This window comes from Mesorhizobium sp. WSM4808 (assembly GCF_055811675.1).
In genome coordinates this window covers 102,468-157,107 of the sequence record NZ_JBVVQX010000003.1, presented here as the reverse complement: position 1 = coordinate 157,107, position 54,640 = coordinate 102,468, and the positions used below count along the sequence as shown (strand labels likewise).

The 54,640-nt window shown below is 63.0% G+C and carries 58 protein-coding genes, 1 tRNA gene and 1 pseudogene (1 of these 60 running past the window's edge); 24 read left to right on the top strand and 36 right to left on the bottom strand.

All coding sequences use genetic code 11. From position 1 onward, the window contains the following. From kce to AC0L2U_RS06080, 4 genes are all read left to right on the top strand, one after another. On the top strand, nt 1-565 hold the 3' portion of the coding sequence (gene kce / locus AC0L2U_RS06095; protein WP_127317813.1) for a 3,5-dioxohexanoate:acetyl-CoA acetone transferase. 371 nt of this gene lie to the left of the window's left edge; the window shows 565 of its 936 coding nt (coding positions 372-936); its start codon lies beyond the left edge, outside the window; it ends in the stop codon at nt 563-565. After that, nucleotides 562-990, top strand: coding sequence for an acyl-CoA thioesterase (locus AC0L2U_RS06090; protein ID WP_127399093.1), 429 nt, complete (start codon nt 562-564; stop codon nt 988-990). Before kce ends, AC0L2U_RS06090 begins: the two co-directional genes overlap by 4 nt. A gap of 662 nt (nt 991-1,652) precedes the next feature. After that, nucleotides 1,653-2,321: a N5-glutamine methyltransferase family protein gene (locus AC0L2U_RS06085; RefSeq protein ID WP_245481877.1), complete on the top strand. Its 669-nt coding sequence runs from the start codon at nt 1,653-1,655 to the stop codon at nt 2,319-2,321. Then, entirely contained in the window at nt 2,318-3,433 is a 1,116-nt protein-coding gene (locus AC0L2U_RS06080; protein WP_127809479.1) for a hypothetical protein, read from the top strand. Before AC0L2U_RS06085 ends, AC0L2U_RS06080 begins: the two co-directional genes overlap by 4 nt. A 49-nt stretch (nt 3,434-3,482) precedes the next feature. Here AC0L2U_RS06080 and nadE read toward each other — a convergent pair whose 3' ends face one another. The 7 genes from nadE to AC0L2U_RS06045 all read right to left on the bottom strand — a co-directional run bounded on the left by nadE (nt 3,483) and on the right by AC0L2U_RS06045 (nt 9,076). After that, nucleotides 3,483-4,490, bottom strand: coding sequence for an NAD(+) synthase (nadE, locus tag AC0L2U_RS06075; RefSeq protein WP_127809480.1), 1,008 nt, complete (start codon nt 4,488-4,490; stop codon nt 3,483-3,485). Then, nucleotides 4,487-6,031: a class I adenylate-forming enzyme family protein gene (locus AC0L2U_RS06070; RefSeq protein ID WP_128362993.1), complete on the bottom strand. Its 1,545-nt coding sequence runs from the start codon at nt 6,029-6,031 to the stop codon at nt 4,487-4,489. Before AC0L2U_RS06070 ends, nadE begins: the two co-directional genes overlap by 4 nt. A 26-nt stretch (nt 6,032-6,057) precedes the next feature. Then, on the bottom strand, nt 6,058-6,324 hold the full coding sequence (locus tag AC0L2U_RS06065; protein ID WP_127809482.1) for an acyl carrier protein: 267 nt from the start codon (nt 6,322-6,324) through the stop codon (nt 6,058-6,060). 23 nt (nt 6,325-6,347) lie between these two features. Then, the gene (gene asnB / locus AC0L2U_RS06060) at nt 6,348-8,285 is read right to left on the bottom strand and encodes an asparagine synthase (glutamine-hydrolyzing) (RefSeq protein ID WP_473601562.1); all 1,938 of its coding nucleotides are present in this window, start codon (nt 8,283-8,285) and stop codon (nt 6,348-6,350) included. 77 nt (nt 8,286-8,362) lie between these two features. Beyond that, nucleotides 8,363-8,755: an autotransporter-associated beta strand repeat-containing protein gene (locus AC0L2U_RS06055; protein WP_473601561.1), complete on the bottom strand. Its 393-nt coding sequence runs from the start codon at nt 8,753-8,755 to the stop codon at nt 8,363-8,365. 56 nt (nt 8,756-8,811) lie between these two features. Then, complete coding sequence (locus tag AC0L2U_RS06050; RefSeq protein ID WP_256747449.1) at nt 8,812-8,910, bottom strand: hypothetical protein; 99 nt, start codon at nt 8,908-8,910, stop codon at nt 8,812-8,814. Between the two features lie 89 nt (nt 8,911-8,999). Beyond that, nucleotides 9,000-9,076: transfer RNA gene (locus AC0L2U_RS06045), tRNA-Met, on the bottom strand. Nucleotides 9,077-9,316: 240 nt separating this feature from the next. Between AC0L2U_RS06045 and AC0L2U_RS06040 the strand changes: the two genes are divergently transcribed. Then, nucleotides 9,317-10,282 carry a Gfo/Idh/MocA family protein gene (locus AC0L2U_RS06040; protein ID WP_128308639.1) on the top strand — a complete coding sequence of 322 codons (966 nt, stop codon included), beginning with the start codon at nt 9,317-9,319 and terminating at the stop codon, nt 10,280-10,282. A 23-nt stretch (nt 10,283-10,305) separates the two neighbouring features. Here AC0L2U_RS06040 and mnmA read toward each other — a convergent pair whose 3' ends face one another. Beyond that, nucleotides 10,306-11,496: a tRNA 2-thiouridine(34) synthase MnmA gene (gene mnmA / locus AC0L2U_RS06035; protein WP_127317831.1), complete on the bottom strand. Its 1,191-nt coding sequence runs from the start codon at nt 11,494-11,496 to the stop codon at nt 10,306-10,308. Between the two features lie 288 nt (nt 11,497-11,784). On the opposite strand from mnmA, the gene sciP reads away from it, so the two are divergent. Continuing rightward, the gene (sciP, locus tag AC0L2U_RS06030) at nt 11,785-12,060 is read left to right on the top strand and encodes a CtrA inhibitor SciP (protein ID WP_013529904.1); all 276 of its coding nucleotides are present in this window, start codon (nt 11,785-11,787) and stop codon (nt 12,058-12,060) included. A gap of 63 nt (nt 12,061-12,123) precedes the next feature. Here the strand turns inward: sciP and AC0L2U_RS06025 are convergent, their stop codons facing one another. After that, nucleotides 12,124-13,050 (bottom strand): NADP-dependent oxidoreductase, encoded by a 927-nt coding sequence (locus AC0L2U_RS06025; RefSeq protein WP_473601560.1) that lies wholly within the window; start codon nt 13,048-13,050, stop codon nt 12,124-12,126. A 90-nt stretch (nt 13,051-13,140) separates the two neighbouring features. On the opposite strand from AC0L2U_RS06025, the gene AC0L2U_RS06020 reads away from it, so the two are divergent. Continuing rightward, nucleotides 13,141-13,539 carry a winged helix-turn-helix transcriptional regulator gene (locus AC0L2U_RS06020; RefSeq protein ID WP_023809911.1) on the top strand — a complete coding sequence of 133 codons (399 nt, stop codon included), beginning with the start codon at nt 13,141-13,143 and terminating at the stop codon, nt 13,537-13,539. A gap of 86 nt (nt 13,540-13,625) precedes the next feature. Here the strand turns inward: AC0L2U_RS06020 and AC0L2U_RS06015 are convergent, their stop codons facing one another. After that, nucleotides 13,626-14,003, bottom strand: coding sequence for a flagellar export protein FliJ (locus AC0L2U_RS06015; protein WP_013529907.1), 378 nt, complete (start codon nt 14,001-14,003; stop codon nt 13,626-13,628). A gap of 451 nt (nt 14,004-14,454) precedes the next feature. Between AC0L2U_RS06015 and ctrA the strand changes: the two genes are divergently transcribed. Further along, on the top strand, nt 14,455-15,150 hold the full coding sequence (gene ctrA / locus AC0L2U_RS06010; protein ID WP_006203583.1) for a response regulator transcription factor CtrA: 696 nt from the start codon (nt 14,455-14,457) through the stop codon (nt 15,148-15,150). 102 nt (nt 15,151-15,252) lie between these two features. Here ctrA and AC0L2U_RS06005 read toward each other — a convergent pair whose 3' ends face one another. Together AC0L2U_RS06005 and chpT are read right to left on the bottom strand one after the other, a co-directional pair. Then, nucleotides 15,253-15,657 (bottom strand): response regulator, encoded by a 405-nt coding sequence (locus AC0L2U_RS06005; RefSeq protein WP_127268016.1) that lies wholly within the window; start codon nt 15,655-15,657, stop codon nt 15,253-15,255. 239 nt (nt 15,658-15,896) lie between these two features. Further along, nucleotides 15,897-16,526 (bottom strand): histidine phosphotransferase ChpT, encoded by a 630-nt coding sequence (chpT, locus tag AC0L2U_RS06000; protein ID WP_024504504.1) that lies wholly within the window; start codon nt 16,524-16,526, stop codon nt 15,897-15,899. Between the two features lie 391 nt (nt 16,527-16,917). Here chpT and AC0L2U_RS05995 point away from each other — a divergent pair, with 391 nt between their 5' ends. Then, nucleotides 16,918-17,454: a DUF1134 domain-containing protein gene (locus tag AC0L2U_RS05995; RefSeq protein ID WP_236382921.1), complete on the top strand. Its 537-nt coding sequence runs from the start codon at nt 16,918-16,920 to the stop codon at nt 17,452-17,454. A 190-nt stretch (nt 17,455-17,644) separates the two neighbouring features. Continuing rightward, nucleotides 17,645-18,781, top strand: coding sequence for a coiled-coil domain-containing protein (locus AC0L2U_RS05990; protein ID WP_473601559.1), 1,137 nt, complete (start codon nt 17,645-17,647; stop codon nt 18,779-18,781). 91 nt (nt 18,782-18,872) lie between these two features. On the opposite strand, the gene AC0L2U_RS05985 is transcribed toward AC0L2U_RS05990, so the two are convergent. The 6 genes from AC0L2U_RS05985 to AC0L2U_RS05960 form a co-directional block, all read right to left on the bottom strand. Next, the gene (locus AC0L2U_RS05985) at nt 18,873-19,688 is read right to left on the bottom strand and encodes a TrmH family RNA methyltransferase (protein WP_473601558.1); all 816 of its coding nucleotides are present in this window, start codon (nt 19,686-19,688) and stop codon (nt 18,873-18,875) included. A 164-nt stretch (nt 19,689-19,852) separates the two neighbouring features. Continuing rightward, entirely contained in the window at nt 19,853-20,197 is a 345-nt protein-coding gene (locus tag AC0L2U_RS05980; protein WP_023809905.1) for an ArsR/SmtB family transcription factor, read from the bottom strand. A gap of 152 nt (nt 20,198-20,349) precedes the next feature. Next, nucleotides 20,350-21,129 (bottom strand): HugZ family pyridoxamine 5'-phosphate oxidase, encoded by a 780-nt coding sequence (locus AC0L2U_RS05975; RefSeq protein WP_473601557.1) that lies wholly within the window; start codon nt 21,127-21,129, stop codon nt 20,350-20,352. Nucleotides 21,130-21,160: 31 nt separating this feature from the next. Next, entirely contained in the window at nt 21,161-22,342 is a 1,182-nt protein-coding gene (locus tag AC0L2U_RS05970) for a CaiB/BaiF CoA transferase family protein (protein ID WP_473601556.1), read from the bottom strand. A 6-nt stretch (nt 22,343-22,348) separates the two neighbouring features. After that, the gene (locus tag AC0L2U_RS05965; protein ID WP_127267375.1) at nt 22,349-23,110 is read right to left on the bottom strand and encodes a 3-hydroxyacyl-CoA dehydrogenase; all 762 of its coding nucleotides are present in this window, start codon (nt 23,108-23,110) and stop codon (nt 22,349-22,351) included. 61 nt (nt 23,111-23,171) lie between these two features. Next, nucleotides 23,172-23,708, bottom strand: a complete 537-nt coding sequence (locus AC0L2U_RS05960) for a GNAT family N-acetyltransferase (protein WP_127317843.1) — start codon at nt 23,706-23,708, stop codon at nt 23,172-23,174. 29 nt (nt 23,709-23,737) lie between these two features. Here AC0L2U_RS05960 and AC0L2U_RS05955 point away from each other — a divergent pair, with 29 nt between their 5' ends. Further along, nucleotides 23,738-23,902: a hypothetical protein gene (locus AC0L2U_RS05955; RefSeq protein WP_164748917.1), complete on the top strand. Its 165-nt coding sequence runs from the start codon at nt 23,738-23,740 to the stop codon at nt 23,900-23,902. Between the two features lie 77 nt (nt 23,903-23,979). After that, nucleotides 23,980-24,972 carry a glutathione S-transferase family protein gene (locus tag AC0L2U_RS05950; protein ID WP_128287676.1) on the top strand — a complete coding sequence of 331 codons (993 nt, stop codon included), beginning with the start codon at nt 23,980-23,982 and terminating at the stop codon, nt 24,970-24,972. Between the two features lies 1 nt (nt 24,973). Here the strand turns inward: AC0L2U_RS05950 and AC0L2U_RS05945 are convergent, their stop codons facing one another. Beyond that, complete coding sequence (locus AC0L2U_RS05945) at nt 24,974-25,468, bottom strand: NUDIX domain-containing protein (RefSeq protein WP_128287677.1); 495 nt, start codon at nt 25,466-25,468, stop codon at nt 24,974-24,976. Nucleotides 25,469-25,521: 53 nt separating this feature from the next. Here AC0L2U_RS05945 and AC0L2U_RS05940 point away from each other — a divergent pair, with 53 nt between their 5' ends. Further along, on the top strand, nt 25,522-26,445 hold the full coding sequence (locus AC0L2U_RS05940; RefSeq protein ID WP_292458860.1) for a metallophosphoesterase family protein: 924 nt from the start codon (nt 25,522-25,524) through the stop codon (nt 26,443-26,445). On the opposite strand, the gene AC0L2U_RS05935 is transcribed toward AC0L2U_RS05940, so the two are convergent. The 4 genes from AC0L2U_RS05935 to leuA all read right to left on the bottom strand — a co-directional run bounded on the left by AC0L2U_RS05935 (nt 26,429) and on the right by leuA (nt 31,861). Beyond that, nucleotides 26,429-27,046: a hypothetical protein gene (locus tag AC0L2U_RS05935; RefSeq protein ID WP_127267380.1), complete on the bottom strand. Its 618-nt coding sequence runs from the start codon at nt 27,044-27,046 to the stop codon at nt 26,429-26,431. The genes AC0L2U_RS05940 and AC0L2U_RS05935 overlap by 17 nt on opposite strands. A 113-nt stretch (nt 27,047-27,159) precedes the next feature. Beyond that, on the bottom strand, nt 27,160-27,963 hold the full coding sequence (locus AC0L2U_RS05930) for an alpha/beta fold hydrolase (RefSeq protein ID WP_128287689.1): 804 nt from the start codon (nt 27,961-27,963) through the stop codon (nt 27,160-27,162). A gap of 198 nt (nt 27,964-28,161) precedes the next feature. Beyond that, nucleotides 28,162-29,937, bottom strand: a complete 1,776-nt coding sequence (locus AC0L2U_RS05925) for a tetratricopeptide repeat protein (protein ID WP_128287679.1) — start codon at nt 29,935-29,937, stop codon at nt 28,162-28,164. 184 nt (nt 29,938-30,121) lie between these two features. Next, nucleotides 30,122-31,861 carry a 2-isopropylmalate synthase gene (gene leuA / locus AC0L2U_RS05920; RefSeq protein ID WP_128287680.1) on the bottom strand — a complete coding sequence of 580 codons (1,740 nt, stop codon included), beginning with the start codon at nt 31,859-31,861 and terminating at the stop codon, nt 30,122-30,124. Between the two features lie 423 nt (nt 31,862-32,284). Here leuA and AC0L2U_RS05915 point away from each other — a divergent pair, with 423 nt between their 5' ends. Both AC0L2U_RS05915 and AC0L2U_RS05910 read left to right on the top strand, forming a co-directional pair. Then, nucleotides 32,285-33,451, top strand: coding sequence for an ATP-grasp domain-containing protein (locus AC0L2U_RS05915; protein ID WP_127271680.1), 1,167 nt, complete (start codon nt 32,285-32,287; stop codon nt 33,449-33,451). Between the two features lie 4 nt (nt 33,452-33,455). Continuing rightward, on the top strand, nt 33,456-34,232 hold the full coding sequence (locus tag AC0L2U_RS05910) for an esterase family protein (RefSeq protein WP_128287681.1): 777 nt from the start codon (nt 33,456-33,458) through the stop codon (nt 34,230-34,232). A 372-nt stretch (nt 34,233-34,604) separates the two neighbouring features. On the opposite strand, the gene AC0L2U_RS05905 is transcribed toward AC0L2U_RS05910, so the two are convergent. Next, the gene (locus AC0L2U_RS05905; protein WP_292134178.1) at nt 34,605-36,140 is read right to left on the bottom strand and encodes an MFS transporter; all 1,536 of its coding nucleotides are present in this window, start codon (nt 36,138-36,140) and stop codon (nt 34,605-34,607) included. A gap of 147 nt (nt 36,141-36,287) precedes the next feature. Between AC0L2U_RS05905 and AC0L2U_RS05900 the strand changes: the two genes are divergently transcribed. Beyond that, the gene (locus AC0L2U_RS05900; RefSeq protein WP_127269787.1) at nt 36,288-37,181 is read left to right on the top strand and encodes a LysR family transcriptional regulator; all 894 of its coding nucleotides are present in this window, start codon (nt 36,288-36,290) and stop codon (nt 37,179-37,181) included. A 129-nt stretch (nt 37,182-37,310) separates the two neighbouring features. Further along, on the top strand, nt 37,311-38,390 hold the full coding sequence (locus tag AC0L2U_RS05895) for a siderophore-interacting protein (RefSeq protein ID WP_127809498.1): 1,080 nt from the start codon (nt 37,311-37,313) through the stop codon (nt 38,388-38,390). Nucleotides 38,391-38,397: 7 nt separating this feature from the next. On the opposite strand, the pseudogene AC0L2U_RS05890 reads toward AC0L2U_RS05895, so the two are convergent. The 5 genes and pseudogenes from AC0L2U_RS05890 to AC0L2U_RS05870 all read right to left on the bottom strand — a co-directional run bounded on the left by AC0L2U_RS05890 (nt 38,398) and on the right by AC0L2U_RS05870 (nt 41,605). Next, nucleotides 38,398-39,500, bottom strand: a pseudogene (locus AC0L2U_RS05890) (AbrB family transcriptional regulator). A gap of 91 nt (nt 39,501-39,591) precedes the next feature. Beyond that, nucleotides 39,592-39,837: a type II toxin-antitoxin system Phd/YefM family antitoxin gene (locus AC0L2U_RS05885; protein ID WP_127809500.1), complete on the bottom strand. Its 246-nt coding sequence runs from the start codon at nt 39,835-39,837 to the stop codon at nt 39,592-39,594. 28 nt (nt 39,838-39,865) lie between these two features. After that, nucleotides 39,866-40,174, bottom strand: coding sequence for a putative quinol monooxygenase (locus AC0L2U_RS05880; protein ID WP_127320720.1), 309 nt, complete (start codon nt 40,172-40,174; stop codon nt 39,866-39,868). 63 nt (nt 40,175-40,237) lie between these two features. Beyond that, a complete protein-coding gene (locus AC0L2U_RS05875; protein ID WP_127270549.1) occupies nt 40,238-41,017 on the bottom strand; it encodes an SDR family NAD(P)-dependent oxidoreductase in 780 nt (259 codons plus the stop codon). A gap of 150 nt (nt 41,018-41,167) precedes the next feature. Next, nucleotides 41,168-41,605, bottom strand: coding sequence for a DsrE family protein (locus AC0L2U_RS05870; protein ID WP_127809501.1), 438 nt, complete (start codon nt 41,603-41,605; stop codon nt 41,168-41,170). A 102-nt stretch (nt 41,606-41,707) separates the two neighbouring features. On the opposite strand from AC0L2U_RS05870, the gene AC0L2U_RS05865 reads away from it, so the two are divergent. From AC0L2U_RS05865 to AC0L2U_RS05855, 3 genes are all read left to right on the top strand, one after another. Continuing rightward, the gene (locus tag AC0L2U_RS05865; protein ID WP_127809502.1) at nt 41,708-42,811 is read left to right on the top strand and encodes a hypothetical protein; all 1,104 of its coding nucleotides are present in this window, start codon (nt 41,708-41,710) and stop codon (nt 42,809-42,811) included. A 67-nt stretch (nt 42,812-42,878) separates the two neighbouring features. Next, nucleotides 42,879-43,124, top strand: coding sequence for an antitoxin (locus AC0L2U_RS05860; RefSeq protein ID WP_023760667.1), 246 nt, complete (start codon nt 42,879-42,881; stop codon nt 43,122-43,124). After that, entirely contained in the window at nt 43,121-43,507 is a 387-nt protein-coding gene (locus AC0L2U_RS05855) for a type II toxin-antitoxin system VapC family toxin (protein ID WP_127809503.1), read from the top strand. The genes AC0L2U_RS05860 and AC0L2U_RS05855 overlap by 4 nt, the downstream gene beginning before the upstream one ends. A gap of 6 nt (nt 43,508-43,513) precedes the next feature. Here the strand turns inward: AC0L2U_RS05855 and AC0L2U_RS05850 are convergent, their stop codons facing one another. Both AC0L2U_RS05850 and AC0L2U_RS05845 read right to left on the bottom strand, forming a co-directional pair. Beyond that, nucleotides 43,514-44,461, bottom strand: a complete 948-nt coding sequence (locus AC0L2U_RS05850; RefSeq protein ID WP_023809882.1) for a cation diffusion facilitator family transporter — start codon at nt 44,459-44,461, stop codon at nt 43,514-43,516. Between the two features lie 5 nt (nt 44,462-44,466). Continuing rightward, nucleotides 44,467-46,656, bottom strand: coding sequence for an anthranilate synthase (locus tag AC0L2U_RS05845; protein ID WP_473601555.1), 2,190 nt, complete (start codon nt 46,654-46,656; stop codon nt 44,467-44,469). Nucleotides 46,657-46,695: 39 nt separating this feature from the next. Here AC0L2U_RS05845 and AC0L2U_RS05840 point away from each other — a divergent pair, with 39 nt between their 5' ends. Then, the gene (locus tag AC0L2U_RS05840) at nt 46,696-46,872 is read left to right on the top strand and encodes a hypothetical protein (protein ID WP_164767439.1); all 177 of its coding nucleotides are present in this window, start codon (nt 46,696-46,698) and stop codon (nt 46,870-46,872) included. A gap of 103 nt (nt 46,873-46,975) precedes the next feature. Continuing rightward, nucleotides 46,976-47,746 carry an isocitrate lyase/PEP mutase family protein gene (locus AC0L2U_RS05835; RefSeq protein WP_127273278.1) on the top strand — a complete coding sequence of 257 codons (771 nt, stop codon included), beginning with the start codon at nt 46,976-46,978 and terminating at the stop codon, nt 47,744-47,746. Nucleotide 47,747: 1 nt separating this feature from the next. Here AC0L2U_RS05835 and AC0L2U_RS05830 read toward each other — a convergent pair whose 3' ends face one another. The 4 genes from AC0L2U_RS05830 to AC0L2U_RS05815 all read right to left on the bottom strand — a co-directional run bounded on the left by AC0L2U_RS05830 (nt 47,748) and on the right by AC0L2U_RS05815 (nt 52,022). Beyond that, complete coding sequence (locus AC0L2U_RS05830; protein ID WP_473601554.1) at nt 47,748-48,803, bottom strand: M14 family metallopeptidase; 1,056 nt, start codon at nt 48,801-48,803, stop codon at nt 47,748-47,750. Between the two features lie 86 nt (nt 48,804-48,889). Continuing rightward, nucleotides 48,890-50,062: an MFS transporter gene (locus AC0L2U_RS05825; RefSeq protein ID WP_292134148.1), complete on the bottom strand. Its 1,173-nt coding sequence runs from the start codon at nt 50,060-50,062 to the stop codon at nt 48,890-48,892. Nucleotides 50,063-50,187: 125 nt separating this feature from the next. Next, nucleotides 50,188-51,564: an FAD-containing oxidoreductase gene (locus tag AC0L2U_RS05820; RefSeq protein WP_292134146.1), complete on the bottom strand. Its 1,377-nt coding sequence runs from the start codon at nt 51,562-51,564 to the stop codon at nt 50,188-50,190. Then, nucleotides 51,561-52,022: a membrane protein gene (locus tag AC0L2U_RS05815; RefSeq protein ID WP_023809876.1), complete on the bottom strand. Its 462-nt coding sequence runs from the start codon at nt 52,020-52,022 to the stop codon at nt 51,561-51,563. Before AC0L2U_RS05815 ends, AC0L2U_RS05820 begins: the two co-directional genes overlap by 4 nt. A gap of 142 nt (nt 52,023-52,164) precedes the next feature. Between AC0L2U_RS05815 and AC0L2U_RS05810 the strand changes: the two genes are divergently transcribed. Then, on the top strand, nt 52,165-52,722 hold the full coding sequence (locus AC0L2U_RS05810) for a sugar O-acetyltransferase (RefSeq protein ID WP_127266541.1): 558 nt from the start codon (nt 52,165-52,167) through the stop codon (nt 52,720-52,722). Between the two features lie 5 nt (nt 52,723-52,727). Here AC0L2U_RS05810 and AC0L2U_RS05805 read toward each other — a convergent pair whose 3' ends face one another. After that, the gene (locus tag AC0L2U_RS05805; RefSeq protein WP_292655556.1) at nt 52,728-53,723 is read right to left on the bottom strand and encodes a GlxA family transcriptional regulator; all 996 of its coding nucleotides are present in this window, start codon (nt 53,721-53,723) and stop codon (nt 52,728-52,730) included. A gap of 127 nt (nt 53,724-53,850) precedes the next feature. On the opposite strand from AC0L2U_RS05805, the gene AC0L2U_RS05800 reads away from it, so the two are divergent. Continuing rightward, nucleotides 53,851-54,495 carry a cysteine hydrolase family protein gene (locus AC0L2U_RS05800; RefSeq protein WP_127266543.1) on the top strand — a complete coding sequence of 215 codons (645 nt, stop codon included), beginning with the start codon at nt 53,851-53,853 and terminating at the stop codon, nt 54,493-54,495. The last annotated feature ends 145 nt before the right edge of the window (nt 54,496-54,640 follow it).

Here is a 54,640-nt window from a genome sequence, read left to right as displayed (position 1 = left end):
GCCGAAATACACCGACTGGAAGTACGACTGGGAGAAGGGCTACCTGGAAGACACAAAGAAGGGCATCGTCTCCAACACGTTCGAGCAGATCGAGCGCATCATCGTCGAAGTCGGCCAGGCTTATGGCACGAAATTCGAGTTCGAGTGCTACGATGTCAGTCACCTCTACACGCTTGCGCACTTTCTAGACCGCAAGCTGCTGAAGCCGCCGCTTTTCGTCCAGACGATCTTCGGGCTGCTGGGCGGAATCGGCGCCGACCCAGAAGACATGATGCACATGCGCAGGACGGCTGATCGGCTGTTCGGAGACGACTATCTCTGGTCGATCCTTGCCGCGGGCAAGCACCAGATAAATCTCTGCACGATGGGCGCGATCATGGGCGGCAATGTACGGGTCGGTTTGGAAGACAGCCTCTATGTCGGCAAGGGCACGCTCGCTAAGAGCAATGCCGAACAGGTTGCCAAGATAAAGCGCATTCTCAACGAGTTGTCGCTCGAAATCGCGACGCCCGACGAAGCCCGTCAACTGCTGGATCTCAAGGGCGCAAACGAGGTCGGGTTTTGACGCCCGGCATCGAAACCTATGTCGGCGTCGTGCATCCTTGGATGTGCGACGCGATGGGCCATCTCAACGTTCGTCATTATGTGGCGATGTTTGATGACGCCAGTTTCCAGTTGCTGGGCAGGATTGCCGATCCTCGTTTGACGCCGACCCTCGGCTGGGCGGATGTGAGGATGGAGATCGACTACGTGCATGAAACCGCGGCGGGAACTCTGGTCACCGTTCGCAGCGTTATAGAAAAGCTTGGGAAATCGTCGCTGACTTATCTGCATGAAATGCGCGGTACGCTGGACGGAGTCCTGCATGCGCGCATGCGCACCGTAACGGTGCGCTTCGATCTTCAAGCGCGGAGCAAGATCGAGATCGAAGGCGAAGCCCGGCAGGCGAGCGCGAAACTTCCGATGGGTGAAGCCGATACGCGTGGGTGACGGCGAGAATATCTGGTGACGGCATCGTTAGCCGCATTGGCGTCACTGAGCGAGATGCTGTAGGTCGCTGAAGGCTTCTACTCGCCCTAGGAAGGTCAGATATAGCCGCTATCGCACAGGACACCGCATGGGCAGCCCGCCACAATCGGCCATTGCGTACGATAGTGGCGTTTGAAGTGGTAGCGGGAGAGGGACTTTAATCGGCATAAAGTCAATGCGTTATATCGTCTTAGTCAAAATTTTGAAAAAAATGAATCCACAAACGGAATGGAAAACTTTCAATCTTCATTTGCTGGAAGCGGATACTTGAGGCGGAGAATCCGATCCAAGGTAACTGCCGCCTGACAGGATGAGTGGCGGGCTTAGCGTGTTAGGCGACGCGGCGACTTATGCGCCGGAGGCGAATGACAGCAATGCGCCCAAAGTCGGTCATTGAAGTTTACAGCTGGGTAGCTCTGATTGGAGCCACATCCCTTGGATGGGACGGCATCTATATGGCCGAGCTGGCGCGCTGCGAAGTATCGGCGGATATCTTTAGCAGCCGTTTACCGGAGCGCGATAGGTCATTGTGTATGCAATACCGTCGGATGACGTAAGGAACCGCCGTGCCGCACAGAGCAGCAGCCCTAGCCGGTCGTTCTACGCCCCGCCTGCATCGTTTCATGAGCGTGATGCTCGAACTGGCTCCGGGCGTTCTCGTGCCGCGTAAGGAAACAGAGTTGCTCGGACAGAGCGCGCTCGCGATTCTTCGCGATCGCGCGCCCGGCCCGATGGTGATCGACATGTGCTGCGGCTCCGGCAACCTTGCTCTGGCGATCGCGGCGGAAGTTCCGTCGGCCTGCGTCTGGGGGGTGGACGTGACTGACAGCACGGTCGCGCTCGCCCGTAGCAATGCCGAACGCTTGGCCCTTCAGGACCGGGTCGCCATCCGGAAAGGGGATCTGTTCGGTGCGCTGGAGGGCGATGGGCTTATCGGCGCGGCGGACATGATTGTCTGCAATCCGCCCTATATCTCGACCGCGCGCCTCGAAGGCGAGAGCGCGCATCTGCTTGAGGGCGAGCCGCGCGAGGCCTTCGACGGGGGGCCTTACGGCATCTCGATCCACCAGCGGCTGATCCGGGACGCAATCGATTTCCTCAAGCCTGGTGGCTGGCTGCTGTTCGAGTTCGGGCAGGGGCAGGACCGCCAGGTGGCTGCCCTGATAGCCAGAGCCAAGGCCTATGAACCCGTGACATTCGCCAAGGATGAGGTCGGAATGCCGCGTGTCGCACTCCTCCGCAAGCTGGAGAACGGTGCGCCCGCGATCTCATCCTCCGCAAGTTTGGCATGAGCCAGATTCGTCCCCTGCAGGCTGCGGATATTCCGGCCGTCGTCGGGCTCTTTCAAAGAACCTTCCGGGACGGTGGAAAGCCGCCGCCTCCGGCGCTTGAGACTTATCTGCGCTGGCACTATCTTGAAGGCCCGGTCTGCGATCCGGAGATCGCGTCTCTCGTCCATATTGCGAGCGAAGGCGACATTTCAGGCTTTGTCGGCGTGAATGTACTGCCGATGAGGCATGGCCAGCGCAAGCTGCGCGCCGCCATCTGTGGTTCGCTCATGGTCGAAACGCGGGCGAACGACCCGATGGCCGGCGCAAGGCTGCTCAGGACATTCCTGGCCGGGCCGCAGGACATCTCCTTCAGCGAAACCGCAAATGCCCTCTCGACGCAGATGTGGACGAAACTGCGCGGGGTCGCCCTGCCGCAATACAGCCTGGACTGGATCCGGGTAATCCGGCCTTCGGCCTTCCTGCTCGATCTAGCCTCGCGGCGAGCCGGCGCCGTGCGCTTGCTTGACCCGCTCGCGCGCGGACTCGATCGCTATCTTCGCGGACGGATGCAGGAGAACGAGATGCGCTGGTCCGGGGTCCCGGAACTCTGGAATCGCAAGGGCGGCCTCAAGGTTGCCGAAATCGATCATGCCGGTTTTGCGGCTCTTTTGGACCCGTTGATGCGCCAGTTCCCGCTCCGACCCGACTGGAGCGCGGAGCAGCTTGCGCATATCCTCGGGGAGGCTTCCCAGAAGCCGGACTATGGCGAGGCCGTGTTCGCGTCCGTCTCCTCCCCCAGCGGGGCGCTGGTCGGCGCCTTCCTCTATCACACCCGCCCGGGCAGGATGGCGCGCGTGCTGCAGGTTCTGGCCCTGCCGGGGCAAGCTGGTTCCGTCATCGACTGCTTGATTGGCGATGCAGCGCGGCGCGGCGCCGCCGGCCTGCGCGGCCGGACGCAACCCGCCCTGCTGGCAGCGATGCTGGGTCGACGGGTCGCCTTCACTCAACCGGCCTCGACCGTGGTGCATTCGCGCGACGAGGAACTGGTGAACGCGTTCCTGAGCTCGCAAGGCTTCTTCAACGGGCTGGCCGGCGAGCACTGGAATCGCCTGGCCGGGGAGCGGTTCGAATAGCCCATCATTGTGCGCGCGCGGCAACATAATCCCGATTGTCGCGCCGATCTCAGCAGGCGATTTCCTCGACGGGGCGGACGAGCTGCGGGCCAAGGTGCAGATAGCGCGTCGCCCGGCGCTTGGCGGCGATATCGGCCCAGACGCGTTCGACCTCGACCGTAGTCAGCTTCGCGGCGGTGCCGACCTCCACGGCTGAAAGGCCGTTATTCAGGCCGAAGAGGCAAATATCCATGCGGTCATAGGGCAGGGAGAAATAGAACTCTTCCTGCGTCTGCTCGAGGGAATAGGTGTCGGTCGTCGGCGCCCTGCGGCAGATTTCCTCGGGAATGCCGAGATGGGCGGCAAGCGCATAGACCTGGCTCTTGTAGAGATGGGCGATCGGTTTGACGTCAGCTGCGCCGTCGCCATTCTTCACGAAGAAGCCTTGGTCGTATTCGAGCCGGTTCGGCGTGCCGAGCACGGCGAAATTCAGCCGGTCGGCGTGATAGTACTCGATCTGTTTGCGCGTGCGCTGCTTCATGTTGGTGGCGGCGACGATGCCGAGATAGACCGCCGGCGACATGCGCAGCTTCGTCTGCCGGCCTTCGGGGCCCTGCACCACCAGCGAGGAGATGTTGTAGCCCTCGCCGGCGAGCGAATTGGCGATGACGATCTTTGAGGCCCAGCCCGGCCCGTATTCCGGCACCAGCTCGCGGATGAAGGCATCCCGCCGCTCATAACAACCCATCGCGTGCAGCGTCGGGCCGATATCCTCCACGATCGCTTCGACGCCGAAGGTTTCGGCGGCCAGCCGGCCGAGGCGGAGGCTGTCGGGATCGGAGTCGTTTTCCGGCATGAACAGGCAGAAGACGTTCTTCGCGCCGACGGCGCGGGCGGCGAGCGCGACCGAGACGCTGGAATCGATGCCGCCAGAGAGGCCGAGCACGAGCCCGCGCTTGCGCATGCCGCGTAGCTGCTCGCGCAACCCGGCGACGATGCGATCGGTTTCCGCAGCGTTGTCGAGCGTCAGCGCGTCGGCCGAGAAGGCGGGACGGCTCGGGGCGAGGGAGTGGTTCATTCTGCAGTCCCCAACGTTTCGGCCGCCAGTCTTCGGCTGACCTTTCCGGTATCAGTCTTCGGCAACTCGCGGCGGAACTCGATGAGCTTCGGCACCATGAAATCCTCGAGATGAACGGAGCAGTAGCGAATGATGTCCCGTTCGCTCAGGGTCTCGTCCGAGAGAACGACGAGGGCGGCAATGGCGTGGCCGAGCACCGGATCCGGCACGCCGGTCACCACGGCTTCCACGATGCCGGGATGGGCGTGCAGCACAGTTTCGACTTCCTTCGGGGCAACCTTTTCGCCGCGCGTCTTGATGATGTCGTCCTTACGGCCAACGAAATAGAGGAAGCCGTCCTCGTCCGTCCGAAACAGGTCGCCGGTGTGGAGCCGCTTTTCCCAGGGATGCGGCCCGGGACGCAGCATCTGCTCCGTGGCCACGTCGTTGCGCCAATAGCCCTGCATGACATGCGGGCCGCGGATGACCAACTCGCCCGCCACGCCCGGTGGCACGCGGTTGCCCTCATCGTCGACGACGATCGCTTCCGTGTTGGGAATAGCGATGCCGACGGAACCCGGCCGGCGGTCCAGCTCCTCCGGGGGCAGGTAGGTGCAGCGCTTGCACTCCGTCAGACCGTACATGGAATAGAGCTGCACGCCGGGGAACAGCTCGCGCAGCCGGGCGATATGCACCGGCGGCAGGGCGGCGGCGGTGTTCGAGATATAGCGCAGGCTCGGCAGGAAACCCGGCGCCAAATCGCGCATCTGCAGGATCAGCGCCGCCATCGTCGGCACCAGCGGGAAACCGGTGACCTTCTCGGCGCGGATGCGCTCGAAAATGGCCTGCGGAAAGGCGAAGGATTTTTCGAGGACGAGGGTCGCGCCGAGCTTCATCGCCATCAGCAGCTGATAGAGGCCGTAGTCGAAAGCCAGGGGCAGGACATTGAGGATGATGTCGTCAGGGGTGTTGCGCAGATAGGTCGTGATGGATTCGGCCGCGGCATCGATATTGCGATGCGTCATCATCACGCCCTTGGGGCGGCCGGTGGAGCCCGAGGTGTAGATCAGCATGGCGAGGTCGATGTCGATCCCGCCATGGCGAACGGGCACGGGCGCGACCTTGAGACAATCCTCGAAGGAGGCAGCGCCATCCGGTGTATGGCTGGATGGCGCTTGCGTCGACGCGACGAAGAGCGGTTGGTCCGACAGCGCACGCGCCTGGATCACGACAGGCATCAGCTTGGCCTGGGTCAGGATCGCCGCAGCCTCGCAATCGTCGATGACATAAGCGAGCTTGTCGGCCTTGGTGGAGGCGTTGATCGGGCTGAAGGTCGCGCCCGCCTTGAGAACCGCGAAGATCGAGACGGCGGCTTCCCAGCAATTGTCCATGAAGACGAGAACGCGGTCGCCGCGCTGCACGCCGTTCGCGGCGAGGGCGGTCGCGAGCCGGTTCGACAGATCGTCGAGCTCGTCATAGCGCAACCGCTTCCGGTCGGTGACAAGCGCCGTCTTCGCGCCATGCGCGGCCGCGTTCGTGATGAGGAATTGCTCGACCCGCATGAGCTCGGGCCTTCCGCTGCCAGCCGTCACGCCGCGACGAGCGATGCGGCCTTCGCTGTGATGAAGGCCGTGATGCGCGCCAGTGAATCGAGGTTGGCCGGCACGATATCGGCGTCCGCAACTGTGATTCCGCAATGGTCCTCTATAAAGGCCACCAGTTCCAGAACGCCGGTCGAATCGATGATGCCGTTCTCGATCAGCGAGTCCGTATCGGCGAGGGCGTGGGTGGTGTCGCCGAACAGGAAGTTCTCGATGACAAAGGCCTTCACTGCGTCTCGGATCGTATCGGTCATGTCGTTCGCTTTCCTTGGTGGTGTCAGGCGGCCTTTGCGTTGCAAATGCCTGTGCCGGTGAAAGTCGTCAGCCACAGCTGCGTCGACAGGATGCCGACAAAGGCCGCGTTGTCGCGAAAGCCGGAGGCCGGCTGGCGGCTGCATTTCTCATGTAGTTTTGCCACTGCCTTCGGATTGAAGAGCCCGCCGGCGCTGACTGCGGCGTCGCCCAGGGCCGACTGGACATAGTCCCTCGTGCCCGGCCCAACGAAGGACTGGCTGTCCGGTGCGCGATAGGGCTGCTTGGTCCGCCGGCCGATGGCGGCCGGCAGCAGGTCTTTGGTCGCCTCCCGGAGAATATGCTTCTCCACGAGCCCCTTCAGCTTCATCTCGGGAGGAAGGCCGGCGGCAAACTCGACCAGATGATGGTCGAGGAAGGGAAAGCGGCCCTCGATGCCGTGGGCCATCGCCATGCGGTCGCCCTGGCTGGACAGGATATAGCCGGGGAGAAGGAAGCGGGCTTCCAGATATTGCGCCTGATGCAAGGGATGCCAGCGGGCGAACGCCTCGGGCAGACGCGCGGCGAGTTCCTCGGCGGCGTCATATCCGGACAATGTGGCACGCAGATCGCCCGAGTAGAACAGCTTCGTCGCCGCCGTGCCGTCGAACCTCGGCCGATGGGAGAACAGCGGATCGTCGAGCGCCGCGCCGCTAGCCCCGAAGAAGGAGAACAGGTACTCGGCCGATTGCTGCCTCAGGCCCGGAAGATAGGGGTAGAGCTTGCGGAACAGATGCGGCCGGATGCGGGAGCCGGGCTGTCTCCCGCAAAAGCGCCGAACCCTGGCCTCCTTGAAAATATCGTAGCCGGCAAAGACTTCGTCGGCGCCTTCGCCCGTCAGCACCACTTTCAAGCCGGCCTCGCGCACGAGGCTCGAGAGCTTGTAGAGCGGGGCAGGGGCAGTGCGCAGGATCGGCCGCTCCGTGGAGCGGATAACGTCAGGGAAGACGGCGGCGATATCGCCTTCCCCGCAGGCGACGGCGCTGTGATGCGTGCCGAGCGCACGGGCCATCTCGAGCTGGAAGGGGCTCTCGTCATGTTCGGCGCTATCGAAGGTGACCGAGAAGGTCCTGAGGCCACCCGGCGCCATGCCCGCCGCCAGCGCCGATGTGATGGAGGAATCGAGGCCACCAGAGAGATAGGCGCCGACTGGCACATCGGCGCGCATGCGGATGCGGGTCGCCTCCGTCAGGAGGGCGCGCAGTTCCTCGGCCGCGGCACGCTCGTCCCGGTGCCGGGGCGGCGCGTCCCGGTCGGGATACTCCAGACTCCAGTAGGGTCGCGTCGAGACGCTGCCCTCTTGCACGATCATCAGGCTTGCGGGTTCGAGCTCGTAGATATTGCGGAAGGCCGTGCGCGGCGCGATCGGGGCCCAGAGCGTGAAGATCTGGTCGAGTGCGACCGGATCAATCTCGGCCGCGACGCCCGGGGCCTGGAGGAGCGCCTTGACCTCCGAGGCGAAGTATAGCCGTTCGCCCTGCCTTGTATAGAAGAGCGGCCGGACCCCCATGCGGTCGCGCGCCAGAACCATGCGGCGGCGGCGGCCGTCCCAGAGCGCAAAGGCGAAATCGCCATTGAGCGCGGAGACGCAATCCTCCCCCATCTCGTCATAGAGATGCAGGATCACTTCGGTGTCGCTGGCTGTGCGGAAATGGTGGCCTTTCGCGCGAAGCTGCTCGCGCAGTTCCACATAGTTGAAGATCTCACCGTTGAAGGCGATCGTCAGATCGCCCGTCGCATCGGACATGGGCTGCTGGCCGTCCCCCAGGCCGACGATGGACAGCCGCGCATGGCCGAGGCCGGCCGCCTTTGTGGTGAAGAATCCCTGCTCATCGGGGCCGCGATGCGCAATGGCAGCCGTCATCCTTCCAAGGAGCGCCCTCCCATCCCGGACAGTGCCGAAATAACCGCTAAAACCGCACATGCCGAGATATTTCCAAGTCCACCAGCGCGGCTCGGACTATAGCCGCCAAGATACCGGTAGGTGTTAAATATCTGGGACTATTCATGAGAATGGTAAATTTTGAGCGGCCGCCGACGGCTGATTTCTTGCGGGAGCATTGGATCTGCCGCGAGATGAGGGCAATGACGCCCTTCGGCGACATAGTCGCCACTGACGGTCAGCTTGCTTCCGAGGCTGCCGGCGATGCCCACAGTCCCGGCATTGGTCAGCCCGACAATGGCTTGGGAAGTGCCGGCGAGATCGAGCGTCGCGCCCGCCGCGACCGAGAATTGCGAGGCGGAACTGAACGTGTTGGCCGCGCCTGCGGCGAGCGTGCCGCCATTGACCGAAGTGGCGCCGGCGAAAGCCGAGTTGTCCGAAGTCAGAACCACTGTCCCCAAGCCGTCCTTGACGAAATCGCCGGTACCCGAGAGCGCGCCGGCATAGCTCACATTAGCTGTCTGGTCGAAGGTGAACGAGGCGCCCGCACCGATCGAGACATCGCCGCCTAGCGCTCGGCCGCCGAGATGATGCCGCCTTGGTCGACGGTCCAGTCCAGCAGCGACGTGCCTGAAAGGGTCAGCGTGCCGGCGCCATCCTTCACCATCGCAAATGACTCCACATCAAGGATGCATTCGGACGCACCGGCATAGGCCCCATCGATTTTATTGATCTTTTTGCCGTCTTTAAGAGGGCTGGTAGCGGGAGAGGGACTTGAACCCCCGACCCCAGGATTATGATTCCCGTGCTCTAACCAACTGAGCTACCCCGCCAGGGCGGCGAAAGGCCCGAAATCCGCCTCAAATCGAAAGGCATGTCGGGGGCGTTCGCCAAGGTCGCGCGGATATAAGGTTGGGAGGGTGAGCCTGTCAAGCTTCGAAGCAACCGGCTTGCCGGCTTATCGTCATTATCGAAAAGCTTTGCCGCGCGGACATTTGGTTGCCGCCGCCGGGGTTGAGTTCGAAGGGGCACGTCGCTATGTCTCGGCCACGAGTTTTTAGAGTTTGAAACAGATGAAGCCGCGCATAGCAGTCCTCGGTTGCGGATACTGGGGCAGCAACCACATCCGCACTCTCAAGGCGCTCGGCGCGCTGTACGCGGTCTCCGACACCAACCGGGCCCGCGCAGAAGGCTTCGCCAGCGAGCAGGACTGCCTGGCGATCGAGCCGGACCAGTTGTTCGTGCGTGACGATATCGACGCCATCGTCATGGCGCTGCCGCCGCAATTCCATGCCGACCTTGCCGTGCGTGCCGTCACGGCCGGCAAGGACGTGCTGGTGGAAAAGCCGATCGCGCTGACGGTTGCCGACGCCGAGCGTGCGGTGCAGGCGGCCAAGGACAATGGCCGCGTCTTCATGGTCGGCCATGTCCTGCGGTTCCACCCCGCCTTCGAGACGCTGAAAGGGCTGATCGACAAGGGCGAACTCGGCGAAGTCCGCTACATCCACTCGCATCGGCTCGGCCTCGGCAAGTTCCACACAGAGAACGACGCGCTGTGGGACCTGGCGCCGCACGATCTGTCGATGATCCTGGCGATCACCGGCACGGAGCCGATCGAGGTGCGCGGCGAGGGGGCCGCTCTGCTCGACAGTCTCAGCGACTTCGCGCATCTGCACATGCGCTTCCCCAACGGCCTGCGCAGCCATCTCTTCACCTCGCGTCTCAATCCCTATCGCGAGCGGCGGCTGACCGTGGTCGGCACCAAGGCGATGGCGGTGTTCGACGACGTCGAGCCATGGGAACGCAAGCTTGCCGTCTACCGTCACGCGGTGTGGCAGGACAGCGGCCAATGGGCCTTCACCACCAATGAGCCCTCCTATGTCGCGGTTGCCCAGGGCATGCCGCTGACACGCGAGCTGGAGCATTTCATCCAGTGCATCGAGACGCGTGCCGAACCGCGTACCAGCGGCGAGGAAGCCATCAGGGTGCTGCGCATCCTGACCGCCGGCACGGTCACCCACACCAAGTCCAATTCCTGAGCGCGGATTATTCGGCGGGAATCTTATTCCGCGGGAATCTGGGCCGGCCGGGCGGCAAGCCGGGTCAGCATGGCCTCGGCCTCGGCGCCACGCTCCGAACGCTCGATGAAGCCGCCGCCGAACACGCGAGCTTCGTTGCCGTCATCGGAGTAGAGCACGCAGGCCTGGCCCGGCGCGATGCCGGATTCGCCGTCGACCAGTTCCACCCATGTGGCACCGGCACGATGATGCAGCACGGCCGGGCGCGGCGGCCGCGTCGAGCGGACCTTGGCGAACAGCTCCAGGCCGCCTGCAGGGACGTCTGTGAGCGGTCCGTCGCCCAGCCAGTTCATATTGCGCAGATAGATCTTGTGCGTCTCCAGCGCCTCGCGCGGGCCAACCACGACGCGAGCGCGGTCGGCATCGAGGTGGACGACGTAAAGCGGCTCGCCGGAAGCGATGCCGATGCCGCGGCGCTGGCCGATCGTGTAGCGCAGGATACCCTCATGGCGGCCGAGCACGCGGCCGTCGATGTGGACGATGTCGCCCGGATTGGCCGCAGTTGGCTTCAGCTTGGCGATGATGTCGGAATACTTGCCCTGCGGCACGAAGCAGATGTCCTGGCTGTCCTGCTTGGCGGCAACCGCCAGCCCCATCTCCTCGGCAATGGCGCGAACCTGAGGCTTCGACAGGCCGCCGAGGGGAAAGCGCAGATAATCGATCTGTGCCTGCGTGGTGGCGAACAGGAAATAACTCTGGTCACGGTCGGCGTCGACCGGCCTGTAGAGTGCGCGGTGGGCGCCGTTGGCGCCGGAACGGATGTAGTGGCCGGTGGCCAGCGCGTCGGCGCCGAGCTCCTTGGCGGTGGCTAGCAGGTCGGCGAATTTCACCGTCTGGTTGCAGGAAACGCACGGGATCGGCGTCTCGCCGGCGACATAGCTCTCGGCGAAGGGATCGATGACCGCCTTGCGGAAGCGTTCCTCGTAGTCGAGCACATAATGGGGGATGCCGAGCGTCTCGGAGACACGGCGGGCATCGTCGATGTCCTGCCCGGCGCAGCATGAGCCGGCCCGGTGCGTCGCCGCGCCGTGGTCGTAGAGCTGCAAGGTGACGCCGACGACGTCGTAGCCCTCGCGTTTCAGCAGGCCTGCGACGACAGAGGAATCGACGCCGCCCGACATGGCGACGACGATGCGGGTGTTTTCGGGACGTCCGGGAAGATCGAGACTGTTCATGATGCTTTCGTTCTGCGCGGCGCCTCAATGCCAATGTCGAGAATATAGGTCAAGCTTTACCGGCGCGCCAGCGTGCAGGGCGATTCACCGGTTGCGGCCGATCTCCGCCAGGGGATGCATTTTCCCCGGCAAATCAGCGTTTGCGGGCAGATGTTTCAAATGCCGGCGAAAAGACTAACGCGGCGTTCATGATCCTTACCTAGTCATTAGGGTCTGCTTAGGCAATTTTTAAAGCTGTGGCGGTAACGTGGCGGGGATTGGGTCTTTGAGTTTTTTGTAGAGAGTACGATGACCGATCTGGTTAGACCGAGAGTCAAATATGTTATCGGGCCTGACGGCAGCCCTCTTACGATTGCCGATCTGCCGCCGACCAATACACGTCGTTGGGTTATCCGGCGTAAGGCGGAAGTGGTTGCGGCCGTGCGCGGCGGGCTTTTGAGCCTGGACGAGGCATGCCAACGCTACAAGCTCACCACCGAGGAATTCCTGTCCTGGCAGGCGTCGATCGACGAATATGGCCTTGCCGGGCTGCGCACGACACGCATCCAGCAATACCGGCACTGACCATTGCGAATTTAGACGAGGGGCGCGGCTAACCCCGCGCCCTTCTGTTTTCACCGTTCCCGCTCAGAGCGATAGCACAACCTTGCCGATCGGCTTGGTGGCGAGGAAGGCGTGAGCGGCCCCCGCCTGGTCCAGCGGGAAGCTCTTCGCCACATGGACGGCGAGCTTGTTGGCATCGATCAACCGAGCCAGTTCCACCAGGCCCTCCCTGTCGGGAACGACGGACATACGCTCGACCCGAATGTCTCGCGCGCCGGCCTGGGTCCTGGTGTTGTCGCCGACATCGAGCAATGACACCAAAACGCCGCCACGCCTGAGCACCTTCAGCGAGCGTTGGGCGTGGTCGCCGCCCATTGGATCCAGCACCAGATCGATGTCGCGAACCTGATCGGTGAAATCGCCCCTGGTGTAGTCGATGACCTCGTCGGCGCCGAGTTCGCGGACGAAATCGAGCTTGCCCGGGCTGACCGTGGCGACAACGTAGGCGCCGCGCGCCTTGGCGATCTGCACCGCCAGATGACCGACGCCGCCGGCTCCTGCATGCACCAATATGCGCTGCCCCGATTTCAGCCCGCCGTGGCGAACAAGCCCTTGCCAGGCGGTGAGGCCGGCCAGCGGCAAGGCGCCTGCCTTGAGGTGGTCCGCGCTCTTCGGCTTCAGTGCGATTTGATCGGCAGGCACGGCAGCCAGCTCGGCATAGGCCGCCGCCTGCTTGGGGAAGCGCGGCATGCCGAACACCTCGTCGCCGATCTTGAAGCCGGTGACGCCGGCGCCGAGTGCTTCGACAGTTCCCGAGATATCCCAACCCAGGATGTAAGGCGGCTCGCCGAGCAAGGGGTAGTAGCCGGCACGGACGGCGCCGTCGACCGGATTGATGCCTGCGGCCTTGACGCGGACCAGCACTTCGCCGGCCTCTGGCGTGGGATCCGGCTGATCGGCGATGACAAGGACGTCGGGTCCGCCGACGGAATTCTGGATAACGGCACGCATTGAGATGTCTCCTGCTTGGTTGGTGCCACTATCATTTGGATAGTAATATCCCCTTGTCCAGTATGTACCTTCCTGATATATACGCACCTCATGGATAGTGAAGATGATTGCGGTTTCGGCTATGACGCGTTCCGGCGAACGTGCCCTTCGCACACCGTGCTGGAGATGCTGGCCAGCAAATGGGTCTATCTGGTGGTTTGCGCGCTACGCAAAGGCCGGCTGCGCAATGGCGAGCTTGCCCGGAAGCTCGAGGGCATCACGCCGAAGATGCTGACGCAGACGCTGCGGGTACTCGAGCGCGACGGCCTGGTGCGGCGCGAGATTTTCCCGGTCATTCCGCCGCGCGTCGAATATGAATTGACCGAGCTCGGCCAGAACCTGGCGGGGCTGCTTACCCAGATCAGGTCATGGGCGGAGCAGCATGCGCCGGATATCAAGGATGCCCGTGCAAGGGCAATTGCCGAGAGTGAAGGGGATTGGGCCGCGTAGGGCGGGTTCATTTTTCCCGCCGGAGCCGCAAGCCGCGACAATGCGCCAGCCTGATGGCGAGCGTTGGTGCGGCAAACCGCCAGGTCTTAGCCGATCATGGCGCTGCGGCCACCGACTTCGGCTTCGCGGATCTTCGTGTCGCGCGATTCCAGCATTTCCGCCTTGGAAAGCTCCGCTTCAGCTTCGCCGAGTAATGATTCGGCGGCGCTTCGCTGCTGGGCGAGGTCGCTTTGGGAATTCCTGAGGTTGTCGCGGCGCAGGCGAGCCGCCTTGGCGAAGGTCGGATAGGCGAAATGGTTGATGTCTGTGATGCCGGCCTTCTTTTCCTCGGCGGTGATCTGAAGCTCCAGCTCGACGGCCATGCGTTCGAACTCGGCGATCATCATGTCGAGCTGCAGCAGCTGCCGCCGCTTCTCATTCACCTGAAACTGTTTCAGCCGAACGAGGTTTTCACGTGACTTCATGATTCGGTACTCCCGGAAACGCACACCCGCACTTATCGTCCAAACCACCTGGAAACGCCCAGGCCGCACCCGTGTCCACCGCCTTTCCCCGAACTATGGGAAACAAAACCCTAAAGTTTTTTGCCGGCGGTAACCATTCGTTTACGGGCATTGTTAATCATACGGGTCAGGACTTAAGGCCGGGTAAAAATTCCGGCCACCGATGCGGAAGCGACGTCGATGAGTCCCTGGAGTCGCTTAGTCCGGGTTTTTAATGTGTTGCATTAGGATTTGGTTCTGAGATTCGTTATTAGATTCAAGAGGGTGTAGAAAGAGGTTAAAAAATCTGGTACCGTCATGGACGGGAAATTAGGATTTGTTAACCATTCAATGGCAGCCTCTGCACAAGGCAACCACTGCTCCGGGTCCGGACGGGTCGTGAAATGGTCCGGCAGCAGAAAAGGGGAATGAAATGCGTGTTCTGCTGATAGAAGATGACAGTGCAACCGCACAAAGCATCGAACTGATGCTGAAATCGGAAAGTTTCAACGTCTACACGACCGATCTCGGGGAAGAGGGCGTCGATCTAGGCAAGCTCTACGACTACGATATCATTCTTCTCGATCTCAACCTGCCTGATATGTCGGGCTACGAGGTCTTGAGAACGCTTCGCCTTTCCAAGGTCAAGACACCTATTCTCATCCTCTCCGGCATGGCCGGCATCGAGGACAAGGTGCGCGGCCTCGGCTTCGGCGCGGACGACTACATGACCAAGCCGTTCCACAAGGATGAGCTGGTTGCCCGCATTCATGCCATCGTGCGGCGCTCCAAGGGCCACGCCCAGTCGGTCATCACCACTGGCGACCTGGTGGTCAACCTCGATGCCAAGACTGTCGAAGTCGGCGGCCAGCGCGTGCACCTGACCGGCAAGGAATACCAGATGCTGGAGTTGCTTTCGCTGCGCAAAGGCACCACGCTGACCAAGGAAATGTTCCTCAACCACCTCTATGGCGGCATGGACGAGCCTGAGTTGAAGATCATCGACGTCTTCATCTGCAAGCTGCGCAAAAAGCTCGACGCGGCATCGGGCGGTCAGAACTACATTGAAACGGTCTGGGGGCGCGGCTATGTGCTGCGCGAACCGGAAGACATTCGCGTCAGCGCCTGAGCGACGAATCGCTCGAATCTTTTCCATAAAAAACCCGGCTTCGGCCGGGTTTTTGCATGACGGCTGGTAAGGGTCTGTTTTGGGCTGCTGAGCAGGAAACCGTCACGCACTTTTTCTGGAATTGCTCAAGGGTACCGAATCAGGTGCGCTCTTCAAGGTGCGAAAGCGCTCGAGCAGCTGCGGGCGGTTGAACGGCTTCAAGAGATAGCCCTGGGCGCCGGCTCGCTTGGCCCGCATGATCGAAGCAATATCGAGCTCGACCAGGGAAATCAGGATCTGCGGCCTTATCGGGCTCTCCATGGCGCGGACGCGACGGATGAGATCGACCGCCGGTACGTCGGGCAAGGCGCCATCGACGACGATGATGTCGGGCATATCGGCGGCGCACATCTCCAGCGCGTCAAGTCCGCTGGCGGCCTCGATGACAATCATTTCGGAGCCGCCCAGTATGCGTTTTGCAACCTTCCTGATGACGCTTGAATCGTCGACGAACATGCAGCGTTTCATTTCCGGGTCCTCTTTGCCTTCTGGCAGTCCGGTAGCGTCGGGGGCATCCAGGACGCACCATAGGCCAATCTGGTAAAGAAGCCGAAAAGGCGTTAGGTAAAATTTTTACAAAGATAGGCAGGTGCCTACTTTTATTCGCGAATGCTTTGGCGCTGCCTGGACGACCAGACGCATCTCAAGTCGATGAGCTGGAATTACAGATTTCAATGTAGAAATACTTCGCTTTATCGGCTGCGCAATCAGGCCGCAGAAAGCACGATTTCTTCCGGCGTCGCGTGGATCGATATCGTCATGCCGGCTTCGCGCGCCAGAAGCAGCGTGTAGTAGGGCTGCACGGAATGCGCGTCGATCGGTTCCTCCGGCTTGTGGCCGGAATGCAGTTCGAGGAATTTCGGCGGCACACGCAGCATCGGGCCAGCCGACGCAAGCGCGAAACGAGGTTCGGTCTCAAGATTTTCCAGCGTCACGGAAAGCTTGCCGCCGCGCGGAATGGCGGCATTGGCGACGAGGATCAGGTTGAGCAGCAGCTTGACCTTGTTCTTGGGCAGCAACGCGCGGGGCCCGTTCCAGGTCAGTTCCGGCTTTTCGTTCTTGAGGAAGGCGATGGCGACCGCTTCGGCATCGCCGGTATCGATCAACATGCCGGCCGAGCCGGCGGCACCAAAGGCGATGCGGGCGAACTGCAGGCGGGCCGAAGCGTTGCGGGCGCTCTGACGGATCAGCTTCATGGCGTCCTCGTCGGCGCCGCCTTCATCAAGCAATTCGAGCCCGTTGTTGATCGCGCCGACCGGCGAGATGATATCGTGGCAGACCCGGCTGCACAAAAGCGCTGCCAGATCGGGTGCGGAAAGGGTGAACAGATCGGCCATCGGCGAAAAATCCCTGCAAAATCTCACAACTCATGGCCGGGCGATCGATCGTCGCCTGCCACACGAATCACACACTCTCTCCTCGGGCTTTCTGAATACACAGCGCCCGTGCGTGCAGCAACAAATCCAAATTGTGGTTGTGGCAAATGGCGTGTTGACGCAGGCTGCCGGCCCCACTTGAGCGACCCCAAACAGCCTTCGAACCGCCATGTTCATGTGTGAGCTTAATGGTTGAAAAAGGATTACGGCATAGTTTGCCCCTAACAGTTACCCTTAACGGCCGGCTAAAAGAGCCGTACGGGGTGCGAGGCGTCGGCGAAGGTGCTCCCTGACGGAGATTGGAAGCATGTTTTCCCGATACTACGACCGGAGCTTTCTCCGTGTCTTCTCAATGGCGGTCACGCTCCTGGGCGTTCTCGTCTTCTCGACTTCAGCCCTGCGGGCCCAGGAATACACCGCTCAGGAGATTGTCGATTCCGGTCACAAGTTCTTCGGCGCGACATCGGGCGGGCTCGCCACGGTCGTCGAGAAGATTTTTGCTTCCTACGGCCTGCCCAACGGCTATCTGCTGGGCGAAGAGGGCTCGGGCGCGCTGATCGGTGGCCTGACCTATGGCGAAGGCACGCTCTACACCAAGAATGCCGGCGATCACAAAGTGTTCTGGCAAGGCCCATCGCTCGGCTGGGATTTCGGCGGCGAGGGGTCGCGGGTGATGATGCTGGTCTACAATCTCGACGATGTGGGCAGCCTCTACAACCGCTATGGCGGCGTCGCCGGTTCGGCCTATGTGGTGGCTGGCGTCGGCTTCAACGTGCTGAAGAACAACAATGTGGTTTTGGTGCCGATCCGCACCGGTGTCGGTGCCCGGCTTGGCGTCAATCTCGGCTATCTGAAGCTTACCGAGCGCGCCACCTGGAATCCGTTCTAAGCTGAAGTCCTTGGCTGTCGTTTCCCAAAACCGGGACCGCTTTTGGGTCGACATGCATTAAACTCGTGGCGTTGCGGCAAACCCTTGCCGCAACGCTGGATTTCCGCCATGTCAACGTGGCACAGTCAAAGCGCTCTAGGCGCTTTTGGTTTATCTGGTTTGATGCTTACCGGCCACAACGGGTAGTCACTTGGTCCAGTCGGTCCTGTTCTTCGTCCTCGGCTTTCTCTGTGCTGGCTTTCTGGCGCTCATGGTGGCTCCGGCCATATGGCGTCGTGCGGTCACGCTTACACGCAAACGCGTCGAATCCTCGATCCCTCTGACGCAAACCGAAATCCAGGCGGACAAGGATCGCATCCGCGCCGAATACGCCATGACGACGCGCCGCCTGGAAATCAGCGTCAAGGCGTTGCGAGAGAAGACGGCCGAACAACTGGTCGAGATCAATCGCGGTCGCGAGGCCATGAAGGGCCTGGCGGTCGAGCGGACGGACAAGAACCAGGCGCTGACCGAGCTGGGCGCGAAGAACGAAGCGCTGCGCCAGCGAGAGGGCGAGTTGCAGCAGCTTTCGGAGCGGCTGAAGGAAACCGAGCGCAAGCTGGAAAAGCGTGCACTTGAGCTGCAAAAGCTGGAGCGCATGTATGACGACGCCAGTTTTTCCTCGAGCAGCCGACAGATCGAGCTCGTGGCGCGAGAGTCCGAAATGCAGAAACTCGCCAGTGACATTGCGATGCTGCGCGGCCAGCGCAAGGAAGCCGACAGGCGCGGCCAGGAAATCGCGGCCGAAAGCAAGGCCGCGCGGGAGGCCCTGAAAGCCGAGAAGAAAAGGACCGCCGAACTCGACAAGAAGGTCGAACGGCTGCTGGCCACACTTGCCGATCGCGAAGACAAACTCGACCGCCGCGAAAAGGAACTGGCACGCATGCGCGAAAGATCGAAATCCGAAGACAGCGCGCCAGCCTTGCGGCTGGTCGGCAAGGGCGGCGATGTCGCCAGGAGTGATGACTTGGACAAGGCAATCGCCAAGCTCGACAGTGACCGTGAGCAGCTCGAGGCGAGGCTGACGGCGCTGGCGCGCGAGAACAAGCGGCTGAAGGCCGACCTCACCGCACTGGCCGCGTCCAAGGCCACGGACAGCAGCTCCGCCTTGCGCGAGCAGATGAACGCGCTGGCGGCGGAGGTCGTCCATCTGACGGCGAAGCTCGAGGGGCCTGGTTCGCCGATCGCCAAGGCATTGGCGGTACCGTCGGACGCCCGCTCCGGCAACGGTGACCGCAGTCTTGCCGACCGCGTGCGCGCGCTGCAGAAGGCTGACGCGACAAGCTGAATCAGGCCTCCTTAGAGCATTTCACCGTTTCACGGAAACGGCGAAATGCCCTAACTCTTTGCTTTGACGCAATTCTGGACGGAAAACCGCTTCACACTTTTCCTGGAATTGCTCTAGCCGAAAAATGATGCAGCGCGATGGCTGAAGCCGCGGCGACATTCAGGCTGTCGAAGCCTTCCGCCATGGTGATCCGCACGTTGCGCAGGCTTGCAAGCAGGTTGTCCGGCAAGCCTTCGCCCTCGGTGCCGAGATAGAGCGCCAGGCGCTTGCTGCGCTGCGCATCGCGGATGTCGGTCTTCCCGCGTGGCGACAGCGCGAATTGTTCGAAGCCACGTCGGGCGAGCATCGTTGTGAAGCCGGCGGTGTCGGAGAACGATGCGAAGGGGATCTTGAGCGCGGCGCCGACCGAAACGCGGATCGCCTTGCGATAGAGCGGGTCGCAGCATGTCGCATCCAGCAGAACCGCGTCAGCGCCAAAGGCGGCGGCATTGCGGAAGATCGAGCCCACATTGTCATGGTTGGCGATGCCGACGAGCACTACGACCAGCGCCCGAGGCGGCAAGCCAACGAGCAGGTCTTCGGCCGGCTGCGGCTCTCCCTTGCGGCCAATGGCCAGGATGCCGCGATGCATGTGAAATCCGGCGATAGCGTCCATCACTGCGCTGGTGGCGACATAGACCGGGAGGTCGGCGGGCGCCTTGCTCAGGATGTTGTCGAGACCTGCCAGCCGGTTTTCCAGGACCAGGATCGATTCGGCGGCAAAGCGCCCGGTCGAGAGCAGCAGGTCGAGCACCACCTTGCCTTCGGCGACGAAGCGGCCTTGCCGGCCGGCGAGGTCACGCTCGCGAATGCCGAGATAGGCAACGACGCGCGGATCTTGCGGGTCGTCGATGCGAATGGGATCCATGCATTCCTCGCGACCGTCGCATCGGCCCGAAAATCCGGACCGCTTCCCGGCGCTCACCTTGTTTGGAAAGCACGATGCGACAATTCGGGACAATCAGCCAGCTCTGTACGCCCCGGATGGGCGCATGTCGCTCTGAAATCGCCGGCGAGATCGGCGCTATGTGGTCAGGTTCCAGCACGGCGCAAACGGTGCGCCATCTGGGACAGATCATCCTTGCCGCTGCCGAAAATGCCGTCCAGCATGACAAGCAGTTCTCGCACGGCGTCGGATTTGCAGGAGTAGTAGATCATCTGCCGGTCGCGGCGGGTCTCGACTAGGTCGAGCGCCCGCAACTTGGCGAGGTGCTGGGACAGGGCGGATTGGCTGAGCATCACCTTCTCGGCAATGGCTCCAACCGACATCTCACCTTCGGCGAGGTAGCTCATGATCAACAGTCGCTTCTCATTGCCCATCAGCATGAGAAACTCTGCCGCCGATTCGGCGTTCACGATTAGCTTTGTCGAGACCATCGATCCCCCATGCTTCCTGTTCATCCCGACGCCATGGGGGCAATGGCGTCTGATTCCATAAATTCACTTGTCGATCGGCGCTGGCGATTCAGCGTCACCAAAAGGTAGAGCATTTCACTTAAATCTCAAGTGTTGCTTTTGGTCCAGCATAATTAAGTCTCCGTCCCGGCGTCGACAATGGCTCGGCCGGCCTTGGCCATATCGACCAGAACGTGCCGCAATTCGCCTGCCGCCGCCAGAGGTTGTGGGTAAAAAACCCGGCAAACATCGTCGCCCGAAACCAGGTCCATGCCATCGGCATCGAATCCGGCAACACGCCAGCCGTTTCCGGATACTTTGGCGAAATGCTGTGCGTAAACGGCGATCGCGTCGAGATGGTCGGCGTTCATGTGGTCGATGGCGGATTGTTCGCGCGCCGCGAGTTCCTCGACGATCGGTCCGCTGGCGAGCAAATCCGATCGATCGAGCTGATAGGCCTTGCCGAAGCCGCCGTTGAGGCTGGCGCGTTGCGGATCGAGGCGAAAGATCGAAAAGTCGCCGAGACCGGCGTAAAGTTTCGCCTTGGGATTGCGATTGAGATAGCGGCGCTCGGCGCGGGCGTGTTCGTCAGATCCGCGCTCAAGCCGCGCCGCCTGGCAGATCAATGTCAGGCGCGGGTGCGCCAGCGGGTCGCCCTTGCCCGGTTCGCCGAGCAACAGGGAACAGCGCGGATCGGCAAGCAGGGCGCCGGTGTGCGCCGAAAGCATCGACACCAGGATCAGCGGCGCGCCATCGATGTCGGTGGCCACGCCGACCCTGCTGGCCAGCGGCGAGCCGGTTTGCGGTTCGATCACCGCCAGGGCGCCAAAGCGGGCGCTGCGCAGAAGCGTCTTCGCCAGCCGGATCGCTTCGGCGTCCGTCTCGCGGATCACGTCCTTTTTCGGCTCGTCCAAGGCAGCACCGCAGTAAGTTGATCTTTCTTCTCTAGTTATCGTTATCGGTCAGCAAGCCGGATTTGACAAGGCCGTCGATCTCGGCTTTCGCAAAGCCGAAACGTGCCAGAATTGCCGATGGCGACAAATCCTCATTGCCTGGCATAGTGGCCAATGTCGGTTGCGAGCTCGAGAAACGCGGCGCGGGGGCCGGGCGCTCAAATGCACCTGTCGTCACAGAGGCGTTGCGTGCCCGATTGTGCGGGTGGTGCTTCGCCTCTTGCAGCGACAGGACGGGGGCCACGCAGGCATCGGTCTGGGCAAACAGCAGGTCCCAGTCGTCGCGTGGTTTCTGCCGGATCCGATCGGCAATGGCGGCGCGCATCGGCGGCCACAGGGCCTTGTCGTACTGGCCGGACGCAAAGCGCTCGTCGAGCGGCAGCAGCCTGGCGAATTCGGTGAAGAATTGCGGCTCGAGGCAGCCGATGGCGATGTGCCCGCCATCCGCCGTCTCATAGGTGTCGTAGAACGGGGCGCCGGAATCGAGCAGGTTCGCGCCGCGCTTGTCGCTCCACAAGCCGGCCGCCGTCAAGGCGTGCAGGGGCACCGCCAGCATCGAGGCGCCGTCGACCATCGCTGCGTCGATGACGTCACCCTTGCCCGTGCGAGAACGTTGGAACAGGGCGGCCAGCACGCCGGCAATCAGCATCATGGCGCCACCGCCATAGTCGGCGACAAGGTTGAGCGGCGGGACGGGACGGCCGTCGGCATGGCCGATGGCGTGCAGCACGCCGCTATAGGCGAGGTAGGTGATGTCGTGGCCGGCGCGGCCGGCGAGCGGACCGTCCTGGCCGAAGCCGGTCATACGGCCGTAGATCAGTGCCGGATTACGCGCCTGCATCGCTTCCGGGCCGAGGCCGAGCCGTTCCATGACACCCGGGCGAAACCCTTCGAGCAACATGTCCGCCTTTTCGGCAAGGCGCAGCAACAGATCGGTGCCTTCACGGCGCTTCAGGTCGAGGCGCAGGAGGGCGCGGCCATGGCGGTCGATGTTGTACTCATCCGGCAGCGACAGGAGCTCGCTCGTCCCCGTCCGTTCGATGCGCAACACTTGCGCGCCCATCTCCGACAGCATCAGGCCCGCCAGCGGCACCGGTCCGAGTCCGGCCATCTCGATCACCTTCAGCCCGGTCAGCGGACCGGTTTTAGCGGCAGCGGACAGGCCGGCGTTCATGACCTTCTATTTCGGCGCCATGCGGATGGCGCCATCGAGACGAATGGTCTCGCCGTTCAACATCTGGTTCTCGATGATGTGCAGGGCGAGAGCGGCATATTCGGACGGTTCGCCCAGGCGCGACGGGAAAGGCACGGCGGCGCCCAGCGAATCCTGAACCTCTTGCGGCATGCCGGCCATCATCGGCGTCTTGAAGATGCCGGGCGCGATGGTGCAGACGCGGATGCCGGAACGGGCAAGGTCGCGCGCCACCGGCAGCGTCATGCCGACGACGCCGCCCTTGGATGCCGCATAGGCGGCCTGGCCGATCTGGCCATCATAGGCGGCAACCGAAGCGGTGTTGACGATGATGCCGCGCTCGCCGCCCTGCAGCGGCTCGAGCTTCGACGCGCGCTCGGCGACGAGGCGGATCATGTTGAACGTACCGATCAGATTGACCTCGATCACCTTGCGATACTGATCAAGGGGGTGGGGACCATCCTTGCCGATCGTCTTCACGCCGATGGCGATGCCGGCGCAGTTGACCAGGATCCGCGGCTCGCCAAGCTTGGCGGCTACGTCGGCGAGCGCAGCGGTTCCGCTGTCGGCGCTGCTGACGTCGCACTGGACGGCAATACCACCGATCTCGGCCGCGACCTTGGCGGCGCGGTCAATACCCACGTCGAAGATGGCGACGCGGGCGCCCTTGGCGGCCAGCGCGCGCGCCGTTGCCTCGCCAAGGCCGGAGCCGCCGCCGGTGACGATCGCGATCTGGCCGTTGGGGTTCATGACGTCATCCTTTGATCTCAGGAACAGTGGGACGGATCAGGCGCCAGATCGACGGGAAAGGTCAAGCCATCGCGGCGACAGGATCGGCTACCCTGGCCTGATCGGCGTGGCAGACCTCGCCCAAGAGCCTGGCGACCGCGCCCGGCGCGATCTCGTGCGACAGCAGCCGGTCGAGATCGACGGGGCGCGGCATCGAAATCTGGCCGCGCGGAATCCGCTTGAAACCGAGCGGCCCGTAGTAGGGTTCGTCACCCACCAGCATGACAGCGGGCGCGCCGGCCTTGGCGGCGGCCTCCAGCGCGATCGCCACCAACCGGCGGCCGATGCCGAGATTCTTGAAGGCCGGCCGCACCGCGAGCGGCCCGAGCATTAGCGCGCGACCGGCACCGGCGGCGATGCGGGTCATGCGCACCGAGGCGACGACGATGTCGCCATCGACGGCGACAAAGGACAACGAACGCTCGTGCCCTCCGGCCTCACGAATCTTGTAGGCGGCCAGCACAAAGCGGCCGGGCCCGAAGGCTTCGTCGTTGATGGCTTCGATCTCGGGGTCGTGCGCCGGGGTTTCCGGCAGGTATTTCACGTCGGCAAGGCTCATGGTCTTTGCGTTCCGGTAAGGAGGAAAGGTTGCTGCAAACGGCAGCATTCGCCAGTCAGCGCTTCATCAAGCGCGGGCGCCCTTTCGTCGTCGGTAAAACCGGATCGAAGCAAAATCGAACATGCGGATTGTCCGCTAGCATCAATTTCCCGCCGCTGCAATCGGCCGTTTTGTTCGTCATTTCCGCCAAGTGACGGTCTGTTCAGCACCTGACGTCTTCGACAGGGCAGCCTTGCGCCTACATCAACCAACAGGACGCAAGGAGATTTGTATGGGAATGCTGGTCGAAGGAAGGTGGCAGGACCGCTGGTACGATACAGCGGACAATGGTGGCAGGTTCGTGCGGACGCAGTCGCAATGGCGCGACTGGGTCACCGTTGACGGGGCGCCTGCCGAAGGCCGGACGCGTGGTTTCAAGGCCGAGCCCGGCCGCTATCACCTCTATGTCTCGCTTGCCTGTCCGTGGGCCCACCGGACGTTGATCTTTCGCGCGCTGAAGAAGCTGGAAGGCGTCATATCGGTGTCGGTGGTGCATCATTTCATGGGCGCCAACGGCTGGACGTTCGTGGCTGAGGACGGCGCCACGGGCGACATGCTCTATGACCTCGACTTCCTGCACCAGATCTATGCCAAGGCCGATCCCGCCTATTCGGGCCGGGTGACTGTGCCGGTGCTGTGGGACAAAAAGGAGCAGACCATCGTCTCCAACGAGTCTTCCGAAATCATCCGCATGCTGAATTCAGCCTTCGACGAATGGGGCGACGCCAGCCTCGATTTCTATCCGAAGGCATTGCGCGGCGAGATCGATCGCATCAATGCGCTGGTCTATCCCGCGGTCAACAACGGCGTCTATCGCGCCGGCTTCGCCACCACGCAACGCGCTTATGAAGAGGCGTTCGGTGAAGTGTTCACAGCGCTGGATGCGCTGGAGGAGCGGCTGTCGAAGCAGCGCTATCTCGTCGGTGGTCCTATCACCGAAGCCGACTGGCGGCTGTTCACCACGCTGGTGCGCTTCGATCCGGTGTATGTCGGCCATTTCAAATGCAATCTGCGCCGTATCGCCGACTACCCGAACCTGTCCAACTATCTGCGTGATCTCTACCAGGTGCCTGGTGTGGCCGGGACGGTGAACATGCATCATATCAAGGCGCACTATTACGGCAGCCACCAGACGATCAATCCGACGCGGATCGTGCCTGTCGGACCGGATCTGGATTATGCCGCATGGCACGACCGGGCGCGCTTCGAGAAAGCGGCAGCCTGATCTACCAGTAGGGCGAGGGCTGCTCGCCGTCAAAAACCTCGGCGATCCGGCGCAGCGTCGCGGGCGTCGTGCCCTGCGGCAAGCGGTCGAGCGGGAAGAAGCCAGCTTCGGCGATTTCGTGGTCCGGCAGCTTCGGCGCCGTCTGGCTGAAATGCTCGAGCAAATAAAAGCCGACATGGTCGCGGCGGCTGGAGCGGCGGTTGAAATGCATCGATTTGAACACCGGCGGGGCGGTGAGAGCGATGTTGCCTTCCTCGGCCAGTTCACGGGCCAGTGCCTCGTTCATCGTCTCGCCGACTTCGACGCCGCCGCCGGGAAGCTGCCAGCCCGGTACATAGGTATGGCGAATGAGGAAGACGGACCTGGACGCCCTGTCGTGGATCAGGCCGCGCACGCCAAGCGTCATCGGCCTCCGCAGCACGAAATAGAGATGGAACAGCCTAGCCCTCAAACCTGGCCAGCCGGTCTGGCGGAAGGCATCTTCAGGGCTCGTCATTGATAGCGAAACCGTGGGTGGAAAGCCGCGCGCGCGTCGCCTATGAAGGTTGTATGTTCAGGCTCGCGCATATTTCCGATGTCCATCTGGGGCCGCTCCCCGATGTATCCTATCGCGATCTCGCCTCCAAGCGCGTGCTCGGCTATGTCAACTGGCAGCGCAACCGCCGCCGCCATATGCATGATGCGGTCATTGATACGATCGTCGCAGACATCAAGGCGAACACGCCTGACCACCTCGCCGTCACCGGCGACCTGGTCAATCTGGCGCTCGACGGCGAGATCGAGATGGCCAGGCACTGGCTGGAGACACTGGGGCCGGCGCATGATGTTTCGGTCGTTCCGGGCAACCACGACGCCTATGTGCCAGGCGCCTTCGACAAGGTCTGCCGATCCTGGGCGGCGTGGATGAGCGGCGACGGTGTCAACACGCCGGTCGATCGTAACGCATTTCCCTATCTGCGCGTGCGCGGCAACGTCGCGCTGATCGGTGTCTCGACGGCGCGCGCCACGGCACCCTTCATGGCCAATGGTTTCTTCATGGAAGGCCAAGCGAAGCGGCTCGGCAAAATCCTTGGGGATACCGCCGGACAGGGGCTGTTTCGCGCCATCATGATCCATCATCCGCCGGTGCGCGGCGCGGTCCCGCAGCACAAGCGGCTGTTCGGCATCGCCCGCTTCAACAAGATCATTCGTCGCCACGGCGCCGACCTTGTCCTGCACGGCCATTCACATCTGCCGTCGCTGTTCTTCATCGGCGGTCGCGGCGTCAGGATTCCGGCGGTCGGCGTCGCCGCCGCCGGCCAGGCGCCGGGCGGCAAGAACCCGGCGGCGCAGTACAATCTGTTCGACATTGACGGCGAGAAGGGCAATTGGCGGATCCGGCTGACGCGGCGCGGCCTGACCGGGCCGTCCATACCGCCATCCGATCTGCAGACGGTGGAGCTTGGCGCCGAGGCCGCTATGGCCGCAAATTGACAACCATGGCCACGATGCGATCCCAGAACAGGACGACCGACACCACAAGGCCGACCAGTGCGCCGGCAGCGACCAGGCCAAGCCCGGACAGAAGGGCCGACCAGCGTTTGCCGCGCTCCGTTGCGCGCAGCGGCGGTTCGGCTTCCGGCACATACGCACGTTTCAGGCCGGCGACGGCGGGTTCGACGCCGCCTTCCAGCATCCTCTGACGCTCGACGATGCGCTCGGCGACATAGCGTGTCACGGAATCGGCAACCGGCTTCATCTCGGTGGATTCGGCAAGCACCACCCGGCCGATACGGGTGTCCTTGAGGAAGCGATAGGTCCGGCGGTCGCGCCCCATGGCGACATGGCTGATGGCGTCGATCCACAGGCGCGGCTGCAAGCCGGACGAGACGACAAAGTCGAAATTGTCCATATCGGCCGGAACATCGGCAAAAACCGGTGCCAGTTCGGCGGCGAGCAGATCGAGACGCATGCGATGCGCCTCGCGCATGTCGACGACGACGTCGTCGCGGTCGGCGAAGGCATTTTTGACATCACGGATGGCATCGGACAGTTTCTTGGACTGGTCGATGGTCTTCTCGCCTGCTTCCTTCATCGGCGTCTGCCTCGTAGGTTTGGTTAACACCGGGTTAACACAGCCGCCGGCGAAATGCACTGGCGAGATCGACGGCCCGGGGTGTCCAGGAAGGTTGTCGTGCGCGAAAAAGGTCAGCTGGCTGCGGCGGCGAATTTCTGGCGGTGTGGCCTGGCGCGACGACTGGTGTTCCGGCGAATGATCTCGGCAACAAGGTCGGGGGCTTCCTCAGCCAGCATATGGCCGGCCTCCAGCACGTGGTGCACGTGAAAATGCGCCGGCAGGTCATCCGCCTGGGTAAAGGGCAGCACCGCATCGCTGATTCCCCATGCCACCATCACCGGCATGTTCAGTCCATCGAGGCGATCGTGCGGGATGACGCCTTGCCGACCGTCCACGGTCATGGCGGCTGCGATCTCGACGAGCTTTTCGAGTTGGCCGGGTCGCCGGCGCATTTCCCAAAGGGTGTCCACCGTATGTTTGAGCGGCGGGGCTGAAGGTCCCGACATGACGGCGAGGCAGGAGCGGATCTCGGACCGATCCGCGGCTTCGGCATAGCGGCGCAACAGCGGTCCATTGATTTCGGGGCCAAGGCCGCCCGGCGCCAGAAGCGTCAGCGAGGCTATCTTTTCGGGCTCGGCCAGCGCCATCAGCGCCGCCACGGCACCGCCCATCGAGTGGCCCACGAGATGAACGCGCTTCAGGCGACGCTCCGAGAGATCGGCGAGCACGGCCTTGGCTGCCACCCTGGCCGGACCGGCAGCGGGAAAATCGAGCGACAACCCGTGCCCAGGCAGATCATAGGCCAGCGTATGCGTGGAAGGCGTCAGGGCGGAAATCACCTCGCGCCATACATCATGGCAGCCGCCGAAACCGTGCAGCAGGACGATGGCCTTCGAGCCAACACCCTCTTCGGCGGCAAAAAGTGATGCGGTCATGAAAGCTGATTTTTTGTTATTGCAGAATGCGCGACACCCAATGGTGGCTGAATTGCTCCTAGTCCAACGTGATGACCAGTAAAATTTTCGCGATTTGTACGGTTGTGTACAGAACTTGGCGACCAATCGGCAATCGGCGATCGGAGCGCAGGAAATCCATCGGGACGCGGCACAGCCAGTGCGCGGACGTCGATGGTGTCAGCTTGGGCTGCCGAGCCCGGCAGCGCGGAGTGCCTGGACCAGCCGGTCGGTCAGGTCGGCCGGATATTTCCGCTCGACGAAAGTCGCCCGCGGATCGGCGGCAAATTTGGGGAATTCGGTGGTCAGTTGTTTCAGCAGCGTGCTCACCAGATGATCCTGTCCGGCAGCCTTGGCGCCGATCAGCCGCGCCGCCAGATAGTGTGATTTCGTTGCCGTCGTTCTCAGGGCCATGCTGGCTGCGACTGCCTTGTTCATGTCGCCGAGCATGAGCTCACCGACGAACAGCCCGTAATCCCACCATGTCGGGTGCCCGCTGAAGGTCTCCACCGCATGATCGAGGATCGGCGTTCCTTCAGCATATCGTCCGGCGAAGATCAGCCCGTAGCCGTAAGCGGCGGCCATGCCGAGATCGTAGGGGTTGAGTTCATAGGCCTTGCGCATCCAGCGGATCGCTTCGTCCGTATTGCCGAGGCGCGAACTGACATAGCCGTAGGAGCGATGCGCATAAGGGCTGGTCGGACCCATCTGCACGCCGCGATGGGCAAACTCGACGGCTGTCTCAATCGTCGCATTGGGCGGATAGGCGTAATGATCGGACACCGCCTCGAGATGCAGGGAAGCAAGCTCCGAATAGACGAGCGAGGACTTGGTTCCACCATTGGCCAGCTTCTCGAGGCAACGGTAGGCTGCCTCATGGGTCCTGGCGTTCTGGTCGAGGTAATATTTGCCGTTGAGCAGCAGGCATTGCGTCAGACCGTTTGGCGTGCCGGTCTGCTCGATATAGTTGTAGATGGTGCCGGAGGCGGGGAGTGCCGAGCTAAGCATATCGGCGATACGGTCTTCGACCGCTGCAGGTGCGCTGTCGGCGGGGGTGAGATTGCGCGATAGAAGCACCCGTCCGGACGCCATGCTTTGCAGTTCTATGGTGATGTCGCCCGCGTCCGGTCCAGATAGGACGTCGAATATGAAGCTCGTCGCGTCGTCGGCCGGATCGCCGACGGTGTCGCGGCCGATGAAGTCGATCGTATCGAAGCCACTCAGGCCGGCGCGCAGCGATGCGGCGACACGGCTGGCGTCGGGGCCGTCAGCCTTCAGTCCGATATAGACTTGCGGCAGGGCGTCAGCCCTTGCCGATGCCGTGATGCTTGCGGTTGCGCCAGCGATCTCCGGCGTTGCCGAGATGTCGCCGCCTGCCAGCAAGGCAGTGCTGCCCTGCCGAAGGATCAGTACGCCCAGCATGGCGATGACCAAGGCGATCGCCATCCAGAAAAAGCGGAGATGGCGCGCCACCGAGGGAGCCGGCGAAGATGGTACGGAAGCCAGAGACATCGCGTCCAGCATGCCCGTGCCGGCTTCGTTCGACTGATCGGCGGATGCGGCGCCGTCCAGCCTGAGTTCGGGAACAGACTCGGCAATATCGGGCAGGCGGATCGCGTTCAATTCATAGGCTGGAACATAGCCGCCGCGCGGAATGGCGATGCGGACCGGCTCAGCGATTCCCTCATTTGCAAAATAATGCTGAAGAAGCTCGCGCAGCCTGCCTGCCTGCACCCGCACCACGGCATCGGTGGACGGATCGAAGTCGCCGTCCTTGCCGAAAACATCCATGGCAATGGAAAAGCCCTTGAGCCTGTCGGCTTCGCCGGCCTGTTCACGTTCGACAAGATAACGCAGCAACTTTCGCGCACGTTCGGATCGGCCGAACGTTTGGCTAGCAAGCAGTCGCTCCAGTGTCTCGCGCACTGCGGGGGCGGCAGGCGTGGCATGCTGCAAGTGTCGATCCTCTCGAACTCGGCACAGGTTGAGGCGCGATCATATAGGTCCCGCACCACCACACAAGTATACACCCCGTTATGCGATCACGTACCCACCGGATAATTCCGCGGTGGTTAATGGCCCGAAAGATCGGAACCGATCACCAGGTTGGGTGGGTTCCGATCTTTGTTCCCGTCGGGCGTCAGCCGGCTTTTTTACCGACGATACGGTTCGCGGCAGACATCACCGCCTCCAGTGAGGCGGCGACGATGTTGGTGTTGATGCCGGCGCCGAACAGCTTGCCGCCGGGATATTCCATCTCGACATACGAAATGGCCGACGCGTTCGAGCCGCGCTGCATCGAGTGCTCGGAATAGTCGAGCACCGACATCTCGACGCCGACATGGCGCGACAGCGCATTGACGAACCCATCGATCGGGCCGGTACCCGTGCCTGTAATCGTCACTTCCTTGCCGCCGTCGAGGATGACCGCCTCGACGACGCGCCGGCCCTTGATCTCGGTGCTGGGATAGGTGTGGTGATCGAGGAATTTCAGCCGCGCGCCGGGCTGGTCGACATAGGTCTCGATAAAGCGCTCGTAGATGCGCCTGGCCGGCACTTCCTTGCCCTCGGCATCGGTGATCGCCTGGATTTCCTGGCTGAACTCGATCTGCAGATTGCGCGGCAGGTTGAGGCCGTAATCGGCCTGCAGCACATAGGCGATGCCGCCCTTGCCGGACTGCGAATTGATGCGGATGATGGCTTCGTAGCTGCGTCCGACATCGGCCGGGTCGATCGGCAGATAGGGCACTTCCCACAGGCTCGTATTGGCCTTCTTCAGCGCCTTCATGCCCTTGTTGATGGCATCCTGGTGCGAACCGGAAAAGGCGGTGTAGACGAGTTCGCCGACATAGGGATGGCGCTCGGGGATCTTCAACTGGTTCGAATATTCGTAGACGTCCTTCATCCGGTTGATGTCGGAGCAATCGATCAAGGGATCGACACCTTGCGTGTACATGTTCAGCGCCAGCGTGACGATGTCGACATTGCCGGTGCGCTCGCCATTGCCGAACAGCGTGCCTTCGACGCGGTCGGCGCCGGCCATCAGGCCGAGCTCGGTGGTGGCTATGCCGGTGCCGCGGTCATTGTGCGGATGCAGCGAGACCAGCAGGTTTTCCCGGTTGTCGAGGTTGCGGCACATCCACTCGATGCGATCGGCATAGATGTTGGGTGTCGACATCTCGACCGTCGAGGGCAGGTTGACGATCAGCTTGTTGTCCGCCGTCGGCCTGACGATCTCGGTGACGGCGTTGCAGATCTCCAGCGCCACTTCGAGTTCGGTGCCGGTAAAGCTTTCCGGCGAATACTCGAAACGAAAGCCTCCGCCGGCCTTGGCCGCCATATCGGTGATCATCTTGGCGGCGTCGGTGGCGATGCGCTTGATGCCGCCGACGTCCTTTTCGAAGACGACGCGACGCTGCAGCTCGCTGGTCGAATTGTAGAAATGGACGATCGGGTTGGTGGCGCCCTTCAGCGCCTCGAAGGTGCGGGTGATCAGCTCCGGCCGGCACTGCACCAGCACCTGCAGCGAGACATCGGCTGGCACGTTGCCTTCCTCGATGCACCAGCGGGCAAAGTCGAAATCGGTCTGCGATGCCGACGGGAAGCCGATCTCGATCTCCTTGAAGCCCATGTCGAGCAGCAGGCCGAACATGCGTGCCTTGCGCTCATGGCCCATCGGATCGATCAGCGCCTGGTTGCCGTCGCGCAGGTCGACCGAGCACCAGATCGGCGCCTTGTCGATCACCTTCGAAGGCCAGGTCCGGTCGGTGAGGCCGACGGTCGGATAGGGCTGATATTTGCGAGCCGCGTCGGGCATCCCTTTGGCCGAATCCGTGTCTGCTACCGCGGCATCGGAGCGGATTTCTTCTCGTGCGTTCATCGTCGTTTCTCCCGGCGGCTCATGGATCCACCTTCGGTGGATTGATGGCGAGCGGCGCCTTTACCAGAATTTCGTTCGCTTGATGTGATTGCCAAGGAGCATGCGCTTGCGCGGCGGTTCGACCGCCGGGCGCTCCTTCAGCGAACCCGGCGATCGCCGATAAGGCCGAGAAGAAGCAGGGTCGAAGCCAGCGCGCGCACGGTCTCGCCGGAAAAACCGGTCGGACGGGAAGCGTTGGTGGCGCGCGTGTTCATGGCGGTTCTCTTACAGGAGCGGCTTGTGAGAGGCAAGTGGGGGCCGCGTGGCGGGCCGTGATCTGTCGGATGTTGTCCCGAACATGCGCGCTCTTCCCCACGCGCGGCAAATGCGCCAGACTCGGGCATCGACAGGGTTTCGATGCCCCTGTCGCGGGAGGGGTCGTCCATGAATTTCGTGTTCTTCTCGCCGCATTTTCCCGCCAACGGCGCGGATTTCTGCGACCGTTTGAAGAAGGCCGGGGCCAGGGTGCTCGGTATCGGCGACGCGCCCTATGACGCGCTCGACGCCAAGCTGAAAGCAGCCCTTTCGGAATATTACCGCGTCGCCAACATGGAAGACTACGATCCGGTGTTTCGGGCGATGGGGCATTTCGTCCACAAATGGGGCCGTATCGACCGTTTTGAATCGCTCAACGAACATTGGCTTGAGCTGGAAGCCAACATACGCACCGACTTCAACATTTACGGCACCAAGCTCGATTTCGTGAAGAACCTGAAGCGCAAGAGCCGCATGCGTGCCTTCTTCCGCAAGAGCGGCGTCGACACCATCGCGCAGCGCAAATGCTCCGACCGTGCCGGGGCCATGACTTTCATCCGGCGCGTCGGCTACCCCGTCGTGGTCAAGCCCGACAGCGGTTCCGGCGCATCGAACACCTTCAAGATCTCCAACGCCAAAGAGCTCGACCAGTTCTTCCGGGACAAGCCCGAGGACGTGACCTTCGTCATGGAGCAGTTCATCGAGGGGCTGGTGGTGACCTTCGACGGGCTGGTCAACCGCGACGGCGAGGTGGTGCTGGCGGCCAGCCACCGCTACGACCAGAGCGTCATGGAGGTGGTCAACAAGGACCGCCATATGAGCTACACCTGCTTTCCCAGGATCAGCCCGGCGGTCGAGGAGGCCGGCCGCAAGATCCTGAAAGCATTCGACGTGCGCGAACGCTTCTTCCACATCGAGCTGTTCGAGACCAAGGACGACCGGGTCATCGCGCTGGAGGTCAACATGCGCCCGCCCGGCGCCTGGATGACCGATGCGATCAACTACACGTTCGACATCGACGTCTACGCGGCATGGGCCGACATGGTGGTCAGGGATGCCGCCGGCGGCCCTTACGAGGGGAAGTATTTCACCGCCTATGCCAGCCGCAAGCGACGCCTCCACTATTTGCACAGCCATGAGGACGTGCTAGCCGCGCAGCGTGACAAGATCGTCCACCATCAGGCCATCGAAGAGGTTTTCAGCCGCGCCATGGGAAATTACGCCTACCAGATGCGCTCGAAGGACGAAGCAGCGTTGCGTGCAGCGGTCGCGTACATCCACGCGGAAAAGGCGTGAGGCGATGGACATTTCCTATCACAAGAATTTCTCGAGCCAGCTCGGCCGCGACATGGAATACAAGCGCTACGGCCATGCCGGCCGGCCGGTGGTGGTGTTCCCGACCTCGCAGGGCCGGTTCTACCAGTTCGAGGATTCCGGCGGGATGGGCGCACTGGCCGAATTCATCGACACCGGCCGCATCCAGCTGTTCACGGTCGACGGCGTCGATTCTGAATCCTTCTTCGACAAGCATGCCGACGCCGCCCACCGCATCGCCCGCCACGAGGCCTATTTCCGCTATGTGCGCGAGGAGGCGCTGCCGGACTTCCTGTCCACAGCCGAGCAGGCCAATGGCGGGCGCAAGCTGAAGCCGCTGTTCTCGGGCTGTTCGATGGGCGGCTATCACTCGTCGAACTTCGTCTTCCGCTTTCCTGAACTCGCCAGCGGCGTCATTGCCCTGTCGGGCGTCTATTCGGCGCGCGACTTCTTCGGCAAAGCGCTCGAGGGCGACATTTTCTACAACTCGCCGCTCGACTATCTGCCCGGCATCGTCGATCCTAAACTGCTGGCCCGGTTGAAGACGCTCAGGCTGATCTTCTGCTGCGGCCAGGGCGCCTGGGAAGAGCGGATGCTGGTCGAGACGCGCAAGTTGGAACAGATCCTGCGCGACAAATCCATTCCCGCCTGGGTCGATTACTGGGGCGGCGATGTCAGCCACGACTGGCCATGGTGGCACAAGCAACTGGTCTATTTCTTCGGCCGTTGGCTGGATGAGGACCTGATGCACAGGCTGGATTGAGGTGCATTGATATTCAGGTGAGGCTGGCCTGCAAATGACGGCTTCCTGCGCTTCCGGTGCTCACGTACTTAAGTACGCTCCGCTCCGGTTCTCGGAAGCCACCATTTTCGACTCAGCCTGACCTGAATCTCAACGCACCTCGGGCACGGACGAATGATCTCTCCCGACCCGATCCGCCGTTTCGTCGAGGCCCCAATGCCGGCGACACGGAAGCCTCTCTCGTCGCGTTTACCGCCGACGCATCCCTGAGCGACTGGGACGGTCTTTCCGGGCGCGAGCAGATCGCGCTGGAACCAGTCGAACAATATCGGCGTTGGCATCGTCCGTATCACACTGGACGGCGATCGTATTTCGAGTTTGGTGATCGCCTGACTACCCTTCCTGGCCTGCCGGCAGAGCGGCGGTCTCGTCTTCCGACGCCGATCCGCGACGCAGGCCAAGGAAGACGACGATGGCGGTCATGACGGTGATTGCCGCCAGCACGATCAGCAACCTGTCGAACGCCGCCTCGTAGGCCTGGACCAGAACAATGGCTCCAGCCTGGGGCGGATGTTGTGCTGCTTCGCCGAGATTGCCGGTCACCAGCAGTTGGGCTGCCGCTGCTGCCTGCGTCGAAGATGCCGTTCCCTGTGCGGCGAGATGCGCGGCGGTAAAGCCGGAAAGGGTCGCCATGACGATCGCCAGCGCCACGCCCTCGCAAGCGACGCGGGTGGTGTTGAAGATGCCGACCGCCATGCCGGCGCGCTCTCTCGGCACGACACTGACGGCGAGCCCGTCCATCAATCCCCAAGGCAAAGCGATGCCGACGCCGATCAGCATCAGCGGCGCCACCAGCGCCCTATCGACCGGTGGTGTCAGGCTTAGCCAGACAAGCCCGGCGGCAGCGACGAGCAGGCCGACGCCGCAGATCGTGGCCGGCGCGATCCAGCGCGCCAGCTGTCCGGCGAGCATCGGCAGGATCAGCAGCGGGCCTGATAGGCAGATCATCAATTGCCCGGCCTTGATCTCGCTCATACCCTCGATGCCGATGAAGCGGATCGGCAACAGGACGAGCAGGACGACGAAGGCGTAAGCGGGTGCCGCAGCCAGAAACTGGACGCCGACGAAGCGAGGATAGGCAAACAGCGTGAGATCGAGCATCGGCCGTTGTGCTCGCCGCTCGACAACGACGAAGGCGACAAAACAGATGGCAGAAGCGGCCAGAAGGGAGACGACAAGGGGATCGGCCCAGCCGCTCTGCGGGGCCTGGAGCACGCCATAGGTCAGCGACGCCAGCGCGATCGTGAAGGTGCCGGCTCCCGCCCAATCTAGGCCCGTCGCATCCGGGTCGCGCGATTCCCTGATGGTGCGCAGGCCGAGCATGGCGGCGGCAATCGCGAGTGCTGCAACCAGAAGAAAGATCGACCGCCAGCCGAATGCAGAGATGAGCAGGCCCGACGCGATTGGGCCGAAGGCGAGGCCGACGCCGAAACTGGTGCCGAGGAAGCTGAAGGCGCGCAGCCGCAACGGCCCTTCGAATTCCTGGGCAAGTGCCGAGGCGCCGCCAGCGAAGGCGGCCGCACTGCCGATACCCTGCGCGGCGCGGAAAATGTCGAACCAGATGATGTCCGGCGCCAGCATCGCGCCCAGCGACGCCAGGACATAGAGGGAGAGGCCGACGAGGAAGAGGCGCTTGCGCCCATGATTGTCGGCCAGAGCGCCCGACGCCATCAGGGTGGCGCCGAAGGTCAGCATGAAGGCGTTTGTCACCCAGTTGAGCTCGATCGGACTGCCGCCGAGATCGGCCGCGATGCGCGACAGAGCGACGGCCGGACCGGTGAAGGTCAAGGGCATCGTCATCGCGGCAAGGCACACGGACAAGAGCACGAGCCATCTCTCGGCAGAGCCGGTTGTGGTCCTGGAAGTCATGGATTTCCCTATCTGAAACAGTACTCGCCGGTGGCCCGCGCCATTGCGGAGCCGGTCGTGATGACAAGATAGGTCGTCGGCATTTCAGGAAAAATGGTGTTATATCTCCTGGCATATCGGACTGAAACGCTCGAATGGAATGACGCAATGGATCGTCTCAACGGGCTCCTGGCCTTCGCCCGCACCGCCGAATTCGGCAGTTTCGTCGCCGCCGGGCGGGCGCTTGGCATCTCGGCTTCCGCTGTCGGCAAAAGTGTCGCCCGGCTCGAGCAGGAACTCGGCGTGCGGCTCCTGCAGCGCAGCACGCGGCGCATTGGGCTGACGGAAGAGGGCAAGCTGTTCAACGAGCGGGTGCGCCGCATCCTCGACGACATCGACGATGCCGAGGCGATGCTGTCGCAGACACGGGAAACACCGCGTGGGCGGCTGCGCATATCCACCCCGATCGTCACCTATCATCTGCTGCTGCCGGTGCTGTCGGAGTTCATGGCACGCTATCCCGAGATCGAGCTCGACATCGATTTCAACGACCGGATCGTCGACGTCATCGACGAGGGTATCGATGTCGCGATCCGCAGCGGCGAACTGCCGGATTCGCGCCTTGTGTCGAGACCCGTTGCGCCCTTTCGCATGCTGCTGTGCGCGGCGCCCTCCTACCTGGACCGCCATGGCGCCCCCAGCGTGCCGGCTGATCTCATCAGACATTTCGGCATAAACTTCCGCTTCCTGAACAGCGGCAGGCTGCTGGAGTGGCCGTTCACTACCGGAAGCGCCGAACCGCAGATCCGCTCGATGCTGACCTGCAACAACATGGAAGCCTTGAAGGGCGCCACGCTCGCCGGCCTCGGCATAGCTTGCATGCCGGATTTCCTGGTGCGCGAGGCGCTGCACGAAGACAGGCTGCGTACCGTCCTCGATGGTCATGTCGACGGCCGTGGCCAGTTCCGGATGCTGTGGCCCTCCAATCGCCATCTGTCGCCGAAGGTGCGCGTTTTCGTTGATTTCCTTCCCGAGCGACTTGCTGCGACAAGCGGCTCGTAGCCAACTCATCGAATAAATATGAATATTATTGTCATGTTTCTGTGGAAACATCGGAGCGGCTGTGGCATGCCGCTGACGGTGAGGGTGCCGCGCGGCGCCTTGCCCGAACCGTTTCGAAGGACTTGAGCGATGGACCAACTTAGCGCGCAAACCCGGATCAGCGACGCGGCGATCAGATCGGTGATGGACCGGCTGCGCGCAGAGCACAGCGAATTCGAGATTGACACTGGCGTTGCCGACCAGTGGGAGCTCCGCCTCTACTACGGCTCGTTGAGCGCTACGCTCGATGATGAAAGCGTGCTGATCCGCGTCGCGGCGACAGACGAAACCTGCCTGTCCTACATGAAGATGACGGTCGCCGGCCATGTCGCCGAACATCTCGGCACGACCAAGGGCATCCATTGGCAAGGCGACGGCAGCGACGCCGGTACTCCGGTCTTCTTCCGCGAGATCATGGTGATGTCGTCGACGCGGATATCGGCGCATATGCAGCGCCTGCGCTTCGCCGGCAAGGATCTCGGCCGATTTAGCCATGGCGGCCTGCACATGCGGCTGCTGCTGCCGCCGCCTGGCCGCCGGCTGGTTTGGCCGACGATGGGCGCTGACGGCTTGATCGTCTGGCCTTCTGGCGACGATGCGCTTGCCGTGCGGGTCTACACGATCCGGGCGCTGGATGCCGCAAGCGGTTGGCTCGATGTCGATTTCGTGTTGCACCCCGGCCAGAACACGCCCGCCGCCACATTCGCGCAAAACGCACGGGCGGGAGACGTCATCGGCATGATCGGACCCGGCGGCGGCGACGCCCCGGTGGCGCAGACCTTGCTTCTGCTCGGCGACGACACCGCGCTGCCCGCCATCGGCAGGATTTTGGAGCATCTGCCGCCATCAACACGTGCCGAGGCGCTGATCGAGGTCGATAGCCCGGATGACCGAATGGCGCTGGCGCAAGGGGACAATATCGACATCACCTGGCTTTACCGGCGCGGCCTCGATGCCGGCACCGCGGGCCTATTGTCGACCGCCTTGCGTGAGCGCAATCACATGGCGCTTGCCGACGGCCTGTACGTCTGGGCAAGTTGCGAATTCGGCGATTTCCGGGAGATACGCAAGATCGTGCGCAAGCAGTGGGGCCTGCCGCGCGACCGGCACCTGGTTACGGCCTACTGGCGTCGGGATGCGCATAGCGTGGGCGAGGGCGGCGAGGACTAGTCGCTGCTTATTGCCTGACGCTTCTGGCCACCAGCCGAGCGACGCTCGGGCCGACCAGCAGCACGATCAGGAAGCGTGCCGATTGCAGGGCCATGACGAAGGAGATGTCGACGTTCTGCGCGGCGGCGGCGATGATGGCGATGCTGTCCATGCCGCCGGGGCTGGTCGCCAGATAGGCGGTCAGCGGATCGATGCCCAGGAGATGGCTGATCAGGAAGGCAAGGCCGCCGCAAAAGGCGATCAGCGCCACGATCGAGGCGATGATCTGCGGCAATGCGCGCGTTGCATGGCGCAGGATCGCCCTTGTGAAGTTCAGGCCGATCGACCAGCCGACCATGGCGTAGCTGACGGCCAGCAGCCATTGCGGCAATTGCATCTCCACGCCCAAGCCAAGATGGACGACGGTGCCGAAGATAAAGGTGCCGAGGAAGAAGGGCGAGGGCAGCCGGAAAATCTTTCCCGACAGGCCGCCAACCAGCGCGATGCCGATGGTGGCGGCGAAGGCCTGGCGGTCGATCGGCGGAAACCAGACGATGGGCGGGATTTCGACGCCCGAGGTGTCGACCCACATCTTGGCAACGAGTGCTGCGGTCATCGAGACGAAGATGACGCGCAGATATTGCATGAAAGCGACGAGACGCTGGTCGGCACCGAAGGCACCGGCCATCAGCACCATGGCGGTGGCCGCACCCGGCGACGAGCCCCAGACGGCGGTGGTGCCGGGCAGGATGCGCCAGCGGCTGATCAGCCAGCCGAGCAGACTGGAGGCAGTGACGTCGCCACCACGACGCCGAAAAACAGCAGCCATTCCTGGTAGAAGACCGGAAAGATGTCGGCCGAGATCGAGCTGGCGACGAGGCAGCCGACGATCGCCTGGGCGGCGCCGAACAGAAGACGCGGCACACGCACCGTGGCGCCATTGGTGCCGGCGACGATGGCCGCCAGCATCGGTCCGATCAGCAGCGCCGCCGGCAGGGTGGCGAGTTCCAGCGCGCCGGCAAACAGCAGGGAAACAACCAGCAGGGCAAGCCACTGCCAGAGCTTGCGCATCCGCGCCATGCGCTCGAGTGTGGGCAGGTCCGGGGATGGCTGCTCGGCCGCGGAATCCATGTTTCGGTCTTAGACCCGCAGGGCGAAAAATGCGAACCGCGATTCACAGAAAAATGATTGTTTCACCCGTCCAAGTGTCGAGTAACAGGTTTCATAAGCCGGCGTCGAACCGTTGCTCGATCTCATTGCGACCCATGCGGTCGAAATCGTCGGGGACAGAAAACTGGCCCTCCATAAAACCGACCCGTCGCGCCTGCAGCGCCGGCTGTTCGATCGGCACGATTCTGGCCAACGGCTTGCCGGATTTGGCAATAACAAACGACTCGCCTTGGGCTGCACGTCTCACAAGGCGCGACAGATGGGCTTTCGCATCGCGAATGTTTACTGTCTGCGTCAAAGGTTGCTCCTCAAAGTTGGCATCGAACTCACCCCGTCTTGCCGTCAGCCAGCCCGAAGCCGGCGACGGGGTGGGTCTCGACCTGGAATTCGAAGCCGGCGATGAACGGCCGCGCCTTGGCGATCGCCGCCTGGACTTCGGGAAGCTGCAGCGAGGCCTTGTGGCTTTCGGCGTCGGTCCACACTTCGGTGACCCAGATCGCGTCGGCATCGGCGGGGTCGCGCGCGATGATATAGCTCAGGCAGCCCGGCAGGGCGCCTGTACTGTCGCGCAGAAGGTCCATGACCGCGTCACGCTGGCCGCGCGCCGCCCGCATCTTGCCGATCAGTCCGTACATTCCGTTGTCTCCCTTTGAGGTTTTCGACAAGAACATGCAGACCGCCAGTATGCCGGTAGCCGTTCAAGGCATCAACTGGCCGCCATTCACCTCGATCACCTGGCCGGTGATGTAGCCGCTGAGAAGGTCCGAAGAGAGGAACAGATAGGCGCCGACGCAATCCTGCGCCGTGCCGGCGCGTCCCTGCGGAATGGTGGCGACCATGCCCTTCATCTGCTCGTCGGTCGAATAGCGCTCGTGGAACGGGGTGAGAATGGTTCCGGGCGCTACCGCGTTGACGCGGATGCCGAAGCCGATCAGTTCCTTGGCCATGCCGCGCGTCACATTGGAGACGAAGGCCTTGGCCGAGCCGTAAAGCCCGGCGCCGCCGCCGGCGCCGTTGCGCGCGGCGATCGAGGAGGTGTTGACGATGAAGCCGCCCTGTTTCTTCAGCCACGGGATCGCCTTGCGCGAAGCAGTCAGCACCGAGCGCGCATTGAGGTCCATCACAGCGTCGTAATGCGCCTCGGTCTGCTCGGCATAAGGGATGCGGCCAAGCATGCCGCCGGCATTGTTGACCAGCCCGTCGAGGCGGCCGAAATATTGCGCGCTGTCTTCGACGACGCGCTCGACATCGGCGGCAACGGAAAAATCGCCCTGAACGAGAAACACCTCGCCGCCCTTGTCGGCAATCGTCAGGCCGAGCTTCTCGGCGGCGTCTTGACTCGAATTGTAGTGCAGCGCCACCTTGCATTTCTGCGCTGCATAGGCCAGCGCGAGCGCCGCTCCGATGCCGGTCGACGCACCGGTGACCAGCACTGCCTTGCCGGCAAGATCGGGTATGCTGAGTGTGGTGGCTGGCACGGTTCTTCCTCCGGGAGGTCTGCCTGTCCTTCGTAGGCCCTTGCCACCCCGGTGTTCAAGCCTTTGAGCAATTCAAGGAAACGTGTGGAGCGGTTTCCCGGCAAAGCGAGTAGCGCTTTCCCTCGGGGAATTTGCGCCAAACAAACCGCTCTACGGATGCAGATAGGCGTAACCCTGGCCTTGCAGTTCGGCGAGTTTGACGACGCCGCCCTTGTCGGCGGCATGAAACCCGGCGAGCAGGTCGGGGAGCGAAATATCCATGCCTTGCATGGTGTTGGCGCAGGCTTGGGGTTCCAGCCCCTGCCGCACCAGGCCGGCGAAGCGCCCGGAAATCGCGGCCGATATGCCTTTCGACTTGAAGGCCGCGAGCGCGGGACCATGCACGACCAGCACGATGTCGACATTGCCGCCGGTGCCCTCATAGTGGTTCTTGATGTTGCCGAGCACGAAATTGACCTTGTCGGTGTCGCTCAAGTGGTAGGCGACTTTTTGCCTTGCGGGCTCGGTGGCGGCTGCCTGTGCTGCCCGCAAACCGAGAAGCGTTCCGGTTCCGGCAAGAACCGCGCGGAACATATCGCGCCGACGCATGGAATCCTCCTCCGCTTGGCGGCCCGCCGCGAATTGCGTGGCTGCGGCCGCAATACTAGCATAAATTGACGTTGCGTCCTGTCGATGCGGAGGAGAGATCACATGGCGTTCAGGGCAGGGGAATGGAAGACAGTCGCCGGCGCCGGGTTTGGCGCGGCGCTGCTTGGCTTGCTTGCCGGATCGGCCTCCGCCGACGATGCGCTGAAGCTCACCGAACTCAGTCCGAACGGCGCTGATGCCTGTTTCGGCCGCGTCTATGATGCGGGGCATCTCAAGGCGCACCCGAAGCAGAAGGTGACGCGGATCTTCTTCTACTACGGCCATGATCCGGTCAGCCGGCCGAACGAGGAACCGACCGTGAATTCCGACACGTCCTACAATGCCTTCATCGCCACCACCGTGCGCGGCGCCAAGTCGCCGGAATGGGCCGGCGGCTGGTGCAATCATGCGTCCGAGGACGGCAAGACAGGCCCGGTTCATTGCGGCATGGAATGCGACCGGACGCTTGCGTCGCTGAAGGTCGACGACAAGGGCCGGCTGTTCCTCTCGGATCTGCAGCCCGACATCTATCTCGATGCCGGTTCGGAAGAAGAACTTGGCGCTGCGGAATATAGCAGGCAGGCACTCGGCAAGGATGACGACAATTTTCGCCTCGACCCGATCCCAGCGGCGACCTGCAAGGCGGAGTTCGCGCGCATCGATCCGGTCGACCCGGCGCTAGGCCCGCCGCTGCGCGAGCGGCTGAAGCCGGACCAGGCCTTCTGCTATGGGCGCGACTACGATGCAGCGCATCTCGCCTCGCACCCCGATCAACTCACCCGGTCGATCCGGGTTTTCCGCGGCAAGGTAGAGCTGGCGTCCTTCGCCCCGGGTGGCGACGCCGCCAACTGGCCAGACGGCGCCGACATTGCCGTTACCGTCACCACACGGCAGGGATCGGCTGAGGTGACGCAGACCTATTCCTGCCAGGGCGAAGCCGACCAGTGGCGCTGCGCGGCCAGTTCGAAGATGAGCGATTTTTCCTGCGACATCGCGCAGAAGGAGATTTTCCTCAAGCGTGGCCTCAATGGCACGATAATGCTGGCAAATCCCAACAGTGCACTCGCGATCGTCGACCTGTGTTCGAAGGCCGCCGATGGCAAGACGAAATCCGACGACAAGGTCTACCGGCTGCAGCCGATGCCGCAATCGGCCTGCTCGCCCTGAGCTCGGACTTGTCTATGTCGCCATGAAGGGATTATATCTTTGCTATATCTCATTTGAGGATAGCATGATGGACAAGGCGAAAGTGTTCTGGTCGGGCCGGTCACAAGCTGTGCGTCTGCCCAAGGAGTTCCGTTTCGAAACAGATGAGGTTTCGATCCGCCGTCACGGGCAAACCGTCATTCTGGAACCGCTTGCGCAGGACTGGGCGTGGCTAGACCAAGTGATCGGACCGCTTGATAACGATTTCGCCGAGGCGGCGCTCGAACGTCAAGACGGGCAGGATCGACCTGCCTTGGATGACGTTTTCAAGTGATCTACCTGCTCGACACCAATGCCGTCATCGCGGTCATCAAGGGCGACGCGGGTCTGTTGGCGTTGCTGAAACGGCACAGGCCGCAGGACTTTGCCCTCTCTGCGATCGTCGCGCACGAACTGTACTATGGTGCTGAAAAGAGCCAGCGAAGAGCTGAAAATTTGGCGCGCATCGAAGCTCTGCAGTTCCCGGTGCTCGAATTCGACCGAGAAGACGCAAGACATGCTGGGGAGATTCGGGCAACGCTTGCGACGTTGGGAACTCCGATCGGTCCCTACGATGCGTTGATCGGTGGGCAAGCGCGCGCTCGGAACCTTACGCTGATGACCCGTAATGTCCGGGAATTCGAGCGGATAAAAGATCTCTCAATCGAGACCTGGTGAACCGCCTCAGGCGAACGGCACGGCCGTCGTGCCCTTCGGCAGCTTGGCCTCGTCGTCGGGCTCGACATGGATGGTGACGCGCACCGAGGGGATTTCGGCTTTCAGCGCGTCCTCGATGCGGTCGCAGATGACATGGCTGGCGCCGACCGACATGTCTGCGTCGACGACCAGATGAAACTCGATGAAGGTGGCGCGGCCGGCGATGCGCGTCTTGAGGTCGTGCACCTCGAGCGCGCCCTTGCAATTGGCCGAGATGACGTCACGGATGCGCATGTGTTCCTGGGTGTCGACGGCGCGGTCCATCAGGCCGTTCATCGACGAGCCTATGACATGCCAGCCCTGCCACAGGATGTTCAAAGCCACGAGGACGGCAAGTGCGGGGTCAAGGATCTGCCAACCGGTCAGGATCGCTCCGACCAGGCCGCCGAAGACGCCGATCGAGGTGACCACGTCGGTCATGATGTGGTTGCCGTCGGCGACCAGTGCCGGTGATTTCTCCGCCCTGCCGGCGCGGATCAACGTCCAGGCCCAGAAGGCGTTGATGACCGTAGCGACGCCGTTGACGGCAAGACCTTCCCAGGGCTGTTCGAGCGGTGCCGGGGTCTGCCAGTGGCGCCAGACCTCGTTGAGGATCAAAAGGGCGGCGAGCACGATCAGCACGCCTTCCAGCACCGCCGAGAAATACTCGGCCTTGTGATGGCCGAAAGGGTGGTCCTGGTCGGCCGGCTTGTGGCTGACCTGGATCGCCCAGAAGGCTGCAACCGAGGCAATGACGTTGACGATCGATTCCAAGGCGTCCGAGTAGAGCGCCACCGAGCCGGTGACGTACCAGGCGGCAGCCTTCAGCGCGAGCACGACAAAAGCGACGATAATCGACCAGAAGGCGAGATTGGCGATTTTGCGCTTCGCGGCCGCCTTGGCCGCGATCGCCATCGTGTTCTCGGCTTCAGCCATGATCGTCAGGCGGCCTTTTCCTTGGCCTTGCGGGGCAAGTGGGCGACGATGTTCTCGATGATGCGCATGCCGGCATTGTGGCCGAGCGTCATGATCGATTCCGGGTGGAACTGTACCGCGGCGATAGGCTCCTTGCGGTGTTCGAAGGCCATGATTATGCCGTCCTCGGTCTCGGCTGTGACGATGAAATCGTCGGGCAGGCGCACCGGATCGGCAAAGATCGAGTGGTAGCGGCCGACGGTCACTTCCTTGGGCAGGCCCGAGAAGATGATGCCGGGCTTGGAGACCCGGATGCGCGACGGCTTGCCGTGCATCGGTATGTGCAGCTGCCGCAGTTCGCCGCCATAGGCCTCCGCCAATGCCTGCAGGCCAAGGCAGACGCCGAAGATCGGCAGTTCGCGGGCGCGCGCCTTCTTGATGGTTGCGGCGCAATCGAAGTCCTTCGGCGTGCCGGGGCCGGGCGACAGCACGACGAGATCGGGTTTCAGCCGGTCGAAGACTTCCTCAGGCACCGGCGAGCGAACGGTCGAGACGTTGGCGCCGGTCTGGCGGAAATAATTGGCCAGCGTGTGGACGAAACTATCCTCGTGGTCGACCAGCAGGATGTTGACGCCGTCGCCGACGCGCGCGGTCGTGCGCTCGGTGCTGGCGGAATTGCCTGTCTTGGCGTCGCGGATGGCGGAGAGCATGGCGGATGCCTTCAGTTCGGTTTCGGCTTCTTCTTCCTCGGGAATGCTGTCGAACAGCAATGTGGCGCCGGCCCGCACTTCGGCAATGCCGTCCTTGATACGGATGGTGCGGAGCGTCAGGCCGGTGTTCATGTCACCGTTGAAATTCACCATGCCGATCGCACCGCCATACCAGGCGCGCGGGCTCTTCTCGTTCTGTTCGATGAAGCGCATGGCCCACAGTTTCGGCGCGCCGGTGACGGTGACCGCCCAGGCATGCGACAGGAAGGCATCGAAGGCATCCATGCCTTCGCGCAGCCGGCCTTCGATGTGGTCGACCGTGTGGATCAGGCGCGAATACATTTCGATCTGCCGACGGCCGATGACGCGCACCGAACCCGGCTCGCAGACCCGCGACTTGTCGTTGCGGTCGACGTCCGAGCACATGGTCAGCTCGGATTCGTCCTTCTTGGAGTTGAGCAGTTTCAGGATCTGCTCGGAGTCCGAAATGGCATCGTCGCCGCGCTTGATGGTGCCCGAGATCGGGCAGGTCTCGACGCGGCGGCCGTTGACGCGAACGAACATTTCGGGCGAGGCGCCGATCAGGTATTCGCCTTCGCCCAGATTGATGAAGAAGGAATAGGGCGAGGGGTTGATTGCCTTCAGCTTGCGCGAAATCTCGGATGGCTGCGTTTCGCAGCGCTCGTAGAACATTTGGCCGGGCACGACCTCGAACAGGTCGCCGCGCTTGAACGAATCCATCGCCTTGCGGACCAGATTGGCGTATTCGCCCGGTTCATGGTCGCCGCGCGGCGGGATGCGGTCGGGGCTCTTGAACGGCTCGGCGATTTCGTCGCGCGGCAGCCCTTCGGTCGAAAAACCTTCACCGGCATAGTCGTAGCGGTCAGTCCAGGCCTTGGCCGAATAATGGTCGACGACCAGGATCTCGTCGGGCAGGAAAAGCACCAGGTCGCGCTGGCTTGGCTTGCGCTCGAGCTTGTAGTCGACCGGGTCGAACTGGAAGGCGAGGTCGTAGCCGAAAGCGCCGTAAAGACCGAGATTGGCGTCTTCCTCGGTCCTGAACAGAGCGGTGATGGCGCGCAGCACCGTGAAGACTGAAGGGACGCGGCTGCGCTCCTCCTCGGTGAAGACACGGCCGGGCCTGGCGACATCGAGGCGGATGAGTGTCTTCGACGTCTCGGCGATGGTGACATCCGCCTGGCTGGCGAGCGCCTTGCCGATGACCGGCAGCAGCGCCTCGCCACGGCGGTTCAGCGCCTCGATGCGCATGGCACGGCCGCGCGCCGAGACGACCAGTGGCGGATCGATGATGGCGGTGTCCCAGCGCGTGTAGCGGCCGGGATATTCATAGTTCGAGGAAAATACAGCGCCGCGGCGCGAATTCAGGCCGTCAACGTAAGCGTCGATCGCGCCCGCATAGGGCCGGTCGTGGCGCGCGCGCGTGATGGTGATGCCACCCGCGGTCACGAAACTTTCCGCGCCGTTTTCCAGAAGCTTTATCGTCATTGCCGTCTCCATCAGCGTCTTGGGGCAACGGACCCGGGAATGGCTTGGAAAAAACAAATGGCCGCCCGGACTTTCCGCTGCGGCCACCCTCTCTTTTCACGCGCACGTGTTCGAACAGGCCGCTGTCAGCAGGCCCACCACCAAATGGTCTTGATCGAACGCATGTTCATGGCGAAAATCCATAGCCGCGAAAAACCGGATGCGCAACTGATTTGAAAAGCCTGTCCGGTGGCCGCCGCTTCAGCGTCTCATGGCACATCGCCAGGGCGGACAGTGCCGCTTAGACTGTTCCTCTAACAGCAGGAGACGGGAAAACACCATGACCGAGCAGATCGAGCGTGCGCGGACGTTCCATTCCCTCCACGTCAAGGGAAACCCGATCGTTCTCTACAACGTCTGGGATCCGGGTTCGGCCAAGATCGTCGAGAAAGCGGGCGCCAAGGCGATCGCCACCGGAAGCTGGCCGGTGGCTGCCGCGTTCGGCTATGCCGATGGCGAGAAAATCCCGCTGGAGCTGGCGCTCGACAACATCAAGCGCATCGTCACTGCCGTCGACCTGCCGGTGACCATGGACCTCGAGGGCGGCTACGGCGTCGATCCGGAGATTGTGGCTCGCACGGTGACGTTGGCGCTACGGGCCGGCGCTATCGGTTTCAATTTCGAAGACCAGGTTGTCGGCGGCACCGGCCTGCACGACATTTCTGTTCAGGTAAAACGCATCGAAGCTGCGGCAGCGGCCGTCAAGGCCTCCGGCATACCGGCGTTCATCAACGCCCGAACCGACATCTTCCTCAAGGCGAAACCGGATGCGCATGACGACGTCCTGCTCGACCAGGCCATCGAGCGCGCGCAGGCCTTCGAAAAAGCCGGCGCACACGGCTTCTTTGCGCCGGGTCTTGGCGATGAGGACCTGATCGAGACGCTTTGCAAGGCAATCGCGTTGCCGGTCAACATCATTGCGCTGGGGCACGTGCCGCCGCGCCAGCGGCTGGCCGAACTCGGCGTCGCCCGCATCAGCCACGGCCCGGTGCCTTACCGGCAGATGGCGGAATGGCTGGAGGCGAAGGCGCGACTAGCTATTTCGGGTTAAGTCAGTCCTCCAGCGTTCCCGACCGGGCGTCGGTGCTCTTCCTGTCGCCGACCAGCTTCAGAAGATCCTCGCCGGCGCGGATGATGCGGCGCGAGCGGCGGGTCAGGATGATGCCGTCCTGCGGCGCGAACACCTCGGTGCGGCCGTCGGCTTCACCCGGTGCATGGACGATGGTGGCGAGGCGCGCGCCCGTGGCGACGCGGTCGCCGGGTTTCACGTCGTAGAGCACGGCACCGGCCCGTGGCGCCGGCATCATGTCGATGTTTTCCAATGGCGCCACGAAGCCGGTGAAAGGACCCGGCGCGGGCAGGGTGCTATCGGCGATCACGCCGCGCGCCACCAACAGCCGGTAGAGGCCGTCGGCGTCGGCGGCGGCCAGGGCACCGTCGACATCGAGGATGCCGCGATATTCGACGGTGGTGGCGACGCGGCGGTCGAGCTTGGCCACATCGGCGGGGACGTTCTGGTAGGGCATGATCGAGGCGCCCTCGAAGGTGCCGTCGGTGTCCTCGCTCCACAGCACGACCGCGTCGACGCCCATGGCGGCGGCGCAATCGGCCATGGCAGGCCACAGGCTGGTGTGGACGTAGAGGTAGGCGAGGCCCTCGTCATCGCAGTGCAGGTCGAGCACGATGTCATGGCCGAGCGAGAGCTGCACCAGCCGCGTCTTCAGCCGCTGGTCGACGCTGCCAAGGGTGGTGTCGGGCAAGAGCGCTGTGTCGGGCGCGGCGAGCAGCGGAAAGCCGCGGTTGAAATTGGTGCGCGTGCCCAGATGGAAGCGGCCCTGATGCTCGCCGAAATGATATTGCGCCCGGCCGATCGGATTGGCCCAGGGCACGACGGTGAGATTGCCCTTGATGCGGCCTTCGGCCTCCGCTTTGGCAAGCATCGGCATCAGCGCGTCGATGGCGACGACGCCCGGCAACTCGCCGGCATGGAGTGCCGCCTGCAGGTATGCCGAAGGAGCAGCCTTGTCGGAACCAGTGAAGCGGAACAGCGGGAATCCGTAGGAAACCCCTTCGCTTTCGCCGGCGATGCGCTCGATCGATTTCTGCATGACTTCCTCCATCAAGAGCGAGAGACATGCGATTTGAAGGCGCCGATGTCGATTGGTCCAGCCCGCCGCGCTATGGGCGCAAGAGGCTATTCAGCCGGAAGCGGGATGACCGGCGCGCGCCGGTCCAGCGCCTGCGACAGCACGGCGACGGTGACCGCCAACAAAGCGAGTGCTGCGCCGACCAGCGGCAAATTGGCATAGGAAACACCGGCGGAAAGGGCAACGCCGCCGATCCAGGCGCCGCTGGCATTGCCGACATTGAAGGCGCCCTGGTTCAGCGTGGCGGCGAGGTTCGGTCCCTCGGAGGCCGCCTCGACGACCCGGATCTGCAGCGGCGGCACGACGACGAAGATGAGCAGGCCCCACAGGAAGACGATGCCGACGGCAACGCTGGCGATTGCGCCGAACTGCCTGAAGCCAACGAAAAGCAGGGCCATCAGCAGCAGCGTGCCGATCACTGTCGGCATCAGTTTCCAGTCGGCCAGTCTGCCGCCGATAATGTTGCCGATGGTCATGCCCGCGCCGAACAGCAGCAGAACCCACGTGACTGCCGAGGTCGACAAGCCCGATACCTCGGTGAGGTAGGGTTTGATGTAGGTGAAGACGGTGAACAGGCTTGCGGAGGTCAGCGCCGCGATCAGCATGGCCAGCCAGACCTGCAGCTTGCCCAGCACGCGCAGCTCGCCGCGCAGGCCGCCACCGCTTGGCTGGGCGACATCGGACGGCACCAGCCAGGCGATCGCTGCCACCGAGATCAGGCCGATACCGACCACGGCAACGAAGGTGGAGCGCCAGCCGAACGCTTCGCCAAGTGCGGTTCCGGCGGGAACACCCAGGATGTTGGACAGCGTCAGCCCGGCGAACATCAGCGCGATGGCGCTGGCGCGTTTGTTGCGCGGCACCAGGCTGGCGGCAACGACCGAGCCGATGCCGAAGAAGGCGCCATGGCCGAAAGCGGTGAAAACGCGCGCGGCCATCAGCGTCCAGTAGTTGGGCGAGATGGCGCAAAACAGATTGCCGATGACGAACAGCACGGCTAGCCCGACCAGCACAGGCTTACGCGGCAAATGCGCGGTGGCCATCGCGACGATCGGGGCGCCGAAGACGACACCCAGCGCATATCCGGTAACCAGCAGGCCGGCAGAAGGGATCGATACGCCGAGGTCGGCTGCGACCTCGGGCAGCAGGCCCATGATCACGAATTCGGTGGTGCCGATGCAGAAGGACGCAATGGCAAGCGCAAGGATCGGCGAGGGCATGGGGCGTCCAGACTGAATCGGTTCAAATCGAGACTGCGCGAAGGACGCCATCGTGCGCAAGCTGCATTGCTGCATCGCAGCGATGCAGAAAAGGAAGAGCTTTGAAATGGGTCGCTAACAGGCTGTCAAACCAGCGGCTTCAATTCCTGGGCAATGGTTGGCAACAGCTCCGAGACATTCGGGTGGATGTGCACGGCACGCGCCAGCGTGTCGACGGGCGCCTTGGCGTACATCAGGTCGAGTACGCAATGGATAACCTCGTCGCCGCCGGGGCCGAGCACCGAGCAGCCGAGGATCTGCCTGGTGTCGGCGTCGACCAGGATCTTCATGAAGCCCTGCGTCTCGCCCTTTTCGATAGCGCGGCCGACGCGGGTCATCGGCCGCTGGCCGACCAGCGCGCGACGGCCGGATTTCTTCACCGCGGCCTCGGTCATGCCGCAGCGGCCGAGCGGTGGGTCGATGTAGAGCGCATAGGCTTCGATGCGATCACTGACCTTGCGCGGATCGTTGTCCAGCAGGTTGGCGGCGACGATCTCGTAGTCGTTGTAGGAGGTGTGGGTGAAGGCGCCCCTGCCGTTGCAGTCGCCCATCGCCCAGATGCCGGGCACGCTGCTGCGCAACTGGTCGTCTACAGAGACGAAGCCGCGCTTGTCGACCTCCACGCCAGCCCTCTCCAGGCCGAGGTCATCGGTGTTGGGCGTCCGCCCCAGAGCCAGCAGCACGTGCGAGCCGACCGCCGGCGGTTTGCCGGCGGAGAAGGTCACGGCAATGTCCTGGCCCTGTCTGGCGAAAGCGATGTCGTCGGCGCCGACATGGACCGTGATGCCCTCGTTTTCGAGGATCGACAGGATGGCGGCGGAGACATCCTCGTCCTCGCGGCCGGTCAGGCGTGGGCTCTTCTCGATGACGGTGACTTCGCTACCGAAGCGGCGGAACATCTGTGCGAATTCGAGCGAGATGTAGCTGCCGCCGACGACGATGAGATGGCGCGGCAGCACGTCGAGATCCATCATCGAGGAATTGGTCAGATAGTCGATGTCGTGGATGCCGGGAAGGTCTGGGACCGAGGCTCGGCCGCCGGTGTTGAGGAAGATCTTTTCGGCGGTCAGCAGATCGTCGCCGACGCGCACCGTGTTGGCGGATTCGAAACGCGCATGGCCGCGATAGAGGGTGCATTTGTCCATGCCGGCAATCCAGGTCTCGAGATTGGTGCGGGCGTCGATCGTCACCTTGTCCTTGCGCGCCTTGATCCTGGCATAGTCGACCCCGACGGGGCCACTGAGCGTCACGCCATAGTCGGCGGCGCGGCGCGCCAGATGCGCGGCATAGGCACTGGCGACCATGGTCTTGGTCGGCATGCAGCCGGTGTTGACGCAAGTGCCGCCGACCAGCTTGCGCTCGATCAGCGCCACGCTCATGCCGGCGGCCGTCAGCCGGCCGGCCAGCGGAGGGCCAGCCTGTCCGGCACCGATGATGATGGCGTCGAAAGCTTTCGTCGTCATGCCACCGCCGCTACGATCAGCAGGCCGCCGATGATCGCCACCGCGTCCTCGATGAAGGCGGCGGGCGGATCCTTGCCGAAGGCGGCTGCGAGCCGGCCGCGAGCTTCAGCGCCGCCCAGCGTGCCGATGACAGCGCCGATGGCGCCGGCAATCAAGCCGCCGATGGTGGCGCCGCCTGTCGCGCCGATCACCGCGCCGGTGAAGGCGCCCATGACGATGCGGGCGCCGAATTGCTGCGGCACTTTACGGCTCGGCGTCGACGGCAACTGGTCGGTGACCAGTTCGACGATGGCCAGGATGGTGAAGATGCCGACAGCCGCCCAGTGACTCATGAAGCTCGCCCAGGTGCCGGCAACCGGCAGCCAGCCGAGATAAGCGCCCCAGGCAACGGCAGCCGGCGCCGTCATGGCGCGAAGACCGGCAATGACGCCGATCAGAAGTGCGAGAATGTAGAGCATGGTCGATCCCCCTCGATCACCCGGGCCAGGACGGCCTTGAGACGCAGGCTACCATAGGTCCAATATTTGACCAGTACTTGCATCGGCGCTTTTCTGTTGGCCGCACTTGTGCTTTTGAAGGACGTGAACTGGAGACCGCGTCATGGCCGAAAGCGAGCGCGTGAAGATGGCGGCCGGCGAATGGTACACCTGCCTCGATGATGAGCTGGAGTCCTTGCGTGTGGTAGCGCGTGACGCGGTGTTCGAGCACAATTGCCTGCCGCCGCGGCAGCGCGGCAATCTCGGGTCGGGCTTGAAAGCTTTACTCGGCAACGCCGGCGAGGGTGCCCGCATCGAGGCGCCGTTTCACTGCGCCTATGGTTTCAACATCTTTCTCGGCGACGGCGTCTTCCTCAATGCCGGCTGCACCATCCTCGACACGGCGAGTGTGCGCATCGGCAAGGGAACGCTGCTCGGTCCCAATGTGCAGATTTATTGCGCCGAGCATCACAAGGAGGTCGCTGGGCGGCAAGCTGGACTGGAGATCGCCAAGCCGGTCGAGATCGGCGCCAATGCGTGGATCGGCGGCTCAGCCGTCATCCTTGGCGGCGTCAGCATCGGTGAAGGTGCCATCGTCGGCGCCGGCGCGGTGGTGACGCGCGACGTGGCTGCGAACACCACGGTGGTCGGCAATCCGGCACATCAGGTCAAGCGGGACTGAATAGATCAGGACGACAGAACGTACGTCATGCGCTCGCCCTGGTCGGTCCTTCTGGAGAATTCGCGCCGATATTGCGCCGGCGATGTCCTCAGCCTTGCGGCGAAATGCTGGCGCAGCGAGGTGGCGCTGCCGAAGCCGGCTTCGAAGGCGACCATGTCCATCGACTTTTTGGTCGCCTCCAGCAACCGTTGCGCCAGTTCTATCCGTTGGCTGGTCAGCCAATCGCCGAAACTGGTGCCGATCGATTTTTGGAAGCGGCGGGTAAAGGTGCGCCGGGTCAGGCCGGCGGCCTCGGCGACGCTATCCAGGCTATGCGTCTCTCCGAGCGCCGCGCGAACCGCGTCGAGGGCCTGGGTGAACCGGTCGGCGTCCGCGCTTCTTTCCACCGGATGCTCGATGAATTGCGCCTGGCCGCCCTGCCGATGCGGAGAAAGGACGATCTGGCGGGCGAGCCGCAGTGCCGCTTCCGCGCCGTAGCGGGCGCGCACGATGTGGAGACAGCAGTCCAGACCGGCGGCGACGCCGGCCGAGGTCACGATGTCACCATTGTCGACATAGAGCACCGAGGCATCGACGGCGACGTCGGGGTGGAGTTTCTGCAACTGTTCGGAATAGGCCCAGTGCGTCGCGGCACGACGGCCCGAAAGCAGCCCGGCCGCGGCAATGGCGAAGGTTCCAAGGCACAGGCCGACGATCAAGGCGCCGCGTTGGTGCGCCCGGCGCAACGCCTCCATCAGCGGCGGCGATGCCGGTTCGCCGAGATGATGCCAGCTTGGAATGATGACGATATCGGCGCCGTCGAGCCCTTCGAGCCCATGCGGCGCGGCAATTGTCAGTCCGGCCTCGGTGTGGATCGGGCCGGGCTTGACCGCGCAGATGCGGAAGTCGAAGCGCGGCAGGCCCAGCGCCGTCCTGTCCTCTGCGAAGACCAGGCACGGTACGGAAAGATGGAACGGGCTGATGCCGTCGAAGGCGAGTACGGCAATGATCGGGTCGGTCATGGGTGCTTCCGGCAGTTGAATGCGGATTGTCCCAATTCTTTCGAATGATGTCAATCGGGCCACTTTCGACTGTCGCGGAGTCCGCCTATTTTCGGTCCATCACATTCAAGCCGGAAAGGAAAACACCATGTCTGACCCAGCCAACACCACGCCACGCCGGGCGCTGATCGTCGTCGATGTGCAGAACGATTATGATGGCGGCAGTCTTGCCATCCAGCATCCGCCGTTCCGCGACAGCGTCGTCCATGTGGCGCGGGCGATGGATGCAGCGACTGCTGCCGGCATCAAGGTGGTGGTCGTCAAGCAGATGGCGCCCGAGACATCGCCGATCTTCGCCGGGGGAAGCCATGGCGGCGAACTGCATCCCGAAATCGCCAGGCGTGGGCGCGACCATTATGTCGAAAAGAACCTGCCCTCCGCCTTCACCGGCACCGACCTCGAGGACTGGCTGCGCGCCAACGCCATCGATACGATCACGGTGGTCGGCTACATGACGCACAATTGCGACCTGTCGACCATCATCCACGCCGTGCATATGGGCTTTGCCGTCGAGTTCCTGTCGGATGCGACCGGATCGGTGCCTTACGCCAACAGCGCCGGCTACGCCTCGGCCGAGGAGATCCACCGCGTGGTCACGATCATCCTGCAGTCGCGCTTTGCCGCCGTGCTCAAGACCGCCGAATGGGTCGAGTGCCTGAAGACCGGCGCGCTGCCGGAACGCGACACCATCTTCGGCTCCAACCAGCGGGCGCTGTCACGCAGCGCCGCGTAGGGACTATCTGAAAACAGAAAGGGGGGCCCCGCGCGGGGGGGGCCCGTGTGGTTGGATTTTAAAGTTTTTTTAAACGGCGGGGGGGAGGGGCCCAGGGGGGGTGGTTGTTTTTTTATAGGGCCGGGCCCCCCGGGGGGGGGGGGGG

Bases quoted from the DNA above. Each gene is read 5' to 3' on its own strand.
- AC0L2U_RS06085 (WP_245481877.1), top strand. From the start codon at position 1,653: ATGAGCGTGATGCTCGAACTGGCTCCGGGCGTTCTCGTGCCGCGTAAG.
- AC0L2U_RS06080 (WP_127809479.1), top strand. From the start codon at position 2,318: ATGAGCCAGATTCGTCCCCTGCAGGCTGCGGATATTCCGGCCGTCGTC.
- nadE (WP_127809480.1), bottom strand. From the start codon at position 4,490: ATGAACCACTCCCTCGCCCCGAGCCGTCCCGCCTTCTCGGCCGACGCG.
- AC0L2U_RS06070 (WP_128362993.1), bottom strand. From the start codon at position 6,031: ATGCGGGTCGAGCAATTCCTCATCACGAACGCGGCCGCGCATGGCGCG.
- AC0L2U_RS06065 (WP_127809482.1), bottom strand. From the start codon at position 6,324: ATGACCGATACGATCCGAGACGCAGTGAAGGCCTTTGTCATCGAGAAC.
- asnB (WP_473601562.1), bottom strand. From the start codon at position 8,285: ATGTGCGGTTTTAGCGGTTATTTCGGCACTGTCCGGGATGGGAGGGCG.
- AC0L2U_RS06050 (WP_256747449.1), bottom strand. From the start codon at position 8,910: ATGGTGAAGGATGGCGCCGGCACGCTGACCCTTTCAGGCACGTCGCTG.
- AC0L2U_RS06040 (WP_128308639.1), top strand. From the start codon at position 9,317: ATGAAGCCGCGCATAGCAGTCCTCGGTTGCGGATACTGGGGCAGCAAC.
- mnmA (WP_127317831.1), bottom strand. From the start codon at position 11,496: ATGAACAGTCTCGATCTTCCCGGACGTCCCGAAAACACCCGCATCGTC.
- sciP (WP_013529904.1), top strand. From the start codon at position 11,785: ATGACCGATCTGGTTAGACCGAGAGTCAAATATGTTATCGGGCCTGAC.
- AC0L2U_RS06025 (WP_473601560.1), bottom strand. From the start codon at position 13,050: ATGCGTGCCGTTATCCAGAATTCCGTCGGCGGACCCGACGTCCTTGTC.
- AC0L2U_RS06020 (WP_023809911.1), top strand. From the start codon at position 13,141: ATGGATAGTGAAGATGATTGCGGTTTCGGCTATGACGCGTTCCGGCGA.
- AC0L2U_RS06015 (WP_013529907.1), bottom strand. From the start codon at position 14,003: ATGAAGTCACGTGAAAACCTCGTTCGGCTGAAACAGTTTCAGGTGAAT.
- ctrA (WP_006203583.1), top strand. From the start codon at position 14,455: ATGCGTGTTCTGCTGATAGAAGATGACAGTGCAACCGCACAAAGCATC.
- AC0L2U_RS06005 (WP_127268016.1), bottom strand. From the start codon at position 15,657: ATGAAACGCTGCATGTTCGTCGACGATTCAAGCGTCATCAGGAAGGTT.
- chpT (WP_024504504.1), bottom strand. From the start codon at position 16,526: ATGGCCGATCTGTTCACCCTTTCCGCACCCGATCTGGCAGCGCTTTTG.
- AC0L2U_RS05995 (WP_236382921.1), top strand. From the start codon at position 16,918: ATGGCGGTCACGCTCCTGGGCGTTCTCGTCTTCTCGACTTCAGCCCTG.
- AC0L2U_RS05985 (WP_473601558.1), bottom strand. From the start codon at position 19,688: ATGGATCCCATTCGCATCGACGACCCGCAAGATCCGCGCGTCGTTGCC.
- AC0L2U_RS05980 (WP_023809905.1), bottom strand. From the start codon at position 20,197: ATGGTCTCGACAAAGCTAATCGTGAACGCCGAATCGGCGGCAGAGTTT.
- AC0L2U_RS05970 (WP_473601556.1), bottom strand. From the start codon at position 22,342: ATGAACGCCGGCCTGTCCGCTGCCGCTAAAACCGGTCCGCTGACCGGG.
- AC0L2U_RS05965 (WP_127267375.1), bottom strand. From the start codon at position 23,110: ATGAACCCCAACGGCCAGATCGCGATCGTCACCGGCGGCGGCTCCGGC.
- AC0L2U_RS05960 (WP_127317843.1), bottom strand. From the start codon at position 23,708: ATGAGCCTTGCCGACGTGAAATACCTGCCGGAAACCCCGGCGCACGAC.
- AC0L2U_RS05950 (WP_128287676.1), top strand. From the start codon at position 23,980: ATGGGAATGCTGGTCGAAGGAAGGTGGCAGGACCGCTGGTACGATACA.
- AC0L2U_RS05945 (WP_128287677.1), bottom strand. From the start codon at position 25,468: ATGACGAGCCCTGAAGATGCCTTCCGCCAGACCGGCTGGCCAGGTTTG.
- AC0L2U_RS05940 (WP_292458860.1), top strand. From the start codon at position 25,522: ATGTTCAGGCTCGCGCATATTTCCGATGTCCATCTGGGGCCGCTCCCC.
- AC0L2U_RS05935 (WP_127267380.1), bottom strand. From the start codon at position 27,046: ATGAAGGAAGCAGGCGAGAAGACCATCGACCAGTCCAAGAAACTGTCC.
- AC0L2U_RS05930 (WP_128287689.1), bottom strand. From the start codon at position 27,963: ATGACCGCATCACTTTTTGCCGCCGAAGAGGGTGTTGGCTCGAAGGCC.
- leuA (WP_128287680.1), bottom strand. From the start codon at position 31,861: ATGAACGCACGAGAAGAAATCCGCTCCGATGCCGCGGTAGCAGACACG.
- AC0L2U_RS05915 (WP_127271680.1), top strand. From the start codon at position 32,285: ATGAATTTCGTGTTCTTCTCGCCGCATTTTCCCGCCAACGGCGCGGAT.
- AC0L2U_RS05910 (WP_128287681.1), top strand. From the start codon at position 33,456: ATGGACATTTCCTATCACAAGAATTTCTCGAGCCAGCTCGGCCGCGAC.
- AC0L2U_RS05905 (WP_292134178.1), bottom strand. From the start codon at position 36,140: ATGACTTCCAGGACCACAACCGGCTCTGCCGAGAGATGGCTCGTGCTC.
- AC0L2U_RS05900 (WP_127269787.1), top strand. From the start codon at position 36,288: ATGGATCGTCTCAACGGGCTCCTGGCCTTCGCCCGCACCGCCGAATTC.
- AC0L2U_RS05895 (WP_127809498.1), top strand. From the start codon at position 37,311: ATGGACCAACTTAGCGCGCAAACCCGGATCAGCGACGCGGCGATCAGA.
- AC0L2U_RS05880 (WP_127320720.1), bottom strand. From the start codon at position 40,174: ATGTACGGACTGATCGGCAAGATGCGGGCGGCGCGCGGCCAGCGTGAC.
- AC0L2U_RS05870 (WP_127809501.1), bottom strand. From the start codon at position 41,605: ATGCGTCGGCGCGATATGTTCCGCGCGGTTCTTGCCGGAACCGGAACG.
- AC0L2U_RS05865 (WP_127809502.1), top strand. From the start codon at position 41,708: ATGGCGTTCAGGGCAGGGGAATGGAAGACAGTCGCCGGCGCCGGGTTT.
- AC0L2U_RS05860 (WP_023760667.1), top strand. From the start codon at position 42,879: ATGGACAAGGCGAAAGTGTTCTGGTCGGGCCGGTCACAAGCTGTGCGT.
- AC0L2U_RS05850 (WP_023809882.1), bottom strand. From the start codon at position 44,461: ATGGCTGAAGCCGAGAACACGATGGCGATCGCGGCCAAGGCGGCCGCG.
- AC0L2U_RS05845 (WP_473601555.1), bottom strand. From the start codon at position 46,656: ATGACGATAAAGCTTCTGGAAAACGGCGCGGAAAGTTTCGTGACCGCG.
- AC0L2U_RS05840 (WP_164767439.1), top strand. From the start codon at position 46,696: ATGGCTTGGAAAAAACAAATGGCCGCCCGGACTTTCCGCTGCGGCCAC.
- AC0L2U_RS05835 (WP_127273278.1), top strand. From the start codon at position 46,976: ATGACCGAGCAGATCGAGCGTGCGCGGACGTTCCATTCCCTCCACGTC.
- AC0L2U_RS05830 (WP_473601554.1), bottom strand. From the start codon at position 48,803: ATGCAGAAATCGATCGAGCGCATCGCCGGCGAAAGCGAAGGGGTTTCC.
- AC0L2U_RS05825 (WP_292134148.1), bottom strand. From the start codon at position 50,062: ATGCCCTCGCCGATCCTTGCGCTTGCCATTGCGTCCTTCTGCATCGGC.
- AC0L2U_RS05820 (WP_292134146.1), bottom strand. From the start codon at position 51,564: ATGACGACGAAAGCTTTCGACGCCATCATCATCGGTGCCGGACAGGCT.
- AC0L2U_RS05815 (WP_023809876.1), bottom strand. From the start codon at position 52,022: ATGCTCTACATTCTCGCACTTCTGATCGGCGTCATTGCCGGTCTTCGC.
- AC0L2U_RS05810 (WP_127266541.1), top strand. From the start codon at position 52,165: ATGGCCGAAAGCGAGCGCGTGAAGATGGCGGCCGGCGAATGGTACACC.
- AC0L2U_RS05805 (WP_292655556.1), bottom strand. From the start codon at position 53,723: ATGACCGACCCGATCATTGCCGTACTCGCCTTCGACGGCATCAGCCCG.
- AC0L2U_RS05800 (WP_127266543.1), top strand. From the start codon at position 53,851: ATGTCTGACCCAGCCAACACCACGCCACGCCGGGCGCTGATCGTCGTC.